The sequence below is a fragment of the Pseudomonas sp. Irchel 3E20 genome (assembly GCF_900187645.1).
Lineage (GTDB): Bacteria > Pseudomonadota > Gammaproteobacteria > Pseudomonadales > Pseudomonadaceae > Aquipseudomonas.
Map to the genome: position 1 here is coordinate 111,402 of NZ_FYEE01000004.1, position 57,671 is coordinate 169,072.

At 56.9% G+C, this 57,671-nt stretch carries 50 protein-coding genes (2 of these 50 cut by a window edge); 25 read left to right on the top strand and 25 right to left on the bottom strand.

Going from position 1 to position 57,671, the window contains the following annotated elements:
• From CKW13_RS09240 to CKW13_RS09255, 4 genes are all read right to left on the bottom strand, one after another.
• A protein-coding gene (locus CKW13_RS09240) for an acyl-CoA dehydrogenase family protein (RefSeq protein ID WP_095108288.1) crosses the window boundary here: on the bottom strand, nt 1-787 show its 5' portion. 365 nt of this gene lie to the left of the window's left edge; 787 of the gene's 1,152 nt are visible here — the first part of the coding sequence; it begins with the start codon at nt 785-787; its stop codon lies off the left edge, out of view.
• Between the two features lie 3 nt (nt 788-790).
• Nucleotides 791-1,897: an enoyl-CoA hydratase/isomerase family protein gene (locus CKW13_RS09245; RefSeq protein WP_095108289.1), complete on the bottom strand. Its 1,107-nt coding sequence runs from the start codon at nt 1,895-1,897 to the stop codon at nt 791-793.
• Between the two features lie 136 nt (nt 1,898-2,033).
• A complete protein-coding gene (locus tag CKW13_RS09250) occupies nt 2,034-2,741 on the bottom strand; it encodes an HPP family protein (protein WP_095108290.1) in 708 nt (235 codons plus the stop codon).
• A 183-nt stretch (nt 2,742-2,924) separates the two neighbouring features.
• Nucleotides 2,925-3,197 carry a type VI secretion system contractile sheath small subunit gene (locus CKW13_RS09255; protein WP_095108291.1) on the bottom strand — a complete coding sequence of 91 codons (273 nt, stop codon included), beginning with the start codon at nt 3,195-3,197 and terminating at the stop codon, nt 2,925-2,927.
• A gap of 457 nt (nt 3,198-3,654) precedes the next feature.
• Here CKW13_RS09255 and xerC point away from each other — a divergent pair, with 457 nt between their 5' ends.
• The 12 genes from xerC to CKW13_RS09315 all read left to right on the top strand — a co-directional run bounded on the left by xerC (nt 3,655) and on the right by CKW13_RS09315 (nt 17,666).
• A complete protein-coding gene (xerC, locus tag CKW13_RS09260) occupies nt 3,655-4,500 on the top strand; it encodes a tyrosine recombinase XerC (RefSeq protein ID WP_095108598.1) in 846 nt (281 codons plus the stop codon).
• 83 nt (nt 4,501-4,583) lie between these two features.
• A complete protein-coding gene (locus CKW13_RS09265) occupies nt 4,584-6,311 on the top strand; it encodes a PAS domain-containing sensor histidine kinase (protein WP_095108599.1) in 1,728 nt (575 codons plus the stop codon).
• A gap of 7 nt (nt 6,312-6,318) precedes the next feature.
• Nucleotides 6,319-7,659 carry a sigma-54 dependent transcriptional regulator gene (locus CKW13_RS09270; protein WP_095108292.1) on the top strand — a complete coding sequence of 447 codons (1,341 nt, stop codon included), beginning with the start codon at nt 6,319-6,321 and terminating at the stop codon, nt 7,657-7,659.
• 251 nt (nt 7,660-7,910) lie between these two features.
• Complete coding sequence (locus CKW13_RS09275; protein WP_095108293.1) at nt 7,911-9,242, top strand: ABC transporter substrate-binding protein; 1,332 nt, start codon at nt 7,911-7,913, stop codon at nt 9,240-9,242.
• A gap of 36 nt (nt 9,243-9,278) precedes the next feature.
• Nucleotides 9,279-10,601 (top strand): ABC transporter substrate-binding protein, encoded by a 1,323-nt coding sequence (locus tag CKW13_RS09280; RefSeq protein ID WP_095108600.1) that lies wholly within the window; start codon nt 9,279-9,281, stop codon nt 10,599-10,601.
• A gap of 72 nt (nt 10,602-10,673) precedes the next feature.
• Complete coding sequence (locus tag CKW13_RS09285) at nt 10,674-11,573, top strand: branched-chain amino acid ABC transporter permease (RefSeq protein WP_095108294.1); 900 nt, start codon at nt 10,674-10,676, stop codon at nt 11,571-11,573.
• Between the two features lies 1 nt (nt 11,574).
• Entirely contained in the window at nt 11,575-12,519 is a 945-nt protein-coding gene (locus CKW13_RS09290) for a branched-chain amino acid ABC transporter permease (RefSeq protein WP_095108295.1), read from the top strand.
• Complete coding sequence (locus CKW13_RS09295) at nt 12,516-13,286, top strand: ABC transporter ATP-binding protein (protein WP_095108296.1); 771 nt, start codon at nt 12,516-12,518, stop codon at nt 13,284-13,286. Before CKW13_RS09290 ends, CKW13_RS09295 begins: the two co-directional genes overlap by 4 nt.
• On the top strand, nt 13,283-13,930 hold the full coding sequence (locus tag CKW13_RS09300; RefSeq protein ID WP_095108297.1) for an ABC transporter ATP-binding protein: 648 nt from the start codon (nt 13,283-13,285) through the stop codon (nt 13,928-13,930). The genes CKW13_RS09295 and CKW13_RS09300 overlap by 4 nt, the downstream gene beginning before the upstream one ends.
• Before the next feature lie 9 nt (nt 13,931-13,939).
• Nucleotides 13,940-15,094 (top strand): iron-containing alcohol dehydrogenase, encoded by a 1,155-nt coding sequence (locus CKW13_RS09305; protein ID WP_095108298.1) that lies wholly within the window; start codon nt 13,940-13,942, stop codon nt 15,092-15,094.
• A gap of 25 nt (nt 15,095-15,119) precedes the next feature.
• Entirely contained in the window at nt 15,120-16,274 is a 1,155-nt protein-coding gene (locus CKW13_RS09310) for an iron-containing alcohol dehydrogenase (RefSeq protein WP_095108299.1), read from the top strand.
• Between the two features lie 129 nt (nt 16,275-16,403).
• Nucleotides 16,404-17,666 carry an OprD family porin gene (locus CKW13_RS09315; protein ID WP_095108300.1) on the top strand — a complete coding sequence of 421 codons (1,263 nt, stop codon included), beginning with the start codon at nt 16,404-16,406 and terminating at the stop codon, nt 17,664-17,666.
• 21 nt (nt 17,667-17,687) lie between these two features.
• On the opposite strand, the gene CKW13_RS09320 is transcribed toward CKW13_RS09315, so the two are convergent.
• Both CKW13_RS09320 and CKW13_RS09325 read right to left on the bottom strand, forming a co-directional pair.
• The gene (locus CKW13_RS09320; protein ID WP_095108601.1) at nt 17,688-18,560 is read right to left on the bottom strand and encodes a phosphatase PAP2 family protein; all 873 of its coding nucleotides are present in this window, start codon (nt 18,558-18,560) and stop codon (nt 17,688-17,690) included.
• A 2-nt stretch (nt 18,561-18,562) separates the two neighbouring features.
• Nucleotides 18,563-19,252, bottom strand: coding sequence for a histidine phosphatase family protein (locus tag CKW13_RS09325; RefSeq protein ID WP_256576547.1), 690 nt, complete (start codon nt 19,250-19,252; stop codon nt 18,563-18,565).
• 366 nt (nt 19,253-19,618) lie between these two features.
• On the opposite strand from CKW13_RS09325, the gene CKW13_RS09330 reads away from it, so the two are divergent.
• Nucleotides 19,619-20,197 (top strand): hypothetical protein, encoded by a 579-nt coding sequence (locus CKW13_RS09330; protein WP_256576548.1) that lies wholly within the window; start codon nt 19,619-19,621, stop codon nt 20,195-20,197.
• Nucleotides 20,198-20,712: 515 nt separating this feature from the next.
• Here the strand turns inward: CKW13_RS09330 and CKW13_RS09335 are convergent.
• The 8 genes from CKW13_RS09335 to CKW13_RS09370 form a co-directional block, all read right to left on the bottom strand.
• Entirely contained in the window at nt 20,713-21,897 is a 1,185-nt protein-coding gene (locus CKW13_RS09335; protein WP_095108301.1) for a hypothetical protein, read from the bottom strand.
• Between the two features lie 207 nt (nt 21,898-22,104).
• Nucleotides 22,105-22,476, bottom strand: a complete 372-nt coding sequence (locus CKW13_RS09340) for a tetratricopeptide repeat protein (protein WP_095108302.1) — start codon at nt 22,474-22,476, stop codon at nt 22,105-22,107.
• Nucleotides 22,477-22,689: 213 nt separating this feature from the next.
• Nucleotides 22,690-24,483: a UvrD-helicase domain-containing protein gene (locus CKW13_RS09345; protein ID WP_095108303.1), complete on the bottom strand. Its 1,794-nt coding sequence runs from the start codon at nt 24,481-24,483 to the stop codon at nt 22,690-22,692.
• Entirely contained in the window at nt 24,483-26,384 is a 1,902-nt protein-coding gene (locus CKW13_RS09350) for an ATP-dependent endonuclease (RefSeq protein ID WP_095108604.1), read from the bottom strand. The genes CKW13_RS09345 and CKW13_RS09350 overlap by 1 nt, the downstream gene beginning before the upstream one ends.
• Nucleotides 26,385-26,486: 102 nt before the next feature.
• Entirely contained in the window at nt 26,487-27,161 is a 675-nt protein-coding gene (locus tag CKW13_RS09355) for a hypothetical protein (protein WP_095108304.1), read from the bottom strand.
• Entirely contained in the window at nt 27,148-28,107 is a 960-nt protein-coding gene (locus tag CKW13_RS09360) for a hypothetical protein (RefSeq protein WP_095108305.1), read from the bottom strand. Before CKW13_RS09360 ends, CKW13_RS09355 begins: the two co-directional genes overlap by 14 nt.
• Before the next feature lie 11 nt (nt 28,108-28,118).
• Complete coding sequence (locus CKW13_RS09365) at nt 28,119-28,586, bottom strand: hypothetical protein (RefSeq protein WP_095108306.1); 468 nt, start codon at nt 28,584-28,586, stop codon at nt 28,119-28,121.
• Nucleotides 28,587-28,833: 247 nt separating this feature from the next.
• Nucleotides 28,834-29,646: an NADPH-dependent oxidoreductase gene (locus CKW13_RS09370; protein WP_095108307.1), complete on the bottom strand. Its 813-nt coding sequence runs from the start codon at nt 29,644-29,646 to the stop codon at nt 28,834-28,836.
• 149 nt (nt 29,647-29,795) lie between these two features.
• On the opposite strand from CKW13_RS09370, the gene CKW13_RS09375 reads away from it, so the two are divergent.
• The gene (locus CKW13_RS09375; RefSeq protein ID WP_095108308.1) at nt 29,796-30,110 is read left to right on the top strand and encodes a hypothetical protein; all 315 of its coding nucleotides are present in this window, start codon (nt 29,796-29,798) and stop codon (nt 30,108-30,110) included.
• 91 nt (nt 30,111-30,201) lie between these two features.
• On the opposite strand, the gene CKW13_RS24745 is transcribed toward CKW13_RS09375, so the two are convergent.
• Nucleotides 30,202-30,522 (bottom strand): hypothetical protein, encoded by a 321-nt coding sequence (locus CKW13_RS24745; protein ID WP_095108309.1) that lies wholly within the window; start codon nt 30,520-30,522, stop codon nt 30,202-30,204.
• Between the two features lie 934 nt (nt 30,523-31,456).
• Between CKW13_RS24745 and CKW13_RS09385 the strand changes: the two genes are divergently transcribed.
• A complete protein-coding gene (locus CKW13_RS09385) occupies nt 31,457-32,425 on the top strand; it encodes a toll/interleukin-1 receptor domain-containing protein (RefSeq protein ID WP_095108605.1) in 969 nt (322 codons plus the stop codon).
• An 82-nt stretch (nt 32,426-32,507) separates the two neighbouring features.
• Nucleotides 32,508-32,885: a hypothetical protein gene (locus CKW13_RS09390; protein ID WP_095108310.1), complete on the top strand. Its 378-nt coding sequence runs from the start codon at nt 32,508-32,510 to the stop codon at nt 32,883-32,885.
• A gap of 98 nt (nt 32,886-32,983) precedes the next feature.
• Here the strand turns inward: CKW13_RS09390 and CKW13_RS09395 are convergent, their stop codons facing one another.
• The 3 genes from CKW13_RS09395 to CKW13_RS24425 all read right to left on the bottom strand — a co-directional run bounded on the left by CKW13_RS09395 (nt 32,984) and on the right by CKW13_RS24425 (nt 35,078).
• A complete protein-coding gene (locus tag CKW13_RS09395) occupies nt 32,984-33,175 on the bottom strand; it encodes an MbcA/ParS/Xre antitoxin family protein (RefSeq protein WP_176465082.1) in 192 nt (63 codons plus the stop codon).
• A gap of 242 nt (nt 33,176-33,417) precedes the next feature.
• On the bottom strand, nt 33,418-34,578 hold the full coding sequence (locus CKW13_RS09400; RefSeq protein WP_095108312.1) for a DUF3800 domain-containing protein: 1,161 nt from the start codon (nt 34,576-34,578) through the stop codon (nt 33,418-33,420).
• Between the two features lie 326 nt (nt 34,579-34,904).
• The gene (locus CKW13_RS24425; protein ID WP_176465083.1) at nt 34,905-35,078 is read right to left on the bottom strand and encodes a hypothetical protein; all 174 of its coding nucleotides are present in this window, start codon (nt 35,076-35,078) and stop codon (nt 34,905-34,907) included.
• Nucleotides 35,079-35,395: 317 nt separating this feature from the next.
• Here CKW13_RS24425 and CKW13_RS09415 point away from each other — a divergent pair, with 317 nt between their 5' ends.
• Nucleotides 35,396-35,722: a hypothetical protein gene (locus CKW13_RS09415; RefSeq protein WP_095108315.1), complete on the top strand. Its 327-nt coding sequence runs from the start codon at nt 35,396-35,398 to the stop codon at nt 35,720-35,722.
• Between the two features lie 40 nt (nt 35,723-35,762).
• On the opposite strand, the gene CKW13_RS09420 is transcribed toward CKW13_RS09415, so the two are convergent.
• Nucleotides 35,763-36,767, bottom strand: coding sequence for a DNA-binding protein (locus tag CKW13_RS09420; protein ID WP_095108316.1), 1,005 nt, complete (start codon nt 36,765-36,767; stop codon nt 35,763-35,765).
• Nucleotides 36,768-37,967: 1,200 nt separating this feature from the next.
• On the opposite strand from CKW13_RS09420, the gene CKW13_RS09430 reads away from it, so the two are divergent.
• A complete protein-coding gene (locus tag CKW13_RS09430; RefSeq protein WP_141233958.1) occupies nt 37,968-39,824 on the top strand; it encodes a hypothetical protein in 1,857 nt (618 codons plus the stop codon).
• Between the two features lie 188 nt (nt 39,825-40,012).
• Here CKW13_RS09430 and CKW13_RS09435 read toward each other — a convergent pair whose 3' ends face one another.
• Nucleotides 40,013-41,095 (bottom strand): protein kinase, encoded by a 1,083-nt coding sequence (locus CKW13_RS09435; protein ID WP_176465084.1) that lies wholly within the window; start codon nt 41,093-41,095, stop codon nt 40,013-40,015.
• 726 nt (nt 41,096-41,821) lie between these two features.
• Between CKW13_RS09435 and CKW13_RS09445 the strand changes: the two genes are divergently transcribed.
• The 3 genes from CKW13_RS09445 (at nt 41,822) to CKW13_RS09450 (ending at nt 46,741) form a co-directional block, all read left to right on the top strand.
• Nucleotides 41,822-44,485 carry an ATP-binding domain-containing protein gene (locus CKW13_RS09445; protein ID WP_095108321.1) on the top strand — a complete coding sequence of 888 codons (2,664 nt, stop codon included), beginning with the start codon at nt 41,822-41,824 and terminating at the stop codon, nt 44,483-44,485.
• 144 nt (nt 44,486-44,629) lie between these two features.
• Nucleotides 44,630-45,439, top strand: coding sequence for a hypothetical protein (locus CKW13_RS24190; RefSeq protein ID WP_141233959.1), 810 nt, complete (start codon nt 44,630-44,632; stop codon nt 45,437-45,439).
• 342 nt (nt 45,440-45,781) lie between these two features.
• The gene (locus CKW13_RS09450; protein WP_176465085.1) at nt 45,782-46,741 is read left to right on the top strand and encodes a tyrosine-type recombinase/integrase; all 960 of its coding nucleotides are present in this window, start codon (nt 45,782-45,784) and stop codon (nt 46,739-46,741) included.
• Nucleotides 46,742-47,163: 422 nt separating this feature from the next.
• Here the strand turns inward: CKW13_RS09450 and CKW13_RS09455 are convergent, their stop codons facing one another.
• From CKW13_RS09455 to CKW13_RS09465, 3 genes are all read right to left on the bottom strand, one after another.
• Complete coding sequence (locus CKW13_RS09455; protein ID WP_095108323.1) at nt 47,164-48,261, bottom strand: hypothetical protein; 1,098 nt, start codon at nt 48,259-48,261, stop codon at nt 47,164-47,166.
• A 79-nt stretch (nt 48,262-48,340) separates the two neighbouring features.
• A complete protein-coding gene (locus tag CKW13_RS09460) occupies nt 48,341-49,201 on the bottom strand; it encodes an HNH endonuclease (RefSeq protein WP_256576550.1) in 861 nt (286 codons plus the stop codon).
• Complete coding sequence (locus CKW13_RS09465; protein ID WP_095108325.1) at nt 49,198-50,739, bottom strand: AAA family ATPase; 1,542 nt, start codon at nt 50,737-50,739, stop codon at nt 49,198-49,200. The genes CKW13_RS09460 and CKW13_RS09465 overlap by 4 nt, the downstream gene beginning before the upstream one ends.
• 186 nt (nt 50,740-50,925) lie before the next feature.
• On the opposite strand from CKW13_RS09465, the gene CKW13_RS09470 reads away from it, so the two are divergent.
• Nucleotides 50,926-53,223 carry an AAA family ATPase gene (locus CKW13_RS09470; RefSeq protein ID WP_095108326.1) on the top strand — a complete coding sequence of 766 codons (2,298 nt, stop codon included), beginning with the start codon at nt 50,926-50,928 and terminating at the stop codon, nt 53,221-53,223.
• Nucleotides 53,220-55,094: a UvrD-helicase domain-containing protein gene (locus tag CKW13_RS09475; protein WP_095108327.1), complete on the top strand. Its 1,875-nt coding sequence runs from the start codon at nt 53,220-53,222 to the stop codon at nt 55,092-55,094. Before CKW13_RS09470 ends, CKW13_RS09475 begins: the two co-directional genes overlap by 4 nt.
• A 111-nt stretch (nt 55,095-55,205) precedes the next feature.
• On the opposite strand, the gene CKW13_RS09480 is transcribed toward CKW13_RS09475, so the two are convergent.
• Entirely contained in the window at nt 55,206-55,844 is a 639-nt protein-coding gene (locus tag CKW13_RS09480) for an HAD family hydrolase (protein ID WP_095108328.1), read from the bottom strand.
• Nucleotides 55,845-56,085: 241 nt separating this feature from the next.
• On the opposite strand from CKW13_RS09480, the gene CKW13_RS09485 reads away from it, so the two are divergent.
• Nucleotides 56,086-56,859 (top strand): hypothetical protein, encoded by a 774-nt coding sequence (locus tag CKW13_RS09485; protein WP_095108329.1) that lies wholly within the window; start codon nt 56,086-56,088, stop codon nt 56,857-56,859.
• Between the two features lie 161 nt (nt 56,860-57,020).
• On the top strand, nt 57,021-57,518 hold the full coding sequence (locus CKW13_RS09490; RefSeq protein WP_095108330.1) for a hypothetical protein: 498 nt from the start codon (nt 57,021-57,023) through the stop codon (nt 57,516-57,518).
• 64 nt (nt 57,519-57,582) lie between these two features.
• Here CKW13_RS09490 and CKW13_RS09495 read toward each other — a convergent pair whose 3' ends face one another.
• On the bottom strand, nt 57,583-57,671 hold the 3' portion of the coding sequence (locus tag CKW13_RS09495) for a caspase family protein (protein ID WP_095108331.1). It continues 1,816 nt past the right edge of the window; the window shows 89 of its 1,905 coding nt (coding positions 1,817-1,905); its start codon lies beyond the right edge, outside the window — the gene reads right to left on this strand; its stop codon occupies nt 57,583-57,585.

Consider the following 57,671-nt stretch of genomic DNA (forward strand, 5'->3'; position numbering starts at 1 on the left):
GCGCGGCTTCAAAGGCTGCGCGGGCGATGCCCAGGGCCTGGGCGGCGATGCCGATGCGCCCGCCTTCAAGGTTGGACAGGGCAATGGCCAGGCCTTTGCCCCGTTCGCCCAGCAGGTTGGCTTCGGGGAGGGTGCAGTTGCTAAGAGTCACGGCGCAGGTGTCGGAGGCGCGGATGCCCATTTTGTGTTCGGTGCGGTCGACGATAAAGCCCGGGGTGTCGGTGGGCACGAGGAAGGCCGAGAGGCCTTTTTTACCCAACTCTGGGTCGGTGACGGCAAAGACGATGGCCAGTTTGGCGCGCTTGCCGTTGCTGACAAACTGCTTGGCGCCGTTGATGACCCACTGGCCGTCACGCAGTTCGGCGCGGGTGCGCAGGTTGTGGGCTTCGGAACCGGCCTGGGGCTCGGTGAGGCAGAAGCAGCCGATGGTCTGGCCGCTGGCCAGGCCGGGCAGCCAGGCTTCTTTCTGGGCTTGGCTGCCGTAGTTGAGCACCGGCCCGCAACCCACCGAGTTATGGATGCTCATCAGCGCTCCGGTGGCGCCATCGCCGGCGGATATTTCCTCCACCGCCAGGGCGTACGCCACGTAGTCAACGTAGGTGCCACCCCATTCCTCGGGCACCACCATGCCCAAAAGGCCCAGTTCGCCCATCTTCGCCACCAGGGCGTCATCGATCCACCCGGCCTTTTCCCAGGCCTGGGCATGGGGGGCGATTTCACCGCGGGCAAAGTCGCGGGCCATGTCGCGGATCATCACTTGTTCTTCGCTCAATTCCAGGTCGTGCATGGCTCAGCTCCCTCGGTGGTCAAAACCATGGAAGAACGCCGCCACCCGCTGGCCATCGAGGCCTTGCAAGGTGGGCGGGTTCCAGCGTGGGCGCTTGTCTTTGTCGATCAGCAGGGCGCGCACGCCTTCGATCAGGTCGCCGCGCTCGAACCATTGGCGGTCCAGGTGCAGTTCCAGGGCAAAGCAGTCTTCCAGGCTCAAATGGCGGCCACGACGCAGCATTTCCAGGGTCACGGCCATGGCCAGTGGCGAGCGGCTTTCCAGCAGGGTGGCGGTGGCCAGGGCCCACTCGTGGCTGTCGCCGACGGTGACGGCGCGCAGTTGCTCGACGATGGCGGGCATGTCGGGCAGGGCGAAGAAGTGGTCGATGGCGGTACGCTGCGCCAGCAGGGGCGCGTCGGGCAGGGTTTGCACCGCCAGGGTGGCGAGCAGGCCTTGCAGGTCTTTGAGGGGGTTGGCGTGCCAGATCAGGCTGTCGAGGCAGCCATCCAGCAGTTCCAGTTGGCTGCTTTGCAGGTACCAGTCAGCCAAACCGCAATACAAGGCGTCGGCGGCGCGGATCTGCACGCCGCTGACGCCCAGGTAAACACCCAGTTCACCGGGAATGCGCGGCAGGAAGTAGCTGCCGCCCACATCCGGGAAGTAGCCGATGGCCACTTCCGGCATCGCCAGGCGGCTGCGCTCGGTCACCACCCGCAGATCGGCGCCTTGCACCAAGCCCATACCGCCGCCCAGGACGAAACCGTCCATCAGGGCCAGGATGGGTTTGCCGTAGTGGTGGATCGCCAGGTCGAGGGCGTATTCCTCGACGAAAAAGTCTTCGTGCAGGGTGTCGCCCGCCTTGAAGCTGTCATACAGCGAACGGATATCGCCGCCGGCGCAAAAGGCCTTTTCGCCGGCGCCGCGCAGCACCACCGCGTACACGGCCGGGTCGTGGGCCCAGGCGTCGAGTTGGCGGTGCAGGCTGCGCACCATGTCCAGGGTGATGGCATTGAGGCCGGCGGGGCGGTTGAGGGTCAGGTGACCGATATGGTTGCGCACCTGCGCCAGTACCTGGGGTTGGGGGGTGTCCAGGGCTTCCCGGACCTGGGACGGAACCTCAGCAGTCATCACTAACTCCCTGCTTTTATTGTTTTTTATAGAAGTGTTCGCGGGCGAACGATCCCGGATCGTAACAGTGCAAATTTGCCTTGTACAACCGTGATAAGTGCAGGTCAGCTGTGCATTTTTGCAGGGTGAGCGGCGTTCAGAGGCGCTTGGCCAGCACCTCGCCGACGCTGCGCCGGCGGGCATGGCGCTCGCTGGCGTGGATCAGTTGCTCCAGGTCTTCGGGGGTGACGTCGAAGAATTCCTGCATGTCCTGCAGGGCGTTGTGCAGGTCTGCGGCGGTGATGGCGGCCGGGTCCACGGGCGCATGGTCGGCAGGCACCATGGCCACCGGTTCGGCGTGGCCTTTGGGGTAGCGCACCCGCGTCAGGTTGTTGTAGGCCAGGGCGCTGAGCACCATGCACAGGGCACCAAGCATCACCGGGCCGAGGGCCAGCCAATCGAGGGCGACGGTGGCGGGGTCGGCCACCACCATAATCAGGCTCAGGGCACCGGCCGGCGGATGCAGGCAGCGCAGGGCACACATCAGCAGCAGCGCCAAGCCCGCGGCGAGGCAAGCGCTGCCCAGGCTGCGGCCCAACGCATGAGCTACCAACAACGCCACCACGCCGGCGCAGGCATAGCCGCCCAGAATCGCCCAGGGCTGGGCCAACGCGCCGGACGACACGGCGAACAGCAGCACCGCCGAGGCGCCCAAGGGGCCGATCAGGTGCAGCGCCACGTCTGGGCCAAACACCTGGGCACAGGCCCAGACGCTGAACAGCGTACCCAAGGCCATGCCGATGGCGGCGCGGGTCCATTCGGTGGGGCGGGTGTTGAGGGCAGCGGGGAACCAACGAGCGAGCATGGCGAGGACGATCCGGTACACGGGGCAGGGCAAAAAAAGGGTTGCCAGGCAAACCGGGCAACCCTTGGGAAATGTTCCAACTATTGGGGGAGGAACGGCGCGCAGTGTGCCAATCTGCCGCACCTGTGACTAATTCATATTAATGCTGCTTAAGTGCAGTTTTTTTGCATTTGCGCCGTCGCTTCAACGGTAGACCGGCAGCGGCGGGGCGACTTGCTTGCCCAGCACTCGCTCGCGGCTCTCACTGCTCAGCAGTGCGCGCTCGAGGTTTTCGCGCAGTTCGGTACGTTCGCCCAAGGGCCCTTTGAGCGCCACCAGGGCGTCGCGCAGGGCACGCAGGCGCTGCAACTGTGGCAGGGGCACGCTGAGTTCCGTGTAGCCGTCCGCCAGCGCGGGCCGGTCCAAGGTCAGGGGAGAGGGATTTGCACAGCGATCGAGGAACAGTTCTTCAGACATTGGAGCGCCTACGTTTGACTGAGAAGGAACGGGCGGCAGACGGTATTCACAAAAAAGGCAACCTGGTTTTTTGTAAGTCGCTTTTGCCGGCCAATTATGGGCCGGTGAACAGCCACTCATAGATGGCAGTTACCGATATCCTCGTAAGATTTTTCTCTGAAGGATTAACCGCGTGGGAAACCTGCAAACTGTCTGGAATCACCGTCTGACAGGCATTTGGCGCGGCCCATAAAGTGTTGAAAAACGAATATGGATCAATACTTTGTTTACATAATCTGAAATGCTTACGGGTTCATTTACAGAGGCCGGGACCACGTATCACGGCCGCGCATTTTTCATTTAAGGCCTGCTCCGCTTGACTGACTTACTTCAACCCCACTGCCTCCCTGCCGGTGCCCACGAAGCCAACCCGCTGACGCTGTACCTGGCGCGCCTGGCGCCCTCGAGCCAACTGACCATGCGTTACGTGCTGCAAGACGCCGCTGATCGCTTGGGTTTTGATGAACTCAATATCGACGAAATCCCCTGGCACCAGTTGCAACCGGCGGATGTGGTCGCCCTGGTGGCGGCGCTGCGCGAGGACGGCTATGCGCCCAACACCTCGTCGCTGTACGTCAACGCCGTGCGCGGGGTGATGAACGAAGCCTGGCGCCTGAGCCTGATAAGCCAGGACCACCTGCTCAAGATGCGTTCGGTCAAGGCCATGGGTGGTACGCGCCTGGCCCAGGGGCGCAACCTCAAGCGCAGCCTGATCCAGGAACTGATGGCCGTGTGCGCCGCCGACCCGCGCCCCCAGGGCCTGCGCGATGCAGCGGTGATCGCGATCCTGTATGGCTCGGGCATGCGCAAGTCCGAATCGGTGAACCTGGAACTGGGCCAGCTCGATTTCAGCGAACGCAGCCTGCGGGTCACCGCCAAGGGCAACAAGCAACTGGTCAAGTACGCGCCCACCTGGGCCTTCGCCAAACTGACGGCGTGGCTGGAGTTTCGCCGCTCCCAACTGCCCGAGGGCCAGGCCGACGACCCCTTCCTGTTCAACCGTATCCGCCGGGGCAGCCACATCACCCGCGAGCGCATCACCAAACACGCGATCTACTACATCGCCCGCCAGCGCGGCGCCCAGGTGGGGGTGAAGATCATGCCCCACGACTTTCGCCGCTCGTTCATCACCCGGGTGATCGAGGAGCATGACCTGTCCATCGCGCAAAAACTGGCGCACCATACCAACATCCAGACCACCGCCAACTACGACGTGCGCGACGATAACGAACGGCGCCGGGCCATCGACCGTTTTGATCTGTAGGGTCCGCAACCGGGGATAGGCATGGACAGAGGCGAGCCGCCGTCCCTATGCTGGCGCGACTTTATAAAAACAATCAAAACGCCATGACTCGCATTTCTCTGCTTCACGGGCTCGGCCATTGGCTGGCCCGCCCCCATCGCAGCCTGGTAGCGCGCTACACCTTGCTCTCGGTACTGGTGATTAGCATCGCCCTGGTGACCCTGGCGGTGCTCTATGAACAACTGGCCAAGGACTTGCTCAACCGCTTGACCGGCGAGCGTCTCGACGCCCAGGCATTGTCCACGGCCAACCGCTTGTCGTCGTTCCTCGACGACCGCTTCTACCAGCTCTCGGCCTTGTCCAACCACCCGAACATGCCGGGTTTTATCGCCACGCCATCGGGCTCGGGCAGTGATGTGGAGTCGCTGCTCAAACTCGAAGCGGACTCCCCATTCCTCTACGGCGTGCTGTTTTTCGACGAGCATGACCGTTTGCTCAACGTACTGCCGGGGCAAGCGGCCTCCGGCGAGCCGTACTGGACGCGGCGCGACTGGTCGATCAGCGGCCTGCCGGTGGCGCGGGTCGGCGATGTCGAAGTGATCGGGCCCTTGCTGGCCGGCCCGGGGCGCTCCGGTGGCTTTCTGATCCGCAAGACCATCCGCAACGGCCGTACCGACCACCGCGTGCGCATTGCCTTGCACCTGCGCCTGGCCTCGCTGACCGAGTTGCTGGTGAGCGCCGGCATGAGCGGTGTGGTGGCACCGCTGCTGCGGGTGCCGGGCGGGGCGTTCATCGACCCCACCGGGCGCCAGGTGCAAGCGCCGAAGCAGTGGCGCGACGGCCCGCAGATCATTCCGGGCTGGCAACTGGTGTTCAGCGTGCAACCGGGGGCCATCCTCAAACCGCTGAACGATGCGCGCTGGTGGCTGTATTGGGTGGCGGCGGGCTTTATCGCCTTCATTGTGGTGGTGTTCTTTACCCTGTCGCGGCAGTTGCGCGCACGGGTCAGCACCCTGTTGCAGGGCGCCCAGCAGTTGTCCATGGGGGACCTGAGCTACCGCCTCGCCGAGCAACCGCGGGACGATGAAATCAGCCATGTGGCGCGGGCCTTCAATGTGATGGCCGAGCGCCTGGCCGATGTGCTGGACCGCACCGTGCGCACGGAAAACCTCGCGGTGCTCGGCACTTTCGCCACCGGCGTGGCCCATGAAGTGCGTAACCCCTTGGCCACCATGAAAACCACCGTACAAGCCTTGCTACGCCGCGAGGAAGAACCGGAGCGGCGCCACTTGCTGACGGATTTGGGCAAGGAAATCGACCGTTTGAGCCACGTCACCAGCGACCTGCTGGAATATGGCCGGCCACACCCGGCCCAGCCCCGGGCTGTTGCGGTTGAACCCCTGTTCGAGCAGGTGGCGCGGCGGGTGGCGGCCGACATGCAGGCCCGCGGCGTGACCCTGCACTGTCGCGCCGAGGCGGGCCTTGAGCTGTATGTGGACCCTGACCAAGTCCAGCAGATTTTGCTCAACCTGTGCCTCAACGCCTTGCAGGCCAGCCAGCCCGGCGACGGCGTGCAATTGCACGCCCAGGCGCGGGGCGAGCGGGTTCGGGTCACGGTGATCGACCAGGGCTGCGGCATCCCGGCGGGCGATTTGCAGCAGATCCGCCAACCGTTTTTCACTTCCAAGGCGCGCGGCACCGGGCTGGGGCTGAGCATCTGCCAGCAACTGCTGGAGGCCAACGGTGCGCCCATGGACATTATCAGCACACTGGGCGCGGGCACTGCGGTGACCCTGGATTTCTGCGCCCCACCTGGGAAAGAGGCGAAGTGACCCCCCGATGTCTGACATTCACGTACTAATCGTCGACGACGAAGAAGCGCTGGTGCGCTCCTTGAGCTACGCCCTGCGCGCCGAAGGTATGCGCATCAGTGCCGCCAACAGCGGCGAGGCGGCCCTGGAGTTGCTCAGCGGCGAGCACACCGATATCGATATCGTCCTGCTGGACTTGGGCCTGCCGGGCATCGATGGCATCGCCACCCTCGAAGGCCTGCGCCAACGCCACGCGCACCTGCCGGTCATCATGATCTCGGCCCATGGCGATACCCGCGCTGCCGTGCAAGCGGTGAAAAGCGGCGCCACCGATTACCTGACCAAACCTTTCGAGCTCGATGAGCTGCTGGCGGTGATCGCCACCACCCTGGCCCTGGTGCACGTGCCAGCAGCCCCCGGGCAGGGCGAAGCCAGCGCTGAACTGGCCGCCGGCCTGCTCGGCCACAGCCCGGCGATGCGCGCGCTCCATGAGGCGGTGCAGCGCATCGCGCGCAGTTCGGCCACGCGCATCCTGCTGCTGGGGGAGTCGGGCACCGGCAAGACCCTGGTGGCCCAGGCCCTGCACAACCACAGCGCGCGGGCCGCCCAGGGTTTTGTCGAGGTTAACTGCGCGGCGCTGCCGGAGCAGTTGATCGAGGCCGAGTTGTTCGGTTCGGAAAAGGGCGCCTACACCGGCGCCCATCAAAAGCGCGCCGGGCTGGTCAGCCAGGCCAATGGCGGCACCTTGTTTCTCGATGAAATCGGCGAGTTGCCCCTGGCCCTGCAAGCCAAGCTGCTGCACTTTCTGGAGAACGGCAGTTACCGCGCCGTAGGCGCCAACGCCGCCAGCCACGCCGATGTGCGGGTGGTGGCAGCGACCAACCGTGACCTGGCCGAGGACGTGCGCCTGGGGCGGTTTCGCGAAGACCTGTTCTACCGCTTGAACGTCATCACCCTGGACATTCCCGCCCTGCGCGAGCGCGGCGAGGATGTGCTGCTACTGGCCCAGCACTTTGCCCGCCGCCAGGCTGCGGAGGAGGGCGTGGAGCCGATCCGCTTCGCCGCCGACAGCGCCACCGCGCTGGTGCACCACCGCTGGCCGGGCAACGTGCGTGAGCTGAAAAACCTGGTGGAGCGCCTGACGATCCTCAGCCCCGGGCAGCTCATCAGCCCCGACCTGCTGCCGCTGCCCCCGCTGGGCGCCCAGGACGCCCCCCAAGTGTTGGGCGACCAACTGGAGCGCGCCGAGCGCGACCTGGTCAGCGATGCCCTGAGCCGCACCGCCGGCCACAAGGGCCTGGCCGCCAACCTGCTGGGGATTTCCCGGCACGCCCTCAAGCGCCGCTTGCAGCGCCTGGGCCTGGGTTGAGCGCAAACCGCTCAACCGCGCGCAAGGGTTGAGCGCTTAGCGCTCAACGGCGTGCTCGCGTGGCCATAAACCTCTGTGGCAGCGAGCCTGCTCGCGATCGGGAACATCACCCCCCACAGCCCTGATGCCCTCGCGAGCGGGCTCGCTCCCCCCGGCCGTCATGGCTGTGCCAGCATCCTGGCACAGCCCTTGCTCTATCCCTTCCTGCTAGCTAACAAGAGGCGTCGCGAACGCCCTAAAGGAAAAGCCTTATGTCCCTGCCACGTCCATGGTTTCACTGCGCCCTTGCCCTGGGCGGCCTGTTGCTGAGCGTCGCCTCGGTGGCCCAGGTCGGCCGGGTTGAGCTGGGCGCGGCCGCGTCCCAGGCCGACTTGACCATGGGTTGCCTATACCCGATGACCGAGCGCGCAGCGATCTACGGCCAGGACAGCATCGCCGGGGTGCAAGTGGCATTGATCGAATTGCAGGCCATGCGCGAGGCGGGCGACAAGGTGCCGCGCCTGCGGGTGATTATCGACGACGACCAGTCCAAGGCCTCCTATGGCGTAGGCCTGGCGAAGAACTTCATCCACCAGGATGGCGTGCAAGTGTTGTGCGGCATGGTGTCGTCGGGCGTGGGCCTGGCGGTCAGCGAGTTGGCCAAGCGCGAGCAGGTGCTGATGATTGGCACTGACCACGCGTCCTCGCGCATGACCCTGGAAAACGGCCACCCCTGGTATTTTCGCGTCACCAACGACACTTGGACCTCCATGGCCGCCGGCGCCCGCTACCTGCAGGCCCTGCAAAAGGAAACCGGGTGGAAACGCCTGGCCTTCATCGGCCCCGACTACGAATACGGCCACGTCTCGCGCGACGACCTGCACGAAGCCTTCGCCCGACTCGGCGTGGCGTTCGAGGACGTCACCGAGCTGTGGCCGCGCCTGTATGAGCCGGATTACTCGGCCTACATTGCCGCCCTCGAGCAGGCCAAGCCCGACGTGATCGTCTCGGCCCTGTGGGGCGGGGATTTCCACGCCTTTGTCACGCAAGCAGCGGGCACGCGGCTATTCGAGACCTCGCGCCTGGCCAACTTCGACACGGGCGGCAACTACGATTTTCTCGTCTCGCTGGGCGACAAGGCGCCGCCGGGGCTGATCCTCTCGGCCCGCCACCACAACAACTGGCCCGACACGCCGCGCAACCGCTCCTTCGTCCAGCGCTTCCAGGCCCTCAACGGCCGCTACCCGACCTACGCCGCCCAAGGCGCCTACACCGGTGTGATGGTGTTGGCCAAAGCCTTCGAGAAGGCCGGTGGTAGCACCGACACCCAGGCCCTGATCCACGCCCTCGAAGGCCTGGAAATCGCCTTGCCGGAAGACCCGCCCGGGTTCGTCTCACGCATCGACCCGCGCACCCACCAGCTCCAGCAAACCCAAGCCATCGGCACCCCGGTGGCCAACAGCCAGTTCCCCCCGGCCCAGGTCATGCTGGGCAACTGGGCCGTGTATTCGGCGCAAGAGCTGCAAATGGACAGCGCCACGATCAACCGCCGCTTGGCCACGCACGCCGCTGGCAAGCCGCGCCCCGAGGGCCGAGCCCCTTAACCACCCCTGTGTCTTGAATCGACAATGGAAAAAGCCATGCACAACTATAAAAAAAGCGCACGCAAACACCCCTTGGCCCTGGCGATCACCGCCGCTGGCCTGGCCTTGAGCCTGAGCACCACGGCCCTGGCCGCGGAAAACGGCAAGTTCCGCATTGGCGTCGTGACCTTCCTGTCCGGCCCGGCGGCGGGGCCGTTCGGCGAGCCGTCGGCCAACGCGGCAAAAATCCTCGTGGAAGGGCTGAACCAGGGCAAGTTGCCCGCGCCCTACAACACCCTGGGCATTAATGGCGCCGAAATCGAAGTGGTGCTGATCGACGAAGCGGGCGGGGCGGCCAAGCAGGTAGAGGAATTCCGCAACCTGGTGCAGCGCCAGAAGGTCGATGCGGTGGTGGGCTACATCTCGTCCGGCGATTGCCTGGCCATCGCCCCAGTGGCTGAAGAATTGGGGGCGATGACCGTGTTCTACGATTGCGGCACTTCCCAGTTGTTCAAGGAGGACAAGACCCCGCAATTCGTCTTCCGTACCAGCCTTGATGCTGCCGTGGACAACATTGGCGCCGCCCGTTACCTGACCAAGACCCGCCCTGACGCGCAGAAAGTCGCCGGCATCCAGCAGAACTACGCCTGGGGCCAGGACAGCTGGAACGACTTCACCCACTCCATGGAGCAGTTGATGCCCAAGGCCAAGGTGGTCGAATCGCAAATGCCGAAAGTCTTCCAGGGCCAGTACGGCGCCGAGATTTCCGCGTTGTCGGTCAAGCGCCCGGACATCATCCACTCCAGCTTCTGGGGCGGCGACATGGAAGCCTTGGTGCTGCAAGCCAACGCCCGTGGCCTGCTGGAAGACGCCACCGCCGTGCTCACCTGCGGTGAGTCGGCCCTGGCGCGCTACAAGGACCAGGCCCCGGACGGCATGATTATCGGCGGCCGTGGCCCGTTCGGTGCCTTCGCCCCGGAAAACGACCTCAACCGCTGGTTCAAGGACAAGTACCAGGCCACCTACAACACCGCGCCGACCTACCCGGCGAGCAAAATGGCCCAGGCCATCCTTGGCCTCAAACACGCCGCGGAAAATGCCAAGGCGCAGCCGGGCAAGGTGCCAGCACCGCTGGAAATCGCCAAGGCGTTCAAGGGCGCGACCTTTGAGTCGGTGTCCGGCACCGTGCAAATGGCCCGCGCCGGTGGCCACCAGGCCATGCAAGGTATCGCCTACGGCGAATACCACTACGACAAGGCCGCCAAGCAGGGCAGCGTGCAGAACGTCATCGCCTTCTCCGGCGAGTGCGTGACCCCGCCAGACGGCACCACCGCGCTGGAATGGATCAAGGCCGGGTTCCCGGGCGCGCAGTGCAACTGAACCGCCCCGCGTGATTGAGCCACTGTGGCGGGCCTGCGGGCGCCGCCACCTTTTTGCCAAGGTAGGACCTCTATGATGAGTCTCTTCGCGGTGCTGATCGACGGCACCATCTATGCCTCGTGGCTGTTTCTGGTCGCGGCCGGGCTCACGGTGATTTACGGGGTCATGCGCATCCTGAACATGGCCCACGGCAGCTTCTACGCCATTGGCGCCTACACCGCCGCCTCGCTGGTGGGCTGGTATTTCAACAATGGCATCGGCCCGGTGTGGGCCGGTTACCTGTTGATGCTCGGCTGCGCCCTGGTGGCAGGCCTGATCGTGGGCCTGATTATCGAGCGCGGCCTGCTCAAGTTCATGTATGGCCGCGATGAAGTACTGATGGTCATCATCACCTACGCGCTGCTGCTGGTGTTGGAAGACACCATGAAGATGATCTGGGGCGTAAACCCCTATTTCGCCTACCAGCCCTACGCCGAAATGGGCCGCAGCGCCCTGGCCGGGCTCAAGGTGTCTAACTACGACCTGATGCTGGTGGGCGTCTCGGCGGTGCTGGGCCTGGGCCTGTGGCTGTGGCTGGAGCGCACGCACCAGGGCAAGGTTTTGCGGGCGGTGATCCACGACCGTGAAGTGGCCATGGCCATGGGCGTAAACGTGCGGCGCATGTTCACCCTGGTGTTTGTGCTGGGCACCATGCTCGGCACCCTGGCCGGCGCCTTGACCGCCCCGGCGATTTCCGTGGTGCCGGGCATTGGCGTGGAAATCATCGTGCTGGCCTTCGCCGTGGTCGTGGTCGGCGGCATGGGCAGTATCGAAGGCGCGGCCGTGGGCGCGTTGCTGGTGGGCTTGAGCCGGGCGGCGGCGGTGCATTACGCCCCCGAGTTCGAGCTCTTTGTGATTTACGGCGTCATGGCGCTGGTGCTGGCGGTACGCCCCCAGGGCCTGTTCGGCCGCGTCGTTGCGAGGAAGATCTGATATGCGCCTGGATAAAACCGAACTGATTTTGCTGGGCGTTGCCGTGGCCCTGGCCGCCGGCGGTTGGATCGCGCCGCAGTGGCTGGTGTTTTTGCTGACCATGGCGCTGGCCAAGGCCATGGTGGTGCAGGGCGTGGTGATGCAGATGCGCGCCGGCCTGGTGACCTTTGGCCAGGGCCTGTTCTTTTGCGTCGGCGGCTACGCCGTGGGCATGAGCGGGCACTTCTTGAACATCAGCGACCTGGCCGTGCTGCTGGCCATCGGCGTGGGGGCGGCGGTGTTGCTGGCCATGCTCCTGGGCCTGTTGATGACCCGCTACCGCGAGATCTTCTTTGCCATGCTGTCGCTGGCGTTCTCGATGATTCTCTACGGCGTGCTGGTCAAGAGCTCGGGCCTGGGCAGCACCGACGGCTTCAACGTCAAGGCCTGGACCCTGTTCGGCTGGTCGCCGGCCGATGGCCAGGCGCCGTTGGCGCTGTTCGTCATCATCGTCGCCACCTCGGCGGTACTGGCGGTGTTGCTGCACCGCTATGGCCGCAGCAGTGCCGGGATGATGTGCGAAGCGATCCGCGAGAACGAAGTGCGGGTCGAATACCTGGGCCAGTCGCCCCGCTGGGTGCTGTACATGAACTACGTCGCCGCAGCCGCGGTGTCGGCCCTGGGCGGTGGTTTCATGGCCCTGTCGGCCGGGCATATCGACCCGGAAATGGCGTACTGGATCACCTCCGGCGAGTTCGTCTTCATTGCCTTGCTCGGTGGCACCGCCCACGTGGCGGCACCCTTTATCGCCGCCATCGTGTTCGCGGTGGTGCGTACCTACGCCATCGAACTGGTGCCCCATAGCTGGCAGATGATTCTGGGCTTCACCCTGCTGGCCATCATTGTCTTTCTGCCCAAGGGCTTATGGAGCCTGTTTACCGGTCAAGCCAGGAGGGCCAAGGCATGAACTGCATTCTTGAAACGCGGGGCCTGTGCAAGTCGTTCGGCGCCGTCACGGCGGCCAAGGACGTCAACGTGCGCATCACTCAGGGCGAAGTGGTGGGGGTGATCGGCTCTAACGGCGCCGGCAAAACCACTTTCATCAACATGGTCACCGGCTACCTCAAACCCAGCGGTGGCGAGATCCTGTTCAACGGCGATTCGATCATCGGCCGCACGCCCCGGGCCATCACCCGCGCCGGCATGGCGCGCTCGTTCCAAGTGGCGCAGTTGTTCCCGCAACTGAGCGTGCTGGACAACCTGTTGATTGCCGTGTCCGCCGCCGAGAGCCCGTTCCCGGCCTTGCTTGCGCCGATGCGCAGCGCACCGCGCATTGCCCGCGCCGACGCGATCCTCGCCGAGTTCGGCATCAGCCAGTGGCGCGACACCCTGGTCACTGCGGTGCCGCAAGGGGTGCGCAAGCTGATCGACATCGCCATGGCGCTGATCGGCGACCCGCAAATGCTGCTGCTGGACGAGCCCACCAGCGGCGTCAGCGCCGAAGAAAAAACCGCGCTGATGGACACCGTGATGAAAGTGGTGGCCGAGCACCGGGTGACGGTGTTGTTCGTCGAACACGATATGGACGTGGTACGCCGCTATGTCTCGCGCATCCTCGCCTTCTACAGCGGCGAAGTGCTGGCCGACGGCGCCCCCGAAGAGGTGCTGGCCAACGCGCGGGTGCAGGAATTCGTCACTGGCGGCCCCAAGGCCCACAAGGAGGTGCAGCAATGAGCCTGGAAATACGCAACCTGAACGTGGCCATCGACGGTGTGCCGATCCTGCACGACGTGTCGCTGTACGTGGGCCCGGGGCAAATGGTCGGCCTGATCGGCCATAACGGCGCAGGCAAGACCACCCTGATCCGCGCCATCATGGGGCTGTTGCCCGCCGATTCGGGGTCGATCTTCTTCAATTGGCAGGATTTGTGCGCGCAACCGGCGTTTACCCGCGCCACCGCCGGCATCAGCTACCTGCCCGAAGACCGTCGCCTGATCCCGTCGCTGACGGTGGAAGAAAACATCCTGCTGCCGGTGTGGGCCAACAAGTTGGCCGACAGTGCGCAGCGCCTGGAATGGGTTTACAGCTTGATTCCCGAGATCGCCCAGTTCCGCGACCGCAAGGCCATGCAACTGTCGGGCGGCCAGCAGAAACTGGTGGCCCTGGCGCGGGCGTTGATGCCGGGCAACAAGCTGTTGATCCTGGACGAGCCTTTCGAGGGCGTGGCGCCGGTGCTGTCCCGGCGCTTGAGCGAGGTGATCGCCAAACTGGGCCAAGAGGGCCTGTGTGTGCTGATCTCCGAATCCGATGACACTCACTCTGCCGACCTGGTCGATGCCGTGTTTCGCATCGAACGCGGCAGCGTAACCGCAGGGTAGGGCGCAAGCATGTCGACATTTAACTTTGAAACCACGCCCCGGGTGATTTGCGAAATCGACGGCGCCTTGCGCCTCGGTACGCTGTGCCGGGAACTCAACGCCGAGCGGGTACTGCTGGTGAGCGACCCGGGCCTGCTGCGCGCCGGTTTGCTCGACGCGCCGTTGCAGGCGCTGCGTGAGGCCGGCGTGGAGGCAACGCTGTACAGCGACGTACAAGCCGACCCGCCCGCGGCCTCGGTGCAGGATGCCGTGGACGCGGCGCGCAACTGCCGCGCCCAAGCAGTGATCGGCCTGGGCGGCGGCAGCTCCTTGGACACCGCCAAACTCGTCGCCCTGCTGTGTGGCCGCGAGCAGGCACTGGAGGCGATCTACGGCATCAACCTGGCCCAAGGCCCGCGCTTGCCGCTGATCCAGGTGCCGACCACGGCGGGCACCGGCTCGGAGGTCACGGCGGTGGCGATCGTCACCACCCCCAGCCACGAGAAAAAAGGCGTGGTCAGCCCCTTGCTGTACCCGGACATCGCCTTGCTCGACGCGCGCCTGACCGTGGGCCTGCCTGCGGCGGTCAGCGCCATGACCGGGGTGGACGCCATGGTCCACGCCATTGAGGCGTACACCAGCGTGCACAAGAAAAACGTGCTTTCCGATGGTCTCGCCGTGCAGGCCCTGCGCCTGCTGGCGGGCAACCTCGACCGGGTGCTGGCCGAGCCCGGCGACCTGGCGGCACGCTCGGACATGCTCCTGGGCTCGATGCTGGCGGGCATGGCGTTCGCCAACTCGCCGGTGGCGGCGGTGCATGCCCTGGCTTATCCGCTGGGCGGGCAGTTCCATGTGCCCCACGGCTTGAGCAACGCCCTGGTGCTGGTGCCGGTACTCAATTTCAACCGGCCGGCGGCCGAGGCGTTGTACGCCGAGCTGGCCACGGCGGTGTTGCCGGGCCAGCGCTTCGCCAGCCCGGCCCTGGCCTGCGACGCCTTTATCGGCTTTATCACCGCACTGGTGGCGCGCATGCCGTTTGCCCAGCGTTTGCAGGAGGTGGGCGTGAGCGCCGAGGACCTGGATCGCCTGACCGACGACGCGATGAAGGTCGAGCGCTTGCTCATCAACAACCCGCGCCCGGTGCGCCGCGAAGACGCCCGCGCCATCTACGCCTCGGTGTTGTGACCCCAGGCCCTTGAGAGGAATGAGCATGAATTACGAATTCAGAAGCGTGCCCCGTGTGGTCTGCGAGGCCGGTGCGTTAAGTAGCGTCGGCACCCTGCTAGCGGGCCTCGGCGCGCAACGGGTGATGTTGGTGTGCGACCCGGGCATCGTCGCCCTGGGCTTTGCCGCCCAGGCGCGAACGGCGCTGGCCGCGGCCGGTTGTGCGGTGACGGTGTACGACCAAGTCGTGCCGGACCCTTCGGCCACGGTGGTCAAGCAAGCCGCCGAGCAAGCGCGCTCGTTCCAGGCCGATGCGGTGCTGGGCCTGGGTGGCGGCAGTTCCCTGGACGCGGCCAAATTGGTGGCCTTGCTGATCCGCAGCGAGCAACCCCTGGAAGACCTTTACGGCACCGACAAGGCCCTGGGCCAACGGGTGCCGCTGGTGCTGGTGCCAACCACGGCGGGCACCGGTTCGGAAGTGACCTGGGTGTCGGTCATCACCGACGAGCAGCAACGTAAACAAGCGGTGTATTCGCCGCAATTGATGCCCGATATCGCCGTGCTCGACCCCGAGCTGACCCTCGGCCTGCCGCCCAAAGTCACCGCGGCCACGGGCCTGGACGCGATGGTCCACGCCATCGAGGCCTACACCAGCCGCACCCGCAAGAACCCCATCGCCGATGGTTTGGCCACAGCCGCTTTGGCGTTGCTGGGCGCCAACCTGCGCAAGGTGTTGGCCGATGGCCGCGACGTCGCCGCGCGCACCGCGATGCTGCAAGGCTCGCTGATGGCCGGCATGGCATTCGTCAATGCCTCGGTGGCGGCGATCCACGGTTTGGCTTATCCGCTGGGCGCGCGCTTCCACATTCCCCACGGCCACGCCAATGCCCTGGTGATGGCGCCGGTGTTGCGCTTCAACCTGCACGCGGCCCAGCGCCAATATGCCGAATTGGCGGCTTACCTGTTGCCCGGGGAGCATTTCGAGCATGAAGCGCACGCGGCGCTCGCTTTTGTCCAGGCCATCGAGGCCCTGGTGGCCGACAGTGGCCTGGAGCTGCGCCTGTCCAACCTTGGCGTGGATGAAGCGGCGTTGCCGCTGATGGCCACCGAGGTGGTGGTGGGCATCCGCCGCCTCATCGACAGCAACCCCACGGACATGACCGAGCACGATGTAGAAGCCATCTACCGCGGCATCTACTGACCCACGCTGTGGCGCCCGCGCCGCAACGCGGTGCGCGGGCGTATCGGCTTTACCCCTGGCCTTTTACGGATCGTCCGCAACTGCGCAGGGCAGGGTTTTACCTGCGTTTTAACCAAGAGAATAAAAACAATGAAAGGTCGTACCTGCTCCAACGCTCAACTGGCCCTCAGCAGCCTGGCCCTGGCCATCGCGGCACTGCCCGCCGTGGCCCAGGAAAGCGCCGGGTTCTTCGAGGACGCCAAGGCCAGCCTCACGGCGCGCAACTTCTACATCAACCGTAACTTCACCAACCCGGCGTATTCCCAGGGCAAGGCCGAGGAATGGACCCAGAGTTTCATCCTCGACGCCAAGTCCGGCTTCACCCAGGGCACCGTGGGTTTTGGCGTGGATGTGCTAGGCCTGTACGCCCTCAAGCTCGACGGCGGGCGGGGCACCACCAACACCCATTTACTGCCGGTACACGACGACGGCCGCCCGGCCGATGACTTCGGGCGCCTTGGAGTGGCGCTCAAGGCGCGGCTGTCCAAGACCGAGCTGAAAGTCGGCGAGTGGATGCCGGTGCTGCCAATCCTGCGTTCCGACGACGGCCGCTCCCTGCCGCAGACCATGCGCGGGGCACAGGTTACGTCCCAGGAAATCGACGGCTTGACCCTTTACGGTGGCCAGTTCCGTGGCAACAGCCCGCGCAACGACGCGAGCATGGACGATATGTCGATGACCGGTTTGGGCGGGGTCACCTCCGATCGCTTCAATTTCGCCGGTGGTGAATACACGTTCAACGACAAACGCACGATGCTCGGCCTGTGGAATGCCGAGCTAAAAGACATCTACAACCAACAGTTCATCAACCTGGTGCACAGCCAAGCCGTCGGTGCCTGGACCCTGGGCGCCAACCTGGGCTACTTCATCGGCAAGGAAAGCGGCAGCGAGCGGGCAGGGGAGTTGGACAACAAAACCGCCTCGGCCATGCTCTCGGCCAAGTACGGTAGCAGCACCTTCTATGTGGGCTTGCAAAAGGTCAGCGGCGACAACGCGTGGATGCGTGTCAACGGCACCAGCGGCGGCACCCTGGCCAACGACAGCTACAACTCAAGCTACGACAACGCCAAGGAGCGCTCCTGGCAATTGCGCCACGACTACAACTTCGCTGGCGTCGGCGTGCCGGGCCTGACCCTGATGAACCGCTACATCAGCGGCGACAACGTGCACACTGCCACCGTCAGCGACGGTAAGGAGTGGGGCCGGGAGAGTGAACTGGCCTACGTGATCCAAAGCGGCAGCCTGAAAAACCTCACGCTGAAATGGCGCAACAGCACGTTGCGCCGCGATTACAGCAGCCTGGAGTTCGACGAAAACCGCCTAATCGTCAGCTACACCTTCTCGGCGCTCTGATACTGCACGCCCGTATCCGCTTCAGTTCTTGGCACTGAGGCGGGTGCGGGGGCACGACTCAGCCCAGCCATTGAGAGGGTGGTTGTTTTTCAGGGCGAAGCAGGGCGTGCCTGGAACACTTCGCATAGGCGCTTGCAATGCCAACCGCCCATAGAAAAACAGCGCCGTCAGCCAGGTGGTCAACCAAACGAAAATCCCCGCCCAAAAGGTGTGGGACATGTAGTGCCAACCTTGCAGTACCCGGGTGGTGCCGTAAAAAAAGCCCAGCAGCAGCACCGCCATTAGCAACTTGCGCACATGGGCCCAGCGGTGGCGCAGGGCAACGAAATACAGGGCCAGCAAGGTAAACCCGCTGGACGCATGGCCGCCCGGCCAGCAGCGACCAGCCCCGGCCTTGTCCAACCACGTGAAATTCTCGAACCATTCCTTGCGCAACTCAGTGCCACCGTAGAGCGTGGTTTCCACCGGGCAGTACACGCTGGTGTGGCTTTTGAGGTAATGGATAACCAGGGTGCATAGGGCAAAAGCGACGACGACGAACAGCAAATCGCGGCGGTGCCGGGTGGTAAAGCGCAGCAACGGGGCGATGCGGGTTTTCTCCAGAAAGCGGCTGGGCCGACGGCTGGCAAGGCGTGGCCAGACAAACGACAGCAACGAACCGATCAGCGCCCATTCGCCGGTCCAATCCGGCAGGACCCTGGGCCATTTATGGGTGACGATCTCGAACCAACGGCTTTGGCGCATCAGGAATTGGCCACTGGCAGGGTCAACCAACAGGTTGCTGATAGCGCGGTCCAACTCCGTCAGGTCAAACACTAGGAACACCGCCATCGCCAGCAACATCGGCAGGCCCAGGTTGAATAGATAGAAGCGCGAACGGGACGGTGCCTGCATGTTCATTGCCCGGCGCCGGCGGCAAGTGTGCGCCACTGGTTGGCGTTCATCTGGCCGAGGATGCGCGCTTTGCCCTGGCTGCCCATGGAGATGAACAGGGCGCTGGCATAGGCGCTTGAACGCTCGCCGCCAGGGACGTTCAACTGACGCTCGACATAGTCGATGCAACCACTGTGGGTCACCAGCACCAGGTTGTGGCCTTCGGTTTTGTGCTTGAAAGCCGTGTCGGCGAAATCCCGGTCGCATCGGTTCAACCAGTCCTGGGTGGCAACGGCATCGCCGAACATAAAATGCGCCGTCTGCTGCGTGCGCACCGTAGGGCTGCTCAGCACTTGCGCCTGCTCCAGGCCCAAGCGCTGAATGCCTTGGCCTACGTCGGCCGCGGCCTGACTTCCTTCGACTGTAATACCACCGGGGTCGCCCAGGCAGGGGTTCGGCGAGCGGTCGCAACGCTCGGCATGGCGGATCAGGACAATAACCGCACCTTTGGCCCAATCGGCGTAAATCCCGCGGCTGAGCATTTGCTGTTCATTGCCCACATTCATGATGAGAGTCCTCGACGAAAGCCAGGTGGTCAGCGCGACCAGGGCCAGCAGGGTAAACAGGCCAATGGCCAGCGCTTTTGCGCCGGGCCGGCGGCGCCACTTAGGGCGGGATGCAAACACGGGGGTTTCGATAGCGCCTTGCAGCATGCTGTCACTCCGACAGGCAGGACGGGAATGTGAGCACTGTAGGAGCGGGGGTGTGGGGGGAGGGTGAAGGGGAAGTGAAAAAAACCTTATGGAGTGGGGATTGTTGCAGTGTCTATTTATAACTCAACTAAAGAACCATTTAGTTTAGTTATAATCATTAGCTATTAAGGAGGAGGGTAGCGCATTAAATGAACTAGGGGTCGTTCATCCTTGGTCGCTATCTTCCATGCATGTGCGTTATCTTGCAAAGCTGCAGCAGACACGTGTAATCGGTAACAAGCCACGTAAATCAAGGGCTCCAGCGTTGCGAAGCTCCTGGCTTTGGTGTCTAAGAACTGAACAAAAATGAGTGAAAGGACTGTTGTAATGACAAATTTGTCGCCCTGGATGGTTGAAAGCGCTTATCGCTATTTGAAGGCTGCGAAGCACCTTAGACGTGGCCATGACATGCTGGACATTGCGCAGATCAATGCTGCAATTGGCATGGAAATCCTGCTCAAAAGCTTCGTATCAAAGCCCAATGGCAACCTTGGCCAGGTCAATGAAACTTACGAACTAGACCCGGGCGCAATAAAAGCTGCGCATGAGCATTTGAAAGCGACAGACAGAATCCCGGCTTATCGGAAAGACAGAGGCCCTAACAAGCACGATTTGCTTACGTTGTTTCATGCGATACCTGAACCGATCAGGCAACGTATTCGGCTTGATCGTCACGAGCATTGGATCGAGAAGGATCGTGAAGTTTTCACCAATGCGCGTTATCGATATGAAGCCGGAGCCCCTGGAGGTTACGACGATATTCTGATCGGCGTCTTGGACGAACTGATTGAGGACGTTGTGCACTGGTATCGTGAGCTGGGCAGCAAAGATGTGTTCATCGTGTGTTACGGAATGACGCCGGCCGATTTTCAGCCCAAGCCAAGCAAGGAGCCTAAACCGTCATGAGCCTGGCTTCAAATCTGACCGCCAGAGCCCCCCCAGCTCCGCATAGGATGGTTCGCATAATGTATATTATGTTAAACCAGATGCTATGTCAGATATGTTCATGAGCCTCCTAAGCCCTAGGTAACCATCAGAAATGAGAGCAAATGCATTAGAATCGAGTACGCTGAAGTGAATCTTTGTACAAAAAGGTCTCTCCCTAGCGTTTACGCCCTAAATACGCGATGCCTAGCGATCACTTCAGCTGTCCGCTGCTCCCGCATTTTCAGAAGGCTAAGACTCATCTTAAGTTCCAAAACGCTCATTAGACCCCCTCATTGCCTGTGATAAAGCTCATGATCATCTTCAAACGGCCCGATGCAGATCTCTGCTGCTAAAATTATAGCCTCACCAGCTTGGGGTCGCATCAATCTACGCGCTGAACAATCTTTATTTCCCGGTCTCATACCAAACCTAACCTTTACTTCACCTACGAACTCTTAGTACTAATGATTACTTCAATTGATCGTTTCGTAGCGTCAGGCTGGCTTCCCCGTTTTTGAGGTAAGGCGCCTCAGGCCCTCTAATAGCGCAGTGAAATCTACTATCTGAATTTGACTCACAGTTCTCTTGTATCCCTCAAGGGCCGTCAGCGGAGCTTTGTTTTTTGGCAGAGTTCCCGCGATCACCACATATCTGGTCTTGCCTCCGTTAAACGTACGTGAAAACTCCAGCGTTTCATTCACAGCGGATTGGATCTGTGCTGAAGCGACCCATGATGTCGTCGCCGCTCCCATGCTTATTTTTGTGACTAAAGGCGTATCAGGGCTTTTGATTATCAGAACTAGCGCTGATTCAGAAGCTATAATAATACCTTCGTCACTACTGTTGGTGTCTCGCTTCCGGGAGCTCTTGCAGATTCCGCAAAACGGGTCTTTCAGAACTTCATGAATTAATTCTGTGTGCCTACTAATAAACGTCTTCCATGAGCTTGCATCTTCTTGGCTGGCCAACATGACTTCATATTCGGATATCATATTATTTAGTATTGCCCTTTTGACGTGTGACCATAGGCGCCAAGCCTGCTCGGGAGACGATGTTAATACTGGGAGCAGCACCTCATCCAGGTATGAAGGTCTTAGACTGTTTAAGACGAGCTCTTCTCTGAGGTCGGAGCTCGCTGGGTAGTCTGTGGCTCTGGTTTTCGAGACAACCTGAAGCTGGCTGGCTAGGGTCAAATCTCGCTTTGGTTTATTTATGTTTCGCAACCGGTGATCAAAAGAATTGCTGTAGTCATCTGCCAGTTTCGCCAAGACGCTCTCGGAAAGCCTAACTATTCGTTTGTTCTGGAATGTAGAACCTTCGAAGACAAGCTCTAAAGTTTTGATGCTTTTGGGCAAATTCAACATCGATAATGGAGCAATGAATTTATTTTTTAGGCCGAGCCCGTGGTTGCAAAGATGAAAGAACCTAGGGTCGAACACCCATTCTATGAATGAAATGGCGTCTTCTGGCTCGCGAGGCGGCACGCTGGGAAACGGTTTAGGGGGGCGGTATCTGATGCAATTGATTGTCTTGTGGGTAGGTGTGAGGTAAAACTCAGAGGTGGCATCAGAGTTAACAGGCCAAGTATCGATCCGATCCTTATAAATTCTTGCCAACGTGTGCCATTCTTCAACTGGCTGGCTTTTTAGATAGCCATCTATATTTTTGAACGTCTGCATTCGCAGTTCTACAAATCGCTCGCCTTTCCGATAGCCCGACTGAGTGGCGAATCTCACAGGGTAGTTATTTGTCGATGAGTCGATTTTGGGCTTCCCTCGTCGCCCCCATTTTATATCGTTGGCCATCGAATACCTCTGAAGCTATTTGCCAAGTCTGCTCAATAATTACAAACACCCTGCCCCTACAATCCTACACCGGCTGTCATTTTATGCGCTGATTGCCGAAGCCAACCTGCGCTTAACCCCAGTTTTTGGATTCAAGGCCAGCGCCTCCTCATAGACCTGGACTGCTTCGGGGTACTGGCCCAGTTGCTCGTGGGAAAGCCCCTGGACATTGAGCGCTGTGGGCTTCCATGCAGGGTTTTCATCTGCCCCGAGCGAGCGGGCACGCTGCAAAGCGGCCAAAACTTCGTGGGTGCGATCTTCTGTCAGGTCGCCCTCCCCTAAAATCCTTTCTGCCGCAAGAATGATGCAGTTGTAGCGGGATGAGTTGAGCTTGGCATTGCCCAATGGTTCGGGATCTATGAATCGGCCATCGATGTCGTATCGGGAGCTTCCCATATCTGCGAAGACAACCATTGAGCTCCCCCGTGCCCTCGTCCACTCTTCCACTTCGTAGCTTTCGAGCCATCCTGCCTCTGGAGTTAGGTGATCCAGGATCGTCACCGCGCCTCACTCGGTGCTAAGCGCCTAGCCGCACGGTTGTCGTGGATCATGCCACCTTGCGGTGTCTTGACCCTGTGGAGCGCTTCCCTATAGCGATTAACGCTTGGATCGCCCCCACTTAATCATCTACGGGAGCTCGAATCCCAGGCCCTCAAGCACCAGCCGATCTTCAGCCTTTAATTTTTTCACTGCCCAAATCAGCACATGCTTCGGCCGCGAGCTCGCCACGTAGGCAAATCTCGCAGCTTCGGAAGTCCGGTCACGCAGCCAGTCCTTCCAGTGCGACTGATGCACGCCTGGTTTCTGTGACGATACAACCACGGTCACGTCGTGTGTTTCACCCTTGACCCCGTGAATGGTCTCGAAACGCAGGCAGTCACGTTGGGTGGCTACATCTGGTACCCCGGCCAACCTTTCGGAGATCAACATCTTCCCCTGCCCAGAACGGGCTCGCAAATGAAGGCCTCTCAGCCCGTCTAAATGCTCACGCACCTCTACAGGCACAAATGTTTGATCTGGTAGCTTTCCAAGCGCAATTTTTGCTGCCCGGGCCCAGTTCGACCAGGTCTGATTATCATCTCCTATGCCGTGTTCCACTAAGAACTGGAGTCCGTCGTGAAGGAATATACGCCAAGCCAGTTTTGACTCAATATCCATAGGGCAGTAAGGGCCTGCTTTCGTCACCTGCAGTTCTAGCCGGGCCGCCAGCCACTTACCGAATGTTTCCAGGCACTGCGCTATGTCCGTCAACCTACCTGCTTTGAGGTTTATGCAGGCCAGCGCCAGCAGCTCGATGCCCTCGAAAGCTCTACCAGTACGTAAGCGCTGGAGTGTTGCATGTCCGCGCGCGACGACCACCACCTTGTGATGTATCAGGCTCATTTCCCGAATGGCTGGAAGCACCTCCGACGGGCAGTTTTGATACTCGACGACTGTTGGCATTACGGAAGCAATACGAGGATTTCCCACCACACGGTCGGATTGAAGAATGTTGGAACACACATCTACGATGGCTTGGCCGCTTCGCCAATTTTCGTTGAGGACGTACTCCTCAAAGCCAAGCTCCTCCATGCGCCGACGCACGTGTGCAGGATTCGATTTTCTGAAACCATAAATTGACTGGTTAAGGTCACCTACAAAATGGAATTTCACGCCTAGTAGGCTCAGCCTTTTGACAATCAGAAGCTGCTCTGCCGACAAGTCTTGGCACTCATCGACGATCACCAACGGGAATCGGCGTGCGATACGCGAGAAGTAATCTTTGAATTTTTCTTCTTGCATCCCCACTAAAGCGAGGATATCGATGTCACCGTAGGTCGCAAAGCCAGCGGCCCAAAGCCGTTTTTTGGTCGACAACAGTGCCTTCTGGTCGGCCTCGCCCTGTTGGGCGAGGTTGGCTTCGTTATCCCACTTCCGGTCTTTGGTCGAAAAGACATAGCGTTTGGATTCTTTATCGTAGTTGTATCGACAAGCTGATACGGTGCGTCCACAGATCTTGATGCGCGTGTGGTAGATATCAGCTGACTTGTCGATGATCCGTATGCGGAAGTCGCCGTCCCGGCCTTGAAAGCCCGTGATCTCGCTGGCGATACTCGACAGCAGGTGTGTGAGCACGAAGCTATCGAAGGTGGAGATGTAGTGCGGCAGGCCCAATGGCTCGCGGAGGTACTTATAAACCCTGCTCTGGAGCTCTTCCGTAGCACTATTGAGAAAGGTGAGTAAAGCGATACCAGAAGGGTGATGCTTCCACTCTTGGATGATCTTGCATACTTTTGCGGCCACGACCTCTGTTTTGCCGCTACCGGGACAGGCTCTCAGGTACACGTGTCTATCCAGCGGCGCATCAATGTATCTCTGCTGCTGGTCGGTGAACTCGATGTCGGCTGCACCCGCTTGAGCAGCCTTATCCTGCGCCGCCATTAGGCCGCACCCTCTTCCAGACCGCACGCCCAGAGGATTGCCTGGCGGATGTACACCGGCACCACGAAGCCGGCCCCATTTGCCTCAAGTACATCCGCGAAGGCTTGGGCGTATATACCCTTGCCAATGTCATCGGAGTCAATGCGACCCAGTAGTGCGCCGGCGTAAGGCGCCCGCTGGGCGGACGTCATGGCAGCAAAGTCGAGTTTCGCGTCTGCCTTTAAACCTTTTACCACCGTTCCATCCTGGGCCTCCCAGAGCCCAGCTGCGATAATCAGCATCGTCTTGAGATTGTCGCCTTCCATTGCGATGTCGTACTCGAAGGTTTTGTATTTTCCCGCAAAGAGGCGAGCGAACTCTGATAGGCCGATGTGCTTCTGCAATTCCAGCGCCGGGTTGTTGCCTACAATGCAGTTGTCTGCATGGGGCAAAAATGGAACACTCTTTTGACCGCCCGCGCCGTCGTCCTCAATCACAGACTTTGGAGGATCGTTGTCAGTCAGTCCTGAGCACCTGATAGGGATATTCTCACCTTGATGCTCAGCTCTGACGTCGCAGAACAGCTGCATAAAGTGGTTGAAATAAATTCCGCCCAGGTTGATGACAGACACACCGTAGTCGTCCAGGGAGTTCCGTCCCTCGCCGAATGGCTGCAGCGCGATTTTGGCGAGTGCCGGTAAGACCATCGCCTCCGCTATGCCCTCCACTAGGATTGTGCCCTTGGCGAACAGCAGGTTCGACTTTGTTGCGTCAAGCCATCTGTCCACAAATTGTCGGCTCTGCCTGGGCAGGCCGCAGTTCCTGAGGGGCACTGCCTTGGGGAGGCTCAGGTTGGACAGGTGAATAACGTGATCTACAGATACTGCAGCGGTGATCACAGTCGAGTGGGTGGTTATGATCACCTGCATTCCGCGAGCCTCAGCAGCCTTCTTAAGGTGCCGAAGGAGCCGGAGCTGAAGCTGGGGATGAAGATGCGCCTCCGGCTCCTCGATCAACAGCAGGCGCAGGTACGTTTTCTCGCCCTGCCCCTCATCGGCTTCGTAGGTCAGCTCTGCCAGAATGGAAGCGATGTATAGCAGGTTGTTGAAGCCTAGGCTGTTTTCTTCCAGCGCCCGAAATTGTGCAGCATCAGCCTTGCTCAAGTCTGGAAAGTACAGGAGCCTCAGACCTTCCACGATTCGGGAGAAGCTCACTTCCGAAAACTGAATCATTGTGCCCTGAGATAGATGAGCGCCCAGGGCAGCTTTTAGGCTTTCACCAATTCGCTGGTTGGCAGCTTTGATAGCAAATTGGTCGCTCTCTGATAGCTGGCGATTGAAGTCCCCAACATGTTGCTCCAGTGGATGCAGCACCCGCGCCTTTCTGGCGGCTTCTATGTCTTTACGGCAGAGCGCTTTTAACAGGCGCGCGAGGCGAGACTGGCGCCCTTCTCTCAGCTTAGTTTCAGCGTCGCGTAAGGGCGGTAGGTATACGCAGTGGACATAGTCTAATTTCTCGGTTTCAAACGCTTTGGTGTACTCGTGGCCACCGTACGTATGGTGTTTGAACCTACCACGAGACTCCTGGTTCAGGGCCGTGAACGTGAGTTTTGCCTCGGGATGGTTGCCGCACCAAGTGTCAAACGCAATCACATCGTTCTTGTCGAGATCGGAGAAGGTCGCCTGAATTTTGATCTCTTCAGCCGCGACATCATCCTTGCCAAATCCCCTGTAGAAATCGCGCTCGCTGATAATTCGTTTGCCCGACTCAGAGTCATTGAAGAGCTGACGTATCGCGCTGACGACACCAGTCTTACCGGCCCCGTTTTCGCCGACCAGGACGTTCAGGCCGTCATGTAGCTCGATCGAGAACACCTCCCCAAAGCACTTGAAGCCCCGAACGTCCAGCGTACGTAAATACATGAGCATCCCTTCTTCATAAATTGCTAGATAGCCGGATTTGAGCCGCGCCACCTGTACTATCAAATTGACATAGAGCCAGCTGTGCTCGTTTGCCGAGCTTGGTCAGCTAAAGCACATCATCAGCGGTCGTCTCACCTCAGGTGCCATCAGCTTGGCGATCTCTTCTACAACCCATGCCGCGCAAGGCCACAGTGCCTGTACAGCCAGCAGCACGGTAAAAACGAAAAACGCTCGCAAAAGGTAGTCATGCGCCAGCTTGATATGGCTCACCTTGGCGTTGTTGCCCGGGTAGTTTTCGATGACTTTGATAGCGATAGACTTGGCCAAGCTCGCGGCAGGTTGTTGTGTGCTCCAGCAACGCGAAATGTCACCGGCCCCCACTGTGTGGGCATTGCTCACGCGCAGTACGCAGAACGCGCTGTACCCCGCTCGAAGGACATACGCCACGGCAAGCGCAAACACCGCCAGCGACAGGGCGCCAAGGGCTTTACTGGTCTTGTCGCTCCAAAGGGTCGGCAATAACGACACCAATACCGGGATGAGTGCGGTTACTGCCGCAAGATAGACCCCTGCTTTGGTGTCAGCACCCCTACGACGCTCCTGTTCGGCGTCGTACATCCGGCGCGCCTCTTCCAACGCTATTTCGCTCTGCAGATCCCAATTGCCGTTGTTGACGGATGCTTTCCACCCGGCGCGCATTTGGTCATTTGCCACAACCTGTTCAGGCGTAGGAGGAGCCAGGGTCGGCCAAAACAACTCCTTATCAAAGCGGGGCATTTCGGATCATCTCCAGCTCATCAACGATTGCCGCAGCAATTGGGTATCCGGTTTGATTTTCGATCCAGGCCCACTGACCGTTTGGATTGATCTCCAAAAACCACAGCTTTTCGTCTGTGTCGCACACCAGATCAATAGCGCCATACCGCAGGTTCAGACGGTGTACCAACTCTCGACATTGAGCAGCCACTTGATCGGGCAAGCTGATGGCCTCGTGGCGTAAGTCAGGGCGGCTACCCCGTCGCCAGTCAACTTCGGTTTCTTCGTTATCCTGAGACCAGATGGCAGTGGCGAACACCTGAGCGCCAACGACCGTGACGCGAACATCATATTTTTTTGGCACTTCAGCCTGAATGATCAACGGGGCAAGGCCAAGGGCAGGCGCATCTGCTTCGGTCAATGGCTGCAGCCGTGAGGTGAACATCACCTTCTCCAGCGCGCCCGGCAATACCGCTTGCCGCAGAGGCTTCCCAACAGCCCTTCCCTCTGCCGTCAGTAACTCGGCGGGCTCCAACTGGTTCGTTATGGCAGTATCCGGGATATTGAAACCGAGGTGCCGCGCAATCAGGAGCTGTCGCGGTTTATCCTCAGCCAGAAAGATCTGAGTAGGGTCACTGAACCAGCAACCCTCCAATCGGAAATAGAGACTCTTCAGGAAGCTGCTCCATTCCGCCTCAATGTAGGCACGCTCACCCGCATCCAGGACTGCCTCAGGTGCTTGTGGCGCGCCAGGCCTGCGAAAATAGGCAGCAGTAACGTCACGCCCTGTAATTCGTTTCCCTTCCAGCTCAATTGCCCAATCATCCATGGCACTCACGCCCAACGTGCTTCGAGATAGAGGGAGCAGTTCAGTGTTGAGCCTGAAATAAGGCAAGCCCCGCCGTTGGAGCTTTGCGACGACGAAGTCCATCGTTATGTCGCGGCGATTAGTGACCAGCAGAAACATAGTGGAAAGCCTCAATCCAGGTAAAAACGCTCGTCGAGGCCGAATTGCATATCCCCTGGATCGTCGTGCTCAAGCTCTGCCTCGGTTTTGGTCATCAGCTCCAGCATGGCGTAGCAGTCACCCGGGTCATCTTCTTCGATCACCGTATCGGTCTTGGTCATCAGTTGGAGCAGATGAGAGGCCTGCCCATTGGAGGTGAGATCGTCGTCACTTTCGGGCTTGGAGTATGTTTTTGTGAGCGTTTCGAGCGTCACGAACGAGTCGTCATCCTCTTCACTATTGACTTTCGTCTTGGTGAGAAGCTCGTCCAGCGCTCCACGAGCAATAATGGGCTGAGTACCATTAGGTGTCTCAACGACCCACATATCGTGCTGAGTCGAGTAATACCCTGGCAGATTGTCGGTACCTGTTCTCGGCACAGCGTTTCTTGCGAGCAGGGGTGAAACTACCTTACATGCGGGGATGGAGGCTGTGGGCATTACGCTGAACTCCTGTATGGCGATGTGCCAACATATTACGGAGAACTGAGCGGTTCGTCATGTTCGTACCTGCAGAGCACCATTGGGCCAGTATGTAGCGCCCCTTCGCAGCCCCGATACTCCATAAAACCCTTCACGCCCCGTTCTTTGTCGTTGCGGCGCTGAGGTAGTGCAGGTCTGTCACGGCGGTATAGTTCCCCCAATGCGCAGCTGAAGTAGGGCTGCACATTCGCGGGGAGGCAAAGCATCAGCGAAGCCCAAAGCCCATCCGCGCCAGCTCACCCAGAAGCTCCTCTCGCCCATGCAGACTCGAAACATTCCGCAGCCTGCTGACCACTTGCCCCGACCAGCCCGAAGCCTTCATGCCCTCACGCTGATAGAACGCACCCAGACGCGCATCGTATTCCGAGAGGACGCCCTCCTCGCCGGCGATCGTGTAGGTTTCATGATGCAGTACGGCTTGCTGCGGCAGCCGTGGCTTTACCTTTGCAGGACGGTCAGGTGATGGATAGCCGACGCACAGGCCGAAGACGGGATAGACCTGTGGCGGCAGCCCCAATTCTTTGGCGACACCTTCGATGTCATTACGGATGCCACCGATGTATACGCTGCCAAGCCCCAACGACTCCAGAGCAACCACAGCGTTCTGAGCTGCCAAAGCTGTGTCGATCGTGCCGAGCAGCAAGCTTTCCAGGTACGGCAGCGCCTCCAGCTCTACCCCTGCCTGCTCCGCGATTCGCGAGACCAGGGACAGGTCTGCAAGCCATACCAGGAACAGTGGGGCTTGATGGATATAGGCCTGATTGCCGGCCAGGCCGGACAGTCGCTTCTTACGATCGACATCTTGAACGGCGACGACACTCCAGACCTGGAGATTGGAAGATGTCGATGCGGACTGGGCGGCTGCGACCAGGGTCTCGATCGTGCCTTCGGGCAGAGGTTGATCAGAGAACGCTCGGACGCTGCGGTGATCCAGCAATTGCTCGATGACCTCATTCGACTGGGTGACCGGCGAAATGTCACGGGCGCCATACCGGGCGTTGAGCTTTGGACTGGGCATCGGCTTTCATGAGTGCGCTCCAAAAGGGCCGAAGGCTACCAAATTGATGCCCCCGCAACACGCTTAACACGCAAGGTTTCATTTACCATTCGGTCAGCCCAGGTCGGACACGGATAGTCCGACAACACCCAGATACAGGTACCTTTCTTTTGCAAGCAAAACCACTGACAGCCCGCGAGGCTTACCAGATCCTGCGGGACATCGCTCTCGGGGTTCGTAGAATGCGCCGTCTAGGTCAGCCGTCGTGGGCTGAAATCTACTGCGGTCTGATGACAGTGGAGGCCGATGGCTGGGTGCTTACGTTCTACAACGACTGTGACACGCTCGACTATTGCGACAGCTGCTACAGCCCGGAGGGACGTGCCTACATTTTCAACTCGCTGCAGTCGTACAGTACCGACCCCGTAGAGCTGCTGAGCACCTGGGAGCATGCGCAGCTGGAAAAGCTGCTAGTCGTCGCATAGTCGGCCATGGGAGACCCGCTGGCTTGTGTGTGATCCTTGCCTGGGTCGGGGCGGCTTGAGGAGGATGACATTTCTCAATGGCCTCATCGGTTTATTCTGCATCTATGAGGGAATGGTACCAATCAGCATAAGGAGTGTTGGCTGCGTTATGGCGGTTGTAGTCCGGACTGCCGTCGCTCCACCAAACCGGCCCCCGCTCCCCTAAGGCCACCTTCGCAGCGTCTACTTGCGATCGAGCTTCTTGAAGCTGCTCTGCATTATCTGAGGCCTTCGCGCATTTTACGGCTCGCCGCGCCGCCATGAGGTCTGCCACCAGGCGCTGGCGCTGTTCGTCGGGTAGCTTCGGATTACTGCATCGCCAGAGCTGCCCCTTTACGACGAAATAGCGGCCATCCGGTGTTATTGGATACATAACGGCTGTCTCGTAAACTCATAAGACTAGAGACAACCAAAACATCCGTATAACTTCACCGCACTTGTCTTTCCGTGCTGTGAGAGAACCATGGGGTTGACCCAGGCAAGGCGTTTTTGTCTCAATCTGAACCCTATGAGTCCACCCTGGTGTGCAAACCACCGGTAGCGCACCGGCCAACGACGCGCACGGCGGGCCTGAGGTAATTCCCAACCAGAGTTACTTTGTGAATCTAAACCGGCAGTAGAACTGTAAACCTACTTTTTATACTGTTAACCACCGTGGTTTACAGCGTGAAAAATAGGTTTACAGTCGATCTGAGCGGGCTTTGCCGACGATTATTTTAATCTGGAGCAGCACGGTAGCTTCCCCGGCGCGTCCGGCACGCTGGTGATTTTTAAGAGCACAGCGTTGTATCGTAGTTCGTTCAGTGGATCTGCCCGCGCCTCTACCTTCCCCCTCCTAGCTGGCCTCGTCCGCGCCAGCTGTTTGGCACCAGCGACCCTGAACACCTGAGCTGGTTCTGGAGTACATTTGCACTCCACTGCTGCGCAGCGCGAAGTTTCGAGCCTTTTCCGTACCCTTCGCGTTCGACGCCCGATTGAAAATGTCGTCCTGAGGTGGTGATTGAGGCACGGCAAGAGAACGCCCAGGCGGCCTACTGTTTAAGCGACATCGGGCTTCTACCCTGCCTCACCCGGCGTTGATCAAGACCCCCTGTCGGAATGGCAGGGCAACATCAGCGCTACATCATCCCTTCTGACAGAAACAAGGTGGCCTCCAAACTGATCCGAACAACCCACACTTCCTTCTGGTGATTGTTGGTTTCGCGGGCTTTCGCCTTGACCAAACGTCCCAGCAAAGCCTGGGCCTGTACTCTCCGGTGAGCTCACCATATGATCGGAAGAGCAGTTAACGGATGGGAGTAACCATTTTGCCGAACGTCTTTTTCTCTTACTGCCATGCCGACGAGGCGCTACGCGACCAACTGGAAAAGCAGCTGTCGATGCTCAAGCGCCAGCGGGTCATCGAGACTTGGCACGACCGCAGAATCGGCGCCGGTCAAGAGATCGATGCAGCCATTGACGATCACATCAACAGTGATGAAATCATTTTGTTGCTGGTTAGCCCCGACTTCATCGCCTCAGACTACTGCTACAACATCGAGATGGCCCGCGCGATGGAGCGCCATGCTGCTAAGGAGGCGATCGTCATTCCTGTAATTCTTCGCCCATGCGATTGGCACCATGCCCCGTTCGGCAAGCTGCTTGGCACGCCTCAAGACGGCAAGCCAGTGACGCTGTGGCCGAATCAGGACGAAGCATTCCTGCAAGTGGCAAAGGAGGTGCGTAAGGCCGCCGAGCGATGCAGCCTCAGCCCAACGGCGACATCCGTGCGATCTGACCGCGACGATTTTTCTATGGGTGCAGCGCCCCTCCCTTCGACACCGCCTGGCGCTAGATCAAGCAACCTGCGGATGGCTAAAAGCTTTACCCAGCTGGACAAAGACCGCTTTCTGCTCGACAGCTTCGAGTACATCTCCCGTTATTTTGAGAATTCACTGACGGAGCTCCAGGCACGGAACGCAGGGTATGAAGGGGTCTTCCGTCGTGTAGATTCCAATCGCTTTGCTGCGAGTATCTACAAGGACGGTCACGACGTTGCGAAGGCAACTGTGTTCACCGGCGGCCAGCTAGGCGCGGGGATCTACTACAGCCATGGGGATTCGTTTGGCGGGGGCTCGTACAACGAGGCGTTAACGGTTGATACGGACGATCAATCTCTATACCTGAAGACATTCGGTATGTCGTTTCATACTCGGCAAGACCAGAAGCTTTCTCAAGAAGGTGGTGCCGAAACTCTTTGGAGCCTGTTGATCGCACCGCTCCAACGCAATCGTTGAATCACGTATTCGCCAGGCCACGGTGCACGCTTCTCGCGCACCCCGCCACCAAAGCGTACGACCCACGTAGAAGGCCCATATCATGGAAGTAGTCCGGCTCGCTCACATCACATTTAACCGCATCGGCTCAGCGAGTGGTGGCGGAGGTTTCCGTAGCCAGCACCAGGTGAAGTTTTCTGCTGAGATGAAAGAAACGGATCAATCGACTCTAAAGCAATTGGTGATCGCGATAGCCGAAGCAAATGGTGAAGCGGCGGGAGCCTTGAAGAACCTGAACTATGAACGGGGCTACGCGGGAGAATCTATATTCAACATCCAAGGCCCGAACACCTTTTACAGCACCGCTTATGCCGAATGTCGCATTACCCCCGCGTTGAAGGCCAATGGATGTTACTTCAAGCTTGAGGCGATCGATGACAGGGACATCACACCCTTTACCTATTCTGAGAAGCCAAATTGAATCGCGTCACAGGGCAAGGTTACGCCGCAGAAGGATTCCGCGTCACCCTCACCCACTCGGCCGAGGATTTCTTGGCCCGAGCCCTAGCCCGTTATTTATCAGCTAGCATACCCATGATCGATCTGCGTCAGCACTTCAATAACCCGATCTAAGCTCTCCTGATCTTTCACGAACTCCAGGGGGGGCATGCCATCGAAGAGGTTCCTGGGCGTCGACAGCCACACAGCTGCTCTGGCTTTGTCGCCGAACACTGTTTCAGCTTTTTGCCACACAAGATCGAAATTTTGCACAACCCCTCCGCACCATCGAATTCGCCATCACCGTGTGAGCCTGGCCAGACGTCAATCACGGTGAGGTTGCGCTCAGGAGATCCATGATCTCTGGGCTGGTCAGCCTCATACCTGAGCGTTTATTTCATTAGAGTATCAAGCCACCTTCCCTGAAGCGACCTCGGCAGACTGCGTAATGCCGGTGCCGCCCAAAATGATGGAGGTGGAATGACGCCCAAGCGTCGTCCTGGTCAGGTCGTCGTTCACAGCGGCTCCAACGACTGGAGCAGCTTTCTGATTTCCGAATACTGATCCGCGCCCAAGATGTCATAGTCTCCGATGCTGCTGAGGCGGTAGACATCCCGGGCTTTCTTGATTCGGTCAAGCAGCGGCAAAATCTGGCTTGAGGCCAGTTCCAGGAAGTCATTTATGTCAGCCCGTGTTCGGGGGATCTTGTAGCCCTTGGCAGCACTGGCAATGATGACTTCAGCGTCCCGCAGCTTCGCAATCCCACTGGATCTGATCTTCTGATCCGAAAGACCATGGAACCCCCTGTCCGCGAGGTGCTTGGCTATGTCACCCGTGGAGACATACTCATCGGCGACGAAATCGCTCCTGAAGCGTAGGTAGTCCAGGATGCATACCTGAAGACGCTCATCCTCATCCAGGTGCTGTCCGACCTTGGATAGGAATTTATCGGCTTGCTTAAGGGCCTGTTGATGGACGCGGTGATCGGCCAGCGCTGATTCGTCCATAGGAGACGGAATCAACGACTGGTAGCGCGGTGGCCATTCCAAAATCCCCAGCGTCCGGCTACGCAGGATGTTCCTGTAAGCCTCGACAACCTCGCCGCTAGCCTTACCCTCGTAGATGTGCGCGACACTGCCCGCGAAGAAGTCCGCTACCTGGATCAGAACGTCGTCTTTACTGCTCTTGGTCTGAAATGCGGTGTCACGGAAGAGATCTCCCGAATAGCGTTCCGATACGTAGTCCCGCAGGCTGGCCTGAAACTCGGGGCCGCCATGCTCGTCCACGGTCATGTGCAGGTCGGGACAGTGATCAAAGAGCCGCGAATACAGAAGGTTGTTCACGTGCTTGATGAAAGACTGCTTGAACTGAAGCCCCCCGTCCTGGTAGACCCGACGCTTGTCTACCACTGTGAAAAAGAGTTTGAGCGGTAGCTCTGCGAGATCAACGAGAATCCGCCGGCGCCGATCCGCGTCCTTGGCTCTGAGTTTGCTGGACTTGATCTCCCCTGACTGGAAATGCCTCGCCCTGGCTAGGCCAGCAAGCTCGTAAGCTTTCGGCAAATCCGTTTCAGTGACGATGACGGAGCAGATCACAAAGAAGTCGGAGCTACCCGACTTCGAGGTATCGAGATCGTGATTACCCGACTCGTCTACAAATGCGAATGTCCTTCCCACGCACTCACTCCCACAGCCTGAGCGTATGGCGACGCCATAGCCGATTGCTGATTCTGGGCCAGCATCTGAAGGCGGCGCCCTCAACCCTGTCCTCTTTTATGAGATAGCTTTATGCCACATCATCGGGGATGGCGCGAGAACTGCTGGACTGCAGCCCCAGGCATTTTCCGCTCAGAACCCTGCTCGGAGCCGGTCACCGCTGTCCGCCTGGCTTGAGACTTCACTGGGTGCCATTTGCTGCAGAAACACCTGGTGCCACCGCTGCCCCCCAGTGCGGATTGACTGGTTCGTCTACATAGAGCCGCAGCCTTGCGATTTTCTTCCAGTCACTGCTCGGATGTCGAAGTATCCAGACTAGCCAGCCCCTGCCCAACACAGATTGAGGTTGGAGGCTTTGAAGCCAACTGCTCAACCATCCAGTCTTGCGCAGAGTCGAGTTGGCCCATCATGGTCTCGTACTCTTGGTCAGTGAGGGCGTTGGCGACGGCGTATTGCTTCATGGCAGCTCCGAACAATGATATAGGGAGTGGCGACATTCGATCCTACAGATGGCATTCACCCCCAGGTCTCCAGCATTTGGCGCAACCCTAGGAGCCGCCTCCCTTGATGATCGAAAAACCAGTCTGCGGCGCGGGTATTGGGTCGATATGAGCGCAGACGTTCTCGATGCACAAATCGGCTCTTGGGCCATCGAAGCGCTCGGGTCTTTCCTCAACATCGACCGCTTCCGCGCCGGCGGCACTCTCGTACAACCTCGTGAGATCATCGACGCTGAGTGTAGGGTGGTGGTGGGTGGTGGGTGGCCAATGATTCTCTGATGATCGCGTACAGCGAATCTCAATGCATCAGCCAGGGCTGCGCCCGCACAAGCTTTTCTAGTTCGTCGCCCAACGGTACCCTCACAGCAACCGCCTCGTGTCCTAAAGTGAAAATGGACACGATCGCCCCATTCCCTCAAACGGACATGCCCATGCCCATGCCCATGCACATCCAGCTCGATCTTAATCAAAACGATTTAGAGGCCTTGCTCCGCCACTGCAAAGCTTATGAGCCTGATAGCGATGATGCTCGTGAAAACCAGCGCTTGTCGGATGCACTGCAGGCTTTAGAGGAAGCGCTGCAGGAAGCCAACACCTCCCGTTGAAATAGGGCGTGCTCGACTAGACCATACAGGCCTAGATTTCTCACCCTTGCTCAACGCCGGCAACGCCACCATCAGGTTTTTTGCTTTCACAGAGCTCCAATGCCCTCATGGTGTCCGCGAGCTGCTGGCTTAGCTCTGTCGAAGTCGCTTTTAGCTGGGTGACTTCCGCATTCACAATCTCGGTCGCATTTCTGGCGAGAGCCAACTGCTCTTGGAGCATATCTTTCGCGCCCTCCGCCCGCGCTGCTGCCATATTGGCAACGCCCAGATCTCCTTCCAAGCGCTTAAGCGCATCCTGGTTCTGATGAGCAAGCTTGCTGTGCTGGCGCGCCTCTCCCAGCAAGCGTTCGTTGTCGCGGTTGAGCCGCGTCAGTTCGTCCTGGCGAACCATCAGTGTTTGCTGTGCCTGCAACAGGTCATGCTGCAATTTCTGGAGCTGAGTTTCATGCCGATGCTGGTCTTGCTCACGCTGCTCTTTGATCGCATTGCGGTAGTGCTCCAGGGCATCGCGAGCCTGCACATGCTTCTCCTCCAGTGCTCGCACCAGGTCATCCTTCTCCTTCACGCGCAGCTCAAAATCGGTACAGCTCTGACTGAGGCGCGCATTGCGATTGAGCTCCGCCTGTAACGATGACTGCAACGTGTTCATTTCCTCGGACTGACTGGCCAGCGCAGCATCGCGGCTTGCAGTCTCTTGTCGAGCATTTCTGAGCTCATTTTCAAACCCCTCGATCTGCTCATTCAGCGCAATCAAGCTTTGGGCATGTGAGGTGCGCTCCTCTGCCAGAACAGCATTGCTCTCCTCCAACAGCCTTTTAAGAAGCTGAGCCACGAAGCCGGAGAGCTCATCGCTGAGTCGGTTCGAATCAGACTGGGCCCGTGGATCCGCAGCGTCCAGCTCCTGCAGGTACCGGGAAATTGTGGTTTTAGAGCCGGTATTCCCCAGCTCCACACGTACGGCGTCAATGCTCGGGTTAAGGCCGCGCACCAGCAGCGCACTCCGCGCTTTTTGCACCAATGCTTTGTTAATGCCGCCCCGAGCCATGATTCATCTCCTACAATTTCGTACCACGTTACATGTCATGTAATTACATATTTCTTTAATTGAATTTTAGACGATTTTACGAGCCAGTTCTACGAACCTATAATAGAGCTTTATGGCTTCTTGACTATTTGCTGCTCCCAGAAAATCTCCTCGTGGGGCAGGAAAAGCAAAACGTTCCGTTTTTGAAGGCAAAGCACGATGGAAAACGCAGATCGGTACCTGAGCGCCGGTACCCGGGAGAGCACACGGAAGAATTACCGCTCGGCGATTGAGCACTTTGAGGTGACATCAAGCGGGTACTTGGCCACCACCGGTGTGAGCGTCGTTCGGTACCTGGCTGAGTACGCCACACTGAAGCAGCGTCTAGCGGCGCTGGGGCAGCGGCACATCACTCAGGGTTTCCGAATCCGACAAATGCTCCTGGCGCTCGCCAAATGCTCAAGGATATTCGAGTCGTCCATCCAGCTCAGATCAAACGGGCCGCCCCTCCTCTGCTCAAGCATCTTGAGCAAACAGTTGCATGGTTGGAAGGAGGGTGCGCAGTTGCAATAGAGCATGGCGACTACAGAATCTTGGTGCGCCACCGCCGCTCAATAGCGATCATCTTGATTGGGTTTTGGCTTCTTCTTGCCCTATACAAAAGGTGATCGCCAACATGAAGGCGCAACAATGCGCCAATGCTTGCCAAACTGTGCCTGGTGGAGGACTACATCAACTGGGTGGCGGTGGCCGGTATCGGAAAGGGGCGGTGTTCCAGCGGATTGATCGCTGGGGCAATCTATCCGGCAAAGGAATGTTAGTTTTCTGGACTGCAGAGAGCTCAAAGAGCCCCTCCCGTGATACCCATGAGGGCGCAAACTCGTTAGCGATTTATGCAGAACAATCCAACCAAGCACCGCACGCTGATCGTGAGTGGTATTTCTATCTGATATCTAGTGTTCAGCGTTTACCACACCCAGGGGCTTATGGCTCGGCGTACAGCTTTTGGTTGAATTGGCCAAAATACTCGCAAAGTGCGCCGACAACATGCACATGGCACTCCTAATACTGTGAGTCATCGAGCCAGAGAATCATTCAGTGCACTTATTCATTGTGCGCGTGAATTTTGGTATAATATTAAAGATACCAACGAGCTTTTGATCAAGCCGTTTGAGACTCAGGGTTCACTCACTCACACAACCAGAATGCGGAACACACTACATGGACGAAGCTGAACTTTCATACCAATCTTCAGAGTTTTACTTGAGACACATGAGTGACGCTATTAAAGCATCACAGTCTGGTGATATACCAGCGGTAGGAGTTGCAGTGTTCAGCTTTTTTAGCGGGACTGAATACCGCCCCGGCACTACTGCCAATCTGGAATCGTACCATTTTATGTGTGTGATTCGTTCCGATGAGCTGTCTTCATTTATTAGGGGGCAACCTACGTTTTTGCTGAAGTGGATACAGACACTATTTCACTATTGCCGAAGTATGGCAGCAATGCCAGAGATCATAGAAACTGTCTGGCCAGTCCCAGCCAGAATAGTAGATGGGCTGAAAGGTCATTTTGAAGTCGAGGGGATGCTGGCGTCATCGCAACTGGCAACCTGGGATTATTTTTACGGCAAAGCCAATCACCCCAGCTATCTGGAAGGGATAAAAAAGTGGGAAGTAACACACCCAAAAGCAATCGCCTATAGAAATCTTTTTTGTAGTACAGCAATAAATCGGGACAGTCCAGACTTCAAGGATTATGTCCAAGGGTGCTACTTGGCCAAAGATTTCTATACCCATGAAAACCAAGCTATAGCGATCCTGAATTATTATTGCCATATTGAGGAAAGTGAGAAAATTCTGGGTGAGCTCTTGCACCTCATCAACACTGAAGACATGAAAGTCTTGACAAAATCCGGAAACTGCGACTTCCTGAAAGGCATAATCGGGCACTTTTATGACCACAACGACTATCAGCCGTTGTTCAAGCTTCTGTCATCAATGAAAAATGTTGCGCCTAACGCCATTCCCGGGCATGGCTTTGTCTTGAGCAATGGTCAAACTTTGACCGTCATGACTGCAAGCTCAAGAATTAATTTTCCAGCAGAGGGAAACTACCCAAGCTATGAGCGGCTGATCAAAATCAGAAATCAATTGCTTAACGTATACGTTAGCCTTTTGGGCACGCCTAGCCAAGATGCTAAATTTTTTGACGCCGATCGTAGTGGCACCCCTGCAGTGGACGATGATTTATCTTCCTACAGAGATATTGTGATTGAGCATTTTCGGTTGAATAACGATATCTACGACGAGGTGAACTCAATCACTTTGGCCCCCTCTCATGACTTCCCAATTCAAGCAGCTCGGTTTGGATTAGGCAAAAATGCGCCCTGGATATCTGCTAGCCTTGAAGTAATGGCAGACGATCCGGAGGAGCACTCCTTTGTATTTATGCTTGCCAGTCATACTCATACTGTAAATGTTGAGCAAGCATTCATTCGAGCCCACTTCGGTGCATCCGCTGAAATCTACATAGACCCAAGTGTCGAAACGTTCACTGAGATTTTTAAGAGCGAAAGGCATAGTGTTATCTATATTTCGGCTCATGGGATGTATAACCACTGGGGGAGTGGCAAGGAAGACCATATTTTATTTTCAGACGAATGCATTATTCCCGGTAATGTATTGCATTCGTGCATTCCTAAATCGCCCTACGCCAGAAATGTGATTCTGAACATTTGTAATGGTGCTACAGTTGAAATAAGCTGCAATCCATATTCCAGAGGACTTGCAGCCTCAATCGCGAGAGGAAACCAAAGGGTGGTTTCGCACCTCTGGCCGGTAAATCCAATCTATGCCGCCTCCTTCGGATTGCTCGTTCTTCACTATCTCAGAGAACGCGACCTGCTTGATGCAAGCAGGGAAGCTTTTGCTACCCTAAACCGAGAAAAAGATAGCATCATTCAGACGGTTCGCTCATTGGGGGCAGACTGTGATGCTTTATCCGACTATTTAGAGAAAACCGAATTTAAAATGAACGCATTTAAAAATATCGGAAGCATTGCGGCATACAGCTAGCAACCAATAACCCAGGCCTTCGGTAATGGAGGCCTTTTGTTATAACCTGTCCAGCATGGAATATTCTATTAAAAATTTATAGACAGCACTGCACACACTGGCCAGCCCTCCTCAAACCGTGCTTTTCAAAGTAAAAGGTGAGGTGTGGGTGACTCGGTCATATGACGATGACAGCCGGCGAAATACGCCTAGCCGAAGCGCTTTTGAAATCTTGCCCACGCATTCGCTAGGTAAGGCCATTCATCCGCTAGATCACCTTTTGAAGCGTTACCATCAAAGTGGTCGATAAGACCGCTCAGCTGGAAGTGGGATATTTTGCATCGAGCCCTGATAAGACTGAGAATCTCGTTCCTCAAGCCCACCATGCTAGGTCGCTCATCACGATCGACTGATAGCGCCCTCTTAACCAGGCTGATGACATCTGAATGCAAATTGCCAGGCGCCTCTAGAGGACACCCACGTGCTATCCATTTCTGCCAGTCTGCAGGGCGAGTCCATTTGGTCGAGTGTCCTGGCTTAGCCGACGGCCAGACGTCATCAGTGCGAACACCTGCTGGGTGAACACCGTTTGTCAGCAGCTCATACAGAATGATGCCTAAGGCAAAAACATCTGTCTTTTCGGAGAGCTGGGTTTTACCCCACTGCTCCGGGGCCATGTACGGCCTTGACCCTTCGAAAACCGCAGGCGTCTTCAAGAAAGCATTAGCGAGTCCGAAGTCAGCAATCATTGCCACCTGATAGATATCAATGTCAGGGAGTGCATTGATGACCTTTTCAAAATCACGCACAAAAATGTTGGCTGGCTTCAGATCTTGATGGCACACAAGGCCATGGCTATAACAGTGTATTAACCCCGAGCAACAGTAGGCGATCAGAGAAAGCTGCCTGATCTCGCTTTGCCCCGACATGTAGTGTAGTAGGTCTCCGTCCCAATATCGAAACAGGGCAACTGGCGCACCCAGAACTTCCCGCAGATCGAAACACCAATGCACAAATGTGTGATGCGAAAAACGCAACTGGAGAGCCAACTCCTGAACGAAACGCTCGTTTGCTTCTACAGCAGGAACCGTCTCAAGCTTGCGGGGCATCTTGGCGCACACGTAACGAGGATAAACCGACTCTCCTTGATCCATGACAAAGATGTCACCGCATACTCCGTTTAGCCGCTTGACGACCACACCGCGATTACCTAATGCGGCCGCAAGCAGGAATTTCTGCTCGTCCTCGCTAAAGTCGTAGAAAAACGGGAGTTCCATGTTGGTGTATTTCATCACTAGAGAATACTCCACCAGCCACAGCTTACGCATCTATAGGCGAGCGATGAGTAATAAGATGCCTAGTATAGCGTTAACACCACGGCGGTCGCTGCCCCACGTCAGGCTGGCATCAAGCACGGAAGTGATCAGGCCGCTCGATGAACAGCCCCTCCCCTCCTGAGCGACGGAGCAACCCTGACCTTGTTGAGGCCGCTCAGCCCAGGATATCGGCTGCTTGCAAAGGAATGACTCGACCCATTTACCTGGGGCTATCGGGATGAGCTCAAGACGATCATTAGCACGATGTTCACCAGCCATGCGCTGACCATCAAGAGTCTTGGAAACGGTGATCGTTCAGCACCGTACCTGCCAGCCCATCTTGAGGTTTCAGGTCGGCCAAGAAACGACGCTGATGGGCCTTGCCACGTATGCCATTCAGACTCAGCGCGCGCCTGACAGAGCCATAACCGCGGAGTATGAGCGGCTGGAATGGCCCTTGCTGAATTCAGCACTGAGCGCCGGATGATAATTGCATAACACGTTTTGAAGGCTCTTACGCCAAAGCCAAGTCTTCTGCCAAGCGGTAAGCTGTTGGTTATCATGGCAATCTGCTGGCAACTCAAGCCTCTAGGATTTAGGATCTGCGTCAGCCAAAGAACATCACCACCCTGAGTACAGGATACGGGACTTTGATACGCCTGGCCGGCTAGGCGATGCCCAATTGAAACAAGGAGAGCTTCAATGAATTTCAGCGATGCCCACGACGTTGCGACTGAGGCACTGGAAACCTTTCACAAGATTGAGGATGGTGCTGCGCGGCTTCTAGCGACACGCAGCGGTGAGGCGTCCGACGTCCTGGCAGTGATCAACACGTTCACCAACACTGCAGCAGTAGCCAAAATCGCATCTATTAGTGACGCCACCACCAAATCGTTGCTCAGCCTCGTCCGCGAACCTGCAGTCTCACGTGTGGTTGCCGAGACAGACGAAGGCGAGGTCGTCACCTACTATATCTGCCGCACGACCAACATCACGGTCAAAGGGACGATGCTGGCGGGCTACCGTACACCTATCGGCCGTCTGGCGGTCTTCGATGTTGGTGAAAGTGTCGAGCTTGAGGTTGCTGGGAAGCAGAGAGGCTATCGTATTCTCGAAAAGCTTGAGCTTAAGCCTCTAAAGAGTGACGACCTTTGGGATGCCATCGATAGCATCTGGCGCCGACGGCGTGCAACCCCACAGACAATCCCTTCGCTTCGAAAGCTCGTTCAGCCCGTCGACGACAACGCATTCCTCGCGATGCTGGACGGCGAATCTGAGGCAGAGAAGATCCGGGTGGGTGTAGTCCATGAAATACGCAGAGCCATGGCTTTGCGAGACCAGGCAATTCTCGACAAGATCCAGGACGAGATTTTCCGGCTGTCGATCGATCATCAGCTGATCATCCTCGGCCCTCCAGGTACCGGCAAAACCACAACACTGATCAAACGCCTTGGGCAGAAACTCGATGCGCAGGCGTTAAGCCCAGACGAACAACGGCTGCTTGGCTCAGCGATTAACCGCCAACGCTGGATGATGTTTACACCCTCCGACCTGTTGAAGCACTACGTCAAAGAGGCATTCAACCGGGAGAATGTTCCCGCGTCTGACGACCACATCAAAACCTGGAACAAGCGTCGACATGACTTGGCTAGGTCAACATTTGGCATTCTGAGAACCGGCAATAGCGGTAGCTGCATTCTCAAGGAGGATCGGCGCTATTCCAGCTTTTCGGTCAGTGATGATCCTCGACAATGGTTTGCCGACTTCAAGGCGTATCACCAAAACCGTCTGCTCTCCTCACTCAGGGAAGGCGCCGGCCTCCTGAAAGACTCGGCGCCGAACCTCTCGGATCCGGTCGTGAAGGAGCTCCTCACCACGGTAGATGAACTGAGTCCCGAGGGGTTGCTCAGTGCCTACGCGATCTGGAACAGAATCGAGGCGCGGATCGAACCGCTGCTCAAAACCAGCCGCGAGACAACCGACAAGCTTATCCAGCAGCAAGGTAGCCTGCTCTACAACAGGAACAACTCTGTTTTCGTTGAACTCGCTACCTTCCTGGAAAGCCTGGGGCAAAACGAGGATGAAATGGACGACGGTGAAGAGTTTGACGACGACACCGGCACCGAAGGCACGAGCACCCCTAACCACACGACGGAACGCAGGGCGTTTCAGGCGTATCAGCAGTTCCTGCAGAGCCACGCGCGCACCCTCTATCGAAACGGCAGCCTTGGGAAGTCGAGTCGGGCAGCCCGGATTCGTGACTGGCTCGGAGATAGGGTTCCGCCAGCTGAATGGTTGAAAACACTAGGTCGCGAAATGTGCTTCCAGAACGCTATGCGGCGGTTCAGGAATGCGTGGAAACGTTACGTTCTGGATGTCCCAACGAGCTATCGCGCGTTCCGCCGAGAGTGCCTCGCACTTGAGTTCTATGAATACCAGAAGCCTGACACCCCCGCGCACATCGACGAGACCGAGCTGGACGCTATCCTGCTCCTGATGCTCCGTTCAGCGCGCGAACTCATTCGGCAGGAGTTCGTCAGACGACACCTCGATGACCCTCGCTTTACAGAGCTAGCCAAGATTTCTGAACAGTTCCTCCACCAAGTGCTGGTCGACGAAGCGACTGACTTCTCTACCCTTCAGCTTGCCTGTATGGAAAGCCTGACTGACCTGTCAACCGAATCGTTCTTCGCGTGTGGTGACTTCAACCAGCGAATCACCGGACATGGCCTGAAACGTATTGACCAGCTTGAGTGGATTTCACCGCGCCTCAAGCCTCGGCGAATCAATACTGTCTACCGTCAAAGCCGGCTGCTGAACACCTTTGCTATCAAACTTCTCGACCTCATGCAGGGAGATACAGAAGCTGTCGGCACCCTGCCTGAGCACTCCAACCACGAGGGCGTCCAGCCCGTGCTGGGTGAGCACCTGAGTGAAGACGACGCGTCTACCTGGGTCGCGGATCGCATCATCGAGATCGATGCGCGGATGCGTTCCAAAGGGGAGGATATTCCGACCATCGCGGTACTGGTCACCTCAGAAGATCACGTCCGGCCGATGGCGGATACGCTTACCAAGAAGCTGGAGCAGATCAGCCTGCGAGCCACTCCATGCGCAGACGGCCAATCTTTGGGCAATCAGTCAGACATCCGGGTATTCGACGTCCAGCACATCAAGGGTCTTGAATTTGAAGCTGTGTTCTTCGTCGGAGTCGATGGCCTCGCTGAGGCCAATCCGGGGTTGTTCGAACGCTTCTTGTATGTCGGGGCTACCCGGGCCGCCACCTACCTGGGCATGGTGTGCCATGAGAAGCTACCGGTAAGGCTGGAAAATATCCGTCCATTGGTAGCCACGCACTGGTGGTGATTGCGAGTTAAGCCTGGCGTCCAATCTCATGGAGATGGGTTCAGAAGATCCCTTCCAGGTTGATCGGTGAAGCTGAATGAGAACAAGTCGGTCATTGATTATTGAGTTGAATTCCGCTCAAAGCCTCCTAAGGAACTATGAATTATGCAAGTTTACCTCTCATGCTCAGACTGCCTTCGAGATTACGAGCGCCACCTGAAGGCAACCGATTCTAAAGATCACATCTACAATCAAAGAAAACGGCTTTCGACGTATGCCGTACAATTAACCAATGATATTTCCTATGAAGTAAGATGCGATTTCGGTCACTCATCTGCTGTTTTTATCAACATGTTCAATCACGAAATATTGTTCGAGATTGGTGTCCACTCTTTTCTTGATGGATATTACAGGGAGGCTGTAACCTCGTTTGCCGCAAGCCTTGAGCGGTTCTATGAGTTCGCCATTCGGTCTATCGCCATACATTATGGACTTCCAGGAACGGAAGAACTAAAATGCTGGAAAAGCATTTCTTCCCAATCTGAGCGGCAGCTAGGATCATACATATATCTGCATGCTATTCATTTTAAGGGGCAGCCAAAATTGCTCTCGCAAGATAAAATAACACTGAGAAACTCATCGATTCATAAAGGGCAAATCCCGACATATGAGGAGGCCATGGAATTCGGTGAGGAAGTCTTATCAATACTTTCCGAAACATCGCTAAAAGTTTGGAAAACCATACCCGTTGCGGCGAACAAAGTGGTAAACATTCATGCACAAAACTCAATTAAAAAGATAACTGATACAGGAGGAGTCCAGTCTGGAGACATGATCTGCGTTGATTCAGCTATTCGTGGCAACAGGTCGCTTAAAGAACATATCACACGGACAGCTTTGCGACACTCTAGGGATACGATAGAAAAACACAAAAAACTAATAGCTGATTTAGAAAGTAAGCACCACATCCAGTAGTACTAGCGCCCTCTCTTTCTTGACGATTCCTCTGCCAAATCGCGATCGTCAAGAGATGAAGAACGATAATCCAGCACATTGCCATCAGCATCTTTTCATAGGCTATCCATTTGGATGCGACCAAATGGGTTCAGCGGCAGTAATTCCGTGGCAAGGCGACTGAGGCATAACCGTATTCAGCCTGGTCTGTCACTGGACGAGAATGAGATATCCCGGCGGCTGGAAGCGCTGAGCCCCTAAAGAGCCCTAGGCATGATGGGCACTACCCCATGTCATTGACGCAGATTTAATGTGCTGCCGTTACACTGAACATCCTGCCCGATTTTGATGGCAAAGAAGACGATGGAAAAAGCAGATCGGTACCTAAGCGCTGGCACCCGAGAGAACACCCGCAAAAGCTACCGGGCGGCGATCGAACACTTTGAGGTGACGTGGGGCGGGTACTTGCCCACCACCGGTGTGGGCGTCGTTCGGTACTTGGCAGAGTACGCCGACAAACTCTCGATCAATACCCTGAAGCAGCGTCTGGCAGCGCTGGCGCAGTGGCACATCACTCAGGGCTTTCCGGATCCGACAAAGACCCCTGACGTTCGCCAGATGATCAAGGGCATCAGGGTCGTGCACCCCGCAAAGGTGAAACAGGCCGCCCCGCTGCTACTGAAGCACCTGGAGCAGGCGGTCACATGGCTTGAAGGGGAAGCTGCAGCTGCGACTGAACGGGGGGATTACAAATCGCTAGTGCGCCATCGTCGCTCGGTGGCGATTATCTTGATCGGGTTCTGGCGGGGTTTTCGTGGCGACGAGTTGGCCAGATTAACGGCCGAGGATACCCAAGCCATAAGTGGTGAAGGCATTACCTTTTTCCTGCCCTACACCAAGGGTGACCGCCATCATGAAGGCACTACGTTCCAGACGCCGGCGCTTACCATGCTCTGTCCCGTGGAGGCCTACATCAACTGGATAACAGTTGCCGGGATCGCGAAAGGCCCAGTGTTCCAGCGGATTGACCGCTGGGGCAATCTGTCAGGGAAAGCCATGCAACCGCATAGCCTTATACCCGTGCTGCGCCGCATTTTCAGAGAGGCAGGATTGCCAGCGGAGTTGTATAGCAGTCACTCGATGCGGCGCGGTTTTGCGACCTGGGCGTCGGCCAATGGCTGGGACATCAAAGGGTTGATGAATTATGTGGGCTGGAAGGATATGAAGTCGGCGCTTCGGTATGTAGATGCTAGCGTGTCGTTCGGTGGGATAGCTTTACGCGAAGCTCCCGCCGAAGGCAAGCGGCTGACCGGAAGAGACTGATGCCAAGCGCGGGGCTAATGTCTCAGGTTCGTTGACGTCTTTCGAAAAGCCAGTACATTCGGACAAATCACCCGCAATATACTGGATCTGTTCAAGAGTTCACTGCTGCTTCTACTCCTGCGCGAACCTACCTGTTCTGTAGCTTGGCACAGCTGGCTGCACTTTCATTTCTGCTACAAAGTTTGCAATCGTGCGGCACGAGTCAACTTGAAATATGGAGATGCCCTTTCCCCTCCTAGGTACTCGCCTGTCGATTGATTGAGCCGCTCGACTGAAAGCTCTCGCCGCCAGTCGATAATGCAACTTACCCTGGAGTGGGCAGACCCAGGTTCTCCAAGAAGTTCCGAAACGATTCACTTAAGGTTGCTTGCCCTTATTTAACGACAGCTGGAAGATCAAAAAATGCGCACTAACGTTTAAGGTCAATAAACCGTGTAAAATCTATTGCCACACAGAAGATAGATTTTTTCAAACTTCCTTTTTCCACCTACCAGACTCTGTTGAACTTGAGTGATAGTTTCTTGAACCAGCGACTCGTCTCCTTGATAAGTGTAATCTTGGGGGATAACCACCAAAAGAGATCTTTGGTCAGGGTATTGCTTTTTATGTTTGCCATTTATTGCAGATACTATTTTCTCACCTAGAGAATCACTCATCTTTTTGAAATTGGCCCGATTTTTTACGGGCAGAAAACCACTACCCACCTGAGCAACCAACGAGAGTAGTTTATGGTCGCCCTCCGGCAAAGCCCAGGTAATTTCCAATATTTCTTTCGTTAACCCGTCTGCTTGCGATATCTTCAAATCAAAAATATCAGCCTTTAGTCCAAACGACAAAATCTCATCATCAGCCGCCTTAATTTTTTTCAGATAATAAAATATTGGCAAAAGCTCCTCGCGTAGAAGCTTATTCTCGGGCCTTCTGGTGGAAAAGAAGCCATCCTCTGCAGCAAAATAGCTTAAGTTCTCTTCCGTACTATTTTGAAAATAATTATTTATAATGGCTTTGAACGCGACCACAGACATTGGACTGTCAAACAAGGAAATATCAATAGGTTCTTTTTCATAGCTTTTGTCTTTGGGCGCTTCACGTGACTTTAACTCCAGATCCGCACCCTCCACAATTGAGAAGTAGTGCATAAGAAAATCAGGATCCGGGATAAAATCTGGTTGATCCGTCCGGACAAACTCTTTATCGGCCGTGTTCGGAAATGCTCTTAATACATCATTGATTTTCCTCTCCAGCTCAGAGGCTACTTGATTTTTGACTAGCGGATTCTTCTCAAAAAAGCTGAACCACCAGATGAAATAATCCTCATAAATAAGATATTCATGCTCGTGAAAATACACTTCCGTGTTTAACTCACTCTTAAAAAAGGTCAATGTCGAATTTATCGCCTCGACCAGTGTCGAGTGAGTGCTCCAGCCGAGTGTGACCTTTGGATTACCTTCCGGAAAGCAGACAAAACCATGAAACTGCTCCGCCTCCAATTTATCTAAATCATCATTGCCTATCATCATCGACTACTCCGTTATCGTTATAATCATTTACCTAGAACACATCAAAGTATGGGCAGAGCTATCGCTAGTTATAATGCCTCTACCGAACCTCAGCATTGCAAAACAAGGCGTCATCCGCCAAAGCTTCGTAGAGTGTTTTCTTCCACCCATTGATCAACAAATCAGGCGTATTAGCGCCTGAACGGAGGAAGTCTGAAAAAGCTTCAGGAGGCTGCCTACTGAAGTAGTTTGTACGCATGTCCATCAGGAAGCTGAGTTCTGAGCCCGCTTGGACGCTGTAGCGCTCGGCAATTCCGAATAGGGAGAAATGGTTAATTACCCTTGCCTTGTCCTCATCACTCCAGTCATCAGGTGGACTGGCGCTGTAGGTGATTGAGCAAGGGCTGGTGTGAGATACGGAAACACTGATCCACCTTTGCTCAAAAAACTGTCGTTTGTCCAGATATGGGTGAAGCGGTTGCCGATGCGGGTGGTCAATCAAGGGGTTACGTTTGTCGGTATTGCAGTCACGGCAGGCAGGGATCAAGTTTTGGGGAACGATAGCCAGCATAGGGTAGTTGGCTTTTGGCAAATAATGATCCAGGGTTCTCGGTCGTCCTATTCCTCCACATGTAGGACAATGGTCACCTGCAGCCACCAAAATAGAGTCGTAGAGTGCTCGGCCAGGTTCGCGCTGCACCATGTAGTATTCGTAGAGGTGAACAAGCTCGCTTTTTCGAATGTCGTCGATCACGAAGGGATCATCCCCCCTGGCCAACCTTAATGAGGGTAACTCCCACGTGGATCCGGCGGCGACTCTTTCGATAAATTCGGCGGCATTGGCTGTGATGCCTAGAAGAATGCCCCTCATTCTATCTCTCTGATGATCATCAATGATCGCAAAAGTGCAGGCCATGTAGGCCTCCTCAGGAGTGCAACTTGGCGCTAACAATTGCTTCATGTCTGTACCTTTGAATCACGCTCAGCGATTAACGCCCGAAGAATTGCCTGCCCCTCAAGCCCCAATTTCCCACCGAATTTTCCAAGGATCACCTCAAAGGTATGTCCCTCAGCAGCTTCAGCTGCAAGAAGTGTATGAAAACCCGAGGATGCGACGTCCAACCCAAACACTTCCCGGGTAAGAATTCCTACGTTCTCGCCGAACGTTTCAACTGTTGGCCGCTGCGCCGACGCCACCAAATTAGACCGATGAATCTTCCAGACACACGACGCAGGAATTTCTTGGAGCACCACCGGCGAATGCGTGGCCACGATCGCTACACCGTTGCGATCCAGAAGCAGCTCACTCAACGCCCTAATCAATGCCGATAGCAGCGGCGGATGCAAATGGCTTTCGGGCTCATCCATCAGGACGAGAGTTTTTTCCTCGACCAGCTCGACCAACTTGGTGATAGTCAGGAGCACGATCGAATGGCCTGAGCTAAGATTCGAAAAGATTTCGTTGGCTGCCGTGATCCATTCCTCGCCACTCAAAGACAAGAGCCTGTCGAATCCCAAACCTGCGAAATTCTCATCAGTTTGCAAAGTTATGACGGCCTGTCGCCAACGGTTTCGCTTATGCGTTTCCCGCAGGCACCCTCTCATACCGTCAATGAAGTCAGATTTGAGAGCGTCCCGGCGCTTTAACTCATGCCATGTGTCCTCGCCTTTTGACTTTAGCCCCACATAGAAAAAACAGGTGCCTTTGGATGGATCGGGCTGCTCTGGAGGTGGATCAAAGGGGTCAAATGCGCTAAAGGATACGAGCACTACGCTGCTGAAAAAATCTGGGGCAATAATCGCCCGCTGTTGCCCCCAAAACTGATTTTGGTAGATGGCATCTGCACCAGCGTGGCGATTGTGGATGGCATTGGTGATGCCGTTGAGGATGGTGGTCTTTCCTATGCCGTTTCGCCCGATTAGCGCGTGCACATTTGTCAGGGGCGTCGAATCAACATTCACATCAAAACTCAACTCAATGCCGGCGGTAGAGCTATTCGCTTGCTTCGTGTAGACGAAAGAAAAATTGGTTCGGACAGCACCACCAAGTAGGACTCGCGTAAATTGATTCTTGACGCTGGCCAAGCTGACATTGCGCAACAACGAGATTGACAGCACGGGCTCGTCTATTATCGCTTCCAGGATTTCAGGGTTGGCAACGACGTCATTCATCCCTCGGAGGAAGTCAAACCGCAAATCATAGGAGGATAGGCTCGCGATTTTTTGGTAGTACTCCACATTGGTACCGAGTGAGAAGAAGCCTTCTGGAAGGCTTTGGAAAGAATCTGGAAGTTTGGAGCGTGTGGTTGTTGCAGTATCCTGCCCTTTGAATCCAATCTTCACATTCTCAAGATCGTGAGCCGTGCCAAACTCGTCATATACGATGACATAGAACATTGTGACAAAACTGTGATCGTTCCAGCGGTCAAATTTCAGATACGCAGTGCTGATCTTCCCGGTCGGGAATTTGTCATCCCTGCCTATGATATAGAATTCCATTCTTCCCTGTTCCTGATGAGCACGAGGCTCAGCGACTGACTTGAGTGAATGCCGCTTATGGTGGCACTTCGGCTCCAGAACTACAAACCAAGTGGATTGAGCTTGGTGCCCCTTCTGCTAGTAGTCAGCTACAGTTCCATGGGAAAGGGTGACTCACTGCCACCGCCTTATCTCAGGGAAGACTCAATGCGCATCCTGCATCTGGAGCTTGCGAATTTCCGTAAGCTTAAATCCGTTAGAATCGACTTGGCGGCCGAAACCACTCTTCTGGTGGGCGCCAACAACAGCGGCAAATCATCAGCAATGCTGGCACTACGTAAATTCCTGGTTAAGCCGACGACGTTCCGGCTGCAGGATCTCACTCTTTGCCATATCGCTACGCTCGATACGATTGGCCAGGAGTGGGAACAGGCCGATGGCAGCTTCGCTATTCCAGCATCCAACGCTTGGGCTGAGTGGCTGCCAGCCTTGGACGTTTGGATACAAGCAGCTCAGGGCGAGCTCCACCACATCCGCGACCTGATTCCGAATTTCTCTTGGTCAGGCGGCATGGTGGGTATGCGATTTCGGCTGGAGCCTGATGATCTTCCAACGCTCTATTCCGATTATCGAAAAGAACGGGAACGGGTCGCTACGCTGCTGCAGGAAATTGAGAGTCAGGCTGCGGATGGCCAGGTGCGCCCGACCCTCCAATTATGGCCGCAGAACCTGCATGACTACCTCAACCGGCGCTTGGCCAAGGCGTTCAAAGTGCGATGGTACCGCCTTGATCCAGATAAGCTTTCGCCACCTAACGCAGAAACCAGGACTGCCAATCTTCAGCCGCTGAGTGATACGGCAATCCCACTGGAGCGGAATCCCCTGCTTAACCTGATCAGAGTTCACGAGATCAATGCGCAGCGCGGTTTCGGGGACAGCGCCGATGAGGGACAAGATGAAAGCAAACCCGGAAGCGGCAGGAAACTTTCTGAACAATTACGCACGTATTATCGTCGTCACCTTGACCCCGGTGATAGCCCGGATGTGCATGACCTGGAGGCCCTGCGGGCGATTGAAGCGGCTCAAAGTGCCTTCGACAGCAGGCTCACTGTCAGCTTTGCGCCGGCACTCAGAGAGGTCGCAGGCCTCGGCTACCCGAACAACAGCGATCCGAACATCAAAGTAGCAACTCGTCTTGCGCCAACGGACGGAATGGATCATGAGGCCGCTGTACTATTTGAGTTGGACTCTGTCGCAGGAGCGCCAGGGGAACCGCGCCTGAGCCTCCCCGAGACATCCAACGGCCTTGGCTACCAAAACCTCATTTCCATGATCTTCCGTCTCATGGCGTTTCGAGATGACTGGCTCAGGAAATCTCGCACCCCTGATGAGCGCAGTGCCGCCAACGTTGAGCCAATCCATCTTGTACTGGTCGAAGAACCCGAGGCACACCTTCACGTTCAAGTGCAGCAAGCCTTCATCAAGCATGCGTACCACGTGCTGTGCAACGATCCTCTGCTTGAGGAATTTCCAAACCTGAGAAGCCAGCTGGTTGTGAGTTCCCATTCAAGCCATGTCGCGCATGAAATCGAGTACGAGCACCTTCGTTACTTTCGACGGCTCCCATCCGGGATGGCGAATATCCCGATACCGGTATCCACGGTCTCAAACCTGAGCACGGTGTTTGGCCAACGCGGGAAGACCAAGGAATTCGTCACACGATACCTCCGGGCGCATCACGCCGACCTTTTCTTCGCTGACGCGGTCATCCTGGTCGAAGGCGCAGCGGAGCGCATGATTCTTCCCCATTTCCTGCGTCAGCATTTCAAGTTTCTCGACCAGTGCTACATCACTATTCTCGACATCGGCGGAAGTCATGCTCATCGCCTCAGACCGCTGATTGATGCCCTGGGGATTGCGACATTGGTAATCACAGACCTGGACGCAGGAAAAGCCAAGGCGGCACAGCCAGTTGCTCGGGGGGCCGAGCAAATCACGAATAACCCTACCGTCCGCCACTGGATGCGTGTGGTTGGACGTGGTCATGATGTGGATACATTGCTAGACCTCCCTGCAGAGCAGAAGGTGGAAGAGATCGATGCGCTCTATTCGATCAGAATCGCCTACCAAACCCCTATCACCATTCGTTTGCCAAAGACAGGAGTACAAGCCGAGGCCTTGCCCAATACATTTGAGGACAGCTTGGTAATGAGCAACGTCGAGCGATTTGCTGGAAAATCACGTCGCGGGCTGATGCGTGCGTTCAGCGAGGCCATTCAGACCGCCGACACGACTCAAGTACTGGGTGAAGTGCTGTTCGAGAAGCTGCGTACAGGCGACAAGGCTGAGTTCGCCCTGGAGATCCTGGGCGATCCAGAATTCAGTCAACTCGTGGTTCCCAGTTACATCCATGAAGGCCTGACCTGGCTGCAGTCGAAGCTGGAGCTCAAACGCAAAGACCTTCTGGTGGTTCCACCCGCAATCGTCGAGGTGACAGAAGAATGATTCCGTCAGCGCCGGAGCGCGATAACCCCATTCGTGATGCTGACGACCTTATCCGAGAATGCCTGGATTTGGATCACCCACGGAGTTTTTTCCTCTACGCTGGCGCGGGGTCTGGGAAAACCCATTCTCTGGTAACCGCTGTCAGGGAGCTGAAATCGCGCGCGCACAAGAAACTGACCTTCGAAGGACGTCAGGTTGCAATCATTACCTACACCAACGCAGCATGTGAGGAGATTTCTCGCCGGCTGGAGCACGATCCCTTGGTGGTCGTTTCAACCATCCACGCATTTTCATGGCGAATGATCCAAGGTTTCAATGACGACATCCGCGAGTGGCTTCGCAGCAAGCTCGCTGAAAGTATCGAGGAACTGAAAGACAAACTCGCAAAAGCTCGGGATCCCAACAACAAAACCGCTCGCGCCAATCGTGCATCGCTAGAGAGTAAAAAGCGCCGGCTTGCTGCGTTAGATGAGGTTTTCAGCTTCACCTACAGTCCCACCGGAGAAAATCGGGGACGCCAAGCCTTGAACCACGCCGAGGTCATTCAGATGGCGGCTGCATTTATTCAGCGTCCACCTTTGCTTGACGTGATGGCCGATCAGCATCCTGTACTTCTAATTGACGAAAGCCAGGATACCTACGGCCCTCTCATGGACGCGTTCCTGACCGCTCAATCGCTAATCCCGGATCGGTTTTGTCTTGGGCTTTTGGGCGACACCATGCAGCGGATTTACAACGATGGTAAAGAGCAATTGGAACAGGCAATACCCGCCGATTGGGCCACCCCCGAAAAGCCAGTAAATAGAAGGTGTCCAACTAGGGTAGTGGAGCTCATCAACGTCATCCGCAGCGCCGCCGATGATCATCAACAGGCTCCAAAGCCTGGTGCGATTCAAGGGGCAGTGCGCATGTTCTGTACCCGGCAACCTGCAAATGGCGGCTTTGAGTTGGAGAGCCAGATTGCTGAACGAATGGCACAAATTACGGGCGATGAACAGTGGGCAGCAGGAGCATCTGAGCGAAAAACACTGATACTTGAGCACAAAATGGCCGGCCGGCGCCTAGGATTTGAGGGCATTTTTACGCCTCTTTACGCAGTTGAGCACCTGCGTACCAGCCTGCTGGATGGAACGCTGCCTATTCTCAAATTGTTCTTTGACGGGGTCATGCCGATTTTGGACGGCGCCAGGCACAGCGAATTCGCGCTCATGGAAGCTGTGCGGAAGAGATCACCTCTCCTCGACAGTGAGCACATGAAAGCGGCCCCTGATCAGTTGGGGTTACTTCAACAAGTCGGTGCCAGTTGCCAAACTTTGTGCGATTTGGTTACAGGTGATGATCCGTCTTTGGCCGATGTCGTGTTGGTGCTGGCGCAAACAGGCCTGCTTGAAATACCTGACCGTCTCGCAGCTGCCCTGGAGCAGGGTGTGACTGATGAAGAACCGCCTGAGACAGTTGATCGTGAAGCACTTGAAGTGCACGCCTACCGCATCCTCTTGGGGCGCCGATATTCTGAAATGGTCGCATTCGCTGGATACGCTCAGGGCTTGTCACCCTTCGATACTCACCAGGGTGTCAAAGGCTTGGAGTTTCCACGAGTCATGGTGATTCTCAATGATGAAGAGGCCGGAGGGTTCCTATTCAGCTACGAAAAACTATTGGGCGTTAAGGCTCCGTCCGACAGTGATATCAAAAATCAGCGCGCTGGAAAGGATGATGCGCTATCCCGAACGCGCCGCCTGCTTTACGTCACCTGCAGCCGGGCAGAGAAAAGCCTGGGGATTGTGGTTTATACAGCTCAGCCGGAAATCGCTAAAGAGCGCGTAGTTGAGGCTCGTTGGCTCGCAGCAGACGAGATAGAGATCATCTGAACCGCCAGGCTGGGCCCTCTACGCCTCGCGCACCCCGATGCGCTAGCGGAGAGCGCTGGCAGTTGACAGGCCCAGCCCACGCGTTTTTTTGTCCACGCCTGGTATCTCAAATCAATGGCTGTTGTTCAGGACAACCATCTCAGCGAACTGCAGCAAGCTGGTCATCTGCCCGCCGCCCCTACGAACAAGGTGGTGGCCCGTGATGCCCACGGCCGTTGGGCCATCACGATCACATCGGATGGAGTCCCCGATCATGTGCACCACTTCGCCGGATCCCAACGCACCACTCGGGATAGCTCTCAGTTGATCACGCGTCCAGTTGTACATCTGAGGCTCGGGCTTAAGGATGCCCAATTGATAGCTGTATGCGTAGACATCAAGGTTGGGGAACAGGCTACTTACGACTGCACCATAGGGCTGTGCGAGGTTGGAGCATACGGCGATGGCCACGCTATGTTTCTGCAGCAACTCGATGCCGGCCAAGGCATCCGCGAAGGGTTCCATGCTGGCCAAATCGGTATCGAGCACTTCCTGGATTTCAGCCAGACGGCCGTGGGACAGATGGATGCCTAGGTGCTCCGCCGCGCCCTCAAGGCCGCAATTCAGCGTCATTACGAGACGAGCATCATTTGGCGTGTGACGTCGTCCTTGGCGAAGCCCCTCCTTGAACAACAGGCGATAAGGTTGAACCGATGCCCTGCTGGAGAGGATTGTTCCGAACGCATCCAAAATCACTGCTTTGATCGTCATGATGTCCCCGACTTAGGATCAGGCTCCAAGCTTACTACGGGTGCCAGTGGTGCGGGTCAGCGAACCGAGGCTTGCGACAGCGAGCAGTGACTCATGGCGACTTGAAGTGACGTCAGTCCCCCTATCGCCGGCGAGCCACACCGCAACGTGCGTTATTGCAGGGAATAGATTTCCACTCCATCATCGGCGTGAAAGCGTTGAGTAATCTGCCTCGACGCACGACTGACCGTGAGTAGAGTCAATGAGCATTACGGATAGCGGCGCATTCATCCGAGAGGTCAAGAAGGCCCCTCAGATTTTCTACACCATTCACTACTCCTGCCAGAGCCTGTACGACGATAACGAAGGCCTCTCTCCCCGCATCACCTCCATTGCCATTACGCACTACGCGACCGGTCAGGCCGTTAGTTTTTCGACGCATTCTATCGCTGAAGAGCTTCGAATCGGGCGTGAGGACGTTCTCGGGAATTTCGACGCGGTAGAGCTCCAGTTGCTAACCGGTTTTTATCAGTTCGTCCGTGACAGGCGCGACAAGTACTGGGTGCACTGGAATATGCGAAACCTTACCTACGGATTCGAACACCTTGAGCATCGGTACAGAGCATTAGGCGAAAGGGATGCATCCGTCATCCCCGTGGAGCGCCGGCTGAATTTGAATGACCTACTGGCCGACCGCTATGGCTCTGATTATGCGCATCACCCCAAAATGAAATCCCTGATGGAGCTCAACGGTGGCATTCCCCGGCATTTCCTTGAGGGCAAAGAGGAGATCCAGGCCTTCGAAAACAAAGAGTTCATCAGGATGCATAACTCAACATTGTCAAAGGTAGGGTTTCTGAACTCCACCATTCGGAAAATGGTAACCGGAAAACTTAGAACCGCTTCAAGAGGTTTCGGCGTTGCGCTTGACCGTATTTTCGAAGGCAGATCAGCGAAAGCGATTGCCCTCGTCGGCGCGCTGATCGGGATTGGTGTGGGAGTTTGGCAGTGTATTCTCTGGTTCAAGGACGTTTAGCAAGCGTCCCAGGCTGCGACTTGTGCATAGTTGATGCACGGTTGTCATTTACAGAGTAGCCATTCTCGGGATCACCTAGGCTCCTGAAAACGCGCGCATCATGCATCGCTGAATGATCAGACAATTGCCGCCTACTGATGGTGGCTAGGAATATGTAAACCATGAGCACTGATGCAGAATTCGACGCCATTAAAAGCCTAGGCCGCGTGGCCTTACCTCGTAGCAATACCTACCTGTTTCGTTTGGGTATTGCCTTGTACGGTTTCGCCTCGATCGCCAGTTTCATGGCCGAGGTTACCTGCCACCTTGATCCCACTTTGAACCGGACGAAGCTTGAGGAGCAGATGGGCGCAGGCTTGCTTAACGCCTTTCGAAAGGCAGTGGAGAAAGGGGCTCTGTCCTACCCCGATGTCGTCGCACCTGGACAATTGGCGGCTGACTTGTTTCAGGCGATGAACGCCGAACGCTCAGACATTGTCCATGCCTACCCCATCACCAATCCTGAGGGTGAGCAGATCCTCCATCGCCGCAAGGACAGTCAAGGCAAATACTTCGAAGTGACCGATGTGCTCCTGGACAGTTTCAACTCACGCTTGCACGAGGTAAGTCTGCAGCTTTGCGCCATACGCAGAATCGTGAGGCCTGATCTGGGGGACTGAACAGGCAATTACTGCCCAGTCCCCGGTTGACCGGACTCAGAAGCCCTAGCTGCGTTCGAGGTCATCAGTCGCTGAGCAGAAACCATGGCACTCGATCGGGGAAGATCAGTGATGCGCAGATGGCACCTATCCGCGTTGCAGGGTTTTGCAGCG

Coding starts and splice junctions, on each gene's coding strand:
- CKW13_RS24425 (WP_176465083.1), bottom strand. CDS start 35,078: ATGAAGCAATACGCCGTCGCCAACGCCCTCACTGACCAAGAGTACGAG.
- CKW13_RS09325 (WP_256576547.1), bottom strand. CDS start 19,252: ATGCTGCAAGGCGCTATCGAAACCCCCGTGTTTGCATCCCGCCCTAAG.
- CKW13_RS09455 (WP_095108323.1), bottom strand. CDS start 48,261: ATGATGATAGGCAATGATGATTTAGATAAATTGGAGGCGGAGCAGTTT.
- CKW13_RS09255 (WP_095108291.1), bottom strand. CDS start 3,197: ATGTCTGAAGAACTGTTCCTCGATCGCTGTGCAAATCCCTCTCCCCTG.
- CKW13_RS09475 (WP_095108327.1), top strand. CDS start 53,220: ATGATTCCGTCAGCGCCGGAGCGCGATAACCCCATTCGTGATGCTGAC.
- CKW13_RS09245 (WP_095108289.1), bottom strand. CDS start 1,897: ATGACTGCTGAGGTTCCGTCCCAGGTCCGGGAAGCCCTGGACACCCCC.
- CKW13_RS09430 (WP_141233958.1), top strand. CDS start 37,968: ATGGACGAAGCTGAACTTTCATACCAATCTTCAGAGTTTTACTTGAGA.
- CKW13_RS09365 (WP_095108306.1), bottom strand. CDS start 28,586: ATGCCCACAGCCTCCATCCCCGCATGTAAGGTAGTTTCACCCCTGCTC.
- CKW13_RS09415 (WP_095108315.1), top strand. CDS start 35,396: ATGATCGCGTACAGCGAATCTCAATGCATCAGCCAGGGCTGCGCCCGC.
- CKW13_RS09450 (WP_176465085.1), top strand. CDS start 45,782: ATGGAAAAAGCAGATCGGTACCTAAGCGCTGGCACCCGAGAGAACACC.
- xerC (WP_095108598.1), top strand. CDS start 3,655: ATGCGTTACGTGCTGCAAGACGCCGCTGATCGCTTGGGTTTTGATGAA.
- CKW13_RS09295 (WP_095108296.1), top strand. CDS start 12,516: ATGAACTGCATTCTTGAAACGCGGGGCCTGTGCAAGTCGTTCGGCGCC.
- CKW13_RS09360 (WP_095108305.1), bottom strand. CDS start 28,107: ATGTTTCTGCTGGTCACTAATCGCCGCGACATAACGATGGACTTCGTC.
- CKW13_RS09465 (WP_095108325.1), bottom strand. CDS start 50,739: ATGGAATTCTATATCATAGGCAGGGATGACAAATTCCCGACCGGGAAG.
- CKW13_RS09350 (WP_095108604.1), bottom strand. CDS start 26,384: ATGTATTTACGTACGCTGGACGTTCGGGGCTTCAAGTGCTTTGGGGAG.
- CKW13_RS09420 (WP_095108316.1), bottom strand. CDS start 36,767: ATGGCTCGGGGCGGCATTAACAAAGCATTGGTGCAAAAAGCGCGGAGT.
- CKW13_RS09345 (WP_095108303.1), bottom strand. CDS start 24,483: ATGGCGGCGCAGGATAAGGCTGCTCAAGCGGGTGCAGCCGACATCGAG.
- CKW13_RS09370 (WP_095108307.1), bottom strand. CDS start 29,646: ATGCCCAGTCCAAAGCTCAACGCCCGGTATGGCGCCCGTGACATTTCG.
- CKW13_RS09485 (WP_095108329.1), top strand. CDS start 56,086: ATGAGCATTACGGATAGCGGCGCATTCATCCGAGAGGTCAAGAAGGCC.
- CKW13_RS09335 (WP_095108301.1), bottom strand. CDS start 21,897: ATGCAGACGTTCAAAAATATAGATGGCTATCTAAAAAGCCAGCCAGTT.
- CKW13_RS09265 (WP_095108599.1), top strand. CDS start 4,584: ATGACTCGCATTTCTCTGCTTCACGGGCTCGGCCATTGGCTGGCCCGC.
- CKW13_RS09310 (WP_095108299.1), top strand. CDS start 15,120: ATGAATTACGAATTCAGAAGCGTGCCCCGTGTGGTCTGCGAGGCCGGT.
- CKW13_RS09490 (WP_095108330.1), top strand. CDS start 57,021: ATGAGCACTGATGCAGAATTCGACGCCATTAAAAGCCTAGGCCGCGTG.
- CKW13_RS09480 (WP_095108328.1), bottom strand. CDS start 55,844: ATGACGATCAAAGCAGTGATTTTGGATGCGTTCGGAACAATCCTCTCC.
- CKW13_RS09330 (WP_256576548.1), top strand. CDS start 19,619: ATGACAAATTTGTCGCCCTGGATGGTTGAAAGCGCTTATCGCTATTTG.
- CKW13_RS09300 (WP_095108297.1), top strand. CDS start 13,283: ATGAGCCTGGAAATACGCAACCTGAACGTGGCCATCGACGGTGTGCCG.
- CKW13_RS09445 (WP_095108321.1), top strand. CDS start 41,822: ATGAATTTCAGCGATGCCCACGACGTTGCGACTGAGGCACTGGAAACC.
- CKW13_RS24745 (WP_095108309.1), bottom strand. CDS start 30,522: ATGTATCCAATAACACCGGATGGCCGCTATTTCGTCGTAAAGGGGCAG.
- CKW13_RS09275 (WP_095108293.1), top strand. CDS start 7,911: ATGTCCCTGCCACGTCCATGGTTTCACTGCGCCCTTGCCCTGGGCGGC.
- CKW13_RS09315 (WP_095108300.1), top strand. CDS start 16,404: ATGAAAGGTCGTACCTGCTCCAACGCTCAACTGGCCCTCAGCAGCCTG.
- CKW13_RS09470 (WP_095108326.1), top strand. CDS start 50,926: ATGCGCATCCTGCATCTGGAGCTTGCGAATTTCCGTAAGCTTAAATCC.
- CKW13_RS09355 (WP_095108304.1), bottom strand. CDS start 27,161: ATGCCCCGCTTTGATAAGGAGTTGTTTTGGCCGACCCTGGCTCCTCCT.
- CKW13_RS09290 (WP_095108295.1), top strand. CDS start 11,575: ATGCGCCTGGATAAAACCGAACTGATTTTGCTGGGCGTTGCCGTGGCC.
- CKW13_RS09320 (WP_095108601.1), bottom strand. CDS start 18,560: ATGCAGGCACCGTCCCGTTCGCGCTTCTATCTATTCAACCTGGGCCTG.
- CKW13_RS09270 (WP_095108292.1), top strand. CDS start 6,319: ATGTCTGACATTCACGTACTAATCGTCGACGACGAAGAAGCGCTGGTG.
- CKW13_RS09285 (WP_095108294.1), top strand. CDS start 10,674: ATGATGAGTCTCTTCGCGGTGCTGATCGACGGCACCATCTATGCCTCG.
- CKW13_RS09250 (WP_095108290.1), bottom strand. CDS start 2,741: ATGCTCGCTCGTTGGTTCCCCGCTGCCCTCAACACCCGCCCCACCGAA.
- CKW13_RS09340 (WP_095108302.1), bottom strand. CDS start 22,476: ATGGTTGTCTTCGCAGATATGGGAAGCTCCCGATACGACATCGATGGC.
- CKW13_RS09280 (WP_095108600.1), top strand. CDS start 9,279: ATGCACAACTATAAAAAAAGCGCACGCAAACACCCCTTGGCCCTGGCG.
- CKW13_RS09305 (WP_095108298.1), top strand. CDS start 13,940: ATGTCGACATTTAACTTTGAAACCACGCCCCGGGTGATTTGCGAAATC.
- CKW13_RS09390 (WP_095108310.1), top strand. CDS start 32,508: ATGGAAGTAGTCCGGCTCGCTCACATCACATTTAACCGCATCGGCTCA.
- CKW13_RS24190 (WP_141233959.1), top strand. CDS start 44,630: ATGCAAGTTTACCTCTCATGCTCAGACTGCCTTCGAGATTACGAGCGC.
- CKW13_RS09435 (WP_176465084.1), bottom strand. CDS start 41,095: ATGAAATACACCAACATGGAACTCCCGTTTTTCTACGACTTTAGCGAG.
- CKW13_RS09460 (WP_256576550.1), bottom strand. CDS start 49,201: ATGAAGCAATTGTTAGCGCCAAGTTGCACTCCTGAGGAGGCCTACATG.